Origin of the sequence: Pseudomonas sp. NPDC087814 (assembly GCF_044742865.1) — a bacterium.
Lineage (GTDB): Bacteria > Pseudomonadota > Gammaproteobacteria > Pseudomonadales > Pseudomonadaceae > Aquipseudomonas.
In genome coordinates, this window is record NZ_JBIUVK010000030.1 from 1 (window position 1) to 54824 (window position 54824).

The following is a 54824-nucleotide window of genomic DNA, read 5'->3' on the forward strand; positions in this document are numbered from 1 at the left end:
ACCTTTTGGTTACTTTTGGGGCGTTTGCCAAAAGTGACCCGCTGTAAGAGCGGAACCATAAGCGGCCGTTACCGCAGCAACGGATATGTACACAATCAAAACCCTACGTAGCCGGCCGAATCGCCTTGATCAGCGACTGCAACGAATACCCCAACCGCGGCGCCAACGCCTCAGCCCGCGCAGACAACGCCGCCACATCGAGCACCTGATCCAGATCCGCCGGCACCAGCAAAATCACATTCCCCTCCTTCACCGGCAACTCCCAATAATGCCGGTGATACAACCCACGCAACAACGCCGCTCCCAACGGCTTACCATCATCCGTAGCCCACTGATTAATCACCAACCACCCCCCCGGATTCAGCTTCTTCTGGCAATTCTCCAGAAACGTCCAGGCCAGGTGCCCAACCCCAGGGCCAACATCCGTATACAGGTCGACAAAAATCAGGTCCGCCGACTCAGCCGAAGGCAGCAATTCCAACGCATCCCCAACGCGGATATACAGCCGAGGATCATCATCCAGCCCCAAGTACTCAATGGCCAGACGCGGCACATCAGGCCGCAGTTCGATGGCTTCCACATCATCCAAAGGCAGAAACTTCAGGCAAGCCTGGGTCAACGTCCCAGCCCCCAACCCCAGGAACAACGCACTCTCCGGCTGCTCATGGCACAACGCCCCAATCAGCATCGCGCGGGTGTAGTCATACTCCAACCAGCTCGGGTCAGCAGTAAACACACAACTCTGCTCGATGGCATCGCCAAACTCGAGAAAGCGGTAATCGGCCACTTCCAGCACGCGGATCATGCCGAAGTCATCATGGACCTCGGCCAGCAGGCGCTCGACGCGCTCCTCAGACATTGCAACTCCTAACGGCGTGCCAACGGGAAAGCCGGGATTGTGGGCGAACCGGCGGCAGCAGGTCACGTACTAATTGCTGATAACATGACGGCCCGACCGCAAATCACTCGAGTTCATGATGAGCCAACCCTGGAGCCCCGACAGCTGGCGCGCCCTGCCGATCCAGCAACAACCCCAGTACCCTGACGCCGCGCATTTGTCGCAGGTCGAGCAAAACCTGGCGAGCTATCCGCCGCTGGTGTTTGCCGGTGAAGCCCGTGAGTTGCGCCGTCAGTTTGCCGAGGTGACCCAGGGTCGCGCCTTCCTGTTGCAAGGCGGCGATTGCGCCGAGAGTTTTGCCGAGTTCTCGGCGGCAAAAATCCGCGACACCTTCAAGGTGCTGCTGCAGATGGCGATTGTGATGACCTTCGCTGCCGGCTGCCCGGTGGTCAAGGTCGGGCGTATGGCGGGCCAGTTCGCCAAGCCGCGCTCTTCCAACGATGAAACCATCGACGGCATCACCCTGCCCGCCTACCGCGGCGATATCGTCAACGGTATCGGCTTCGACGAAAAAAGCCGCGTGCCCGATCCGGACCGCCTGCTGCAGTCCTACCACCAGTCCACCGCCACCCTGAACCTGCTGCGGGCGTTTGCCCAGGGCGGTTTTGCCGACCTGCACCAGGTGCACAAGTGGAACCTGGACTTCATCGCCAACTCCGCCCTGGCCGAGAAGTACAGCCAACTGGCCGACCGCATCGACGAAACCCTGGCCTTCATGCGTGCCTGTGGCATGGACAGCTCGCCGCAACTGCGCGAGACCAGTTTCTTCACCGCCCACGAAGCGCTGCTGCTCAACTACGAACAAGCCTTCGTGCGCCGCGACAGCCTGACCAACGACTATTACGACTGCTCGGCACACATGCTCTGGATCGGTGATCGCACCCGCCAACTTGACGGTGCCCACGTCGAATTCCTGCGCGGGGTGAACAACCCGATCGGGGTCAAGGTCGGCCCGAGCATGAACCCCGACGACCTGATCCGCCTGATCGACATCCTCAACCCGGACAACGACCCGGGCCGCCTGAACCTGATTGCGCGCATGGGTGCCAGCAAGGTCGGCGACCATCTGCCCAACCTGATCCGCGCGGTACAGCGCGAGGGCAAGCAGGTGCTGTGGAGTTCCGACCCGATGCACGGCAACACCATCAAGGCCAGCAGCGGCTACAAGACACGGGACTTCGCGCAGATTCTCAGTGAGGTGAAGGAGTTCTTCCAGGTGCATGAAGCCGAAGGCACTTACGCCGGCGGGATTCATATCGAGATGACCGGGCAGAATGTCACCGAGTGCATCGGTGGCGCACGGCCGATTACCGAAGACGGGTTGTCGGACCGCTACCACACCCACTGCGACCCACGGATGAATGCCGATCAGTCGCTGGAATTGGCATTCCTGATCGCCGAGACGCTAAAACAGGTCAAGCGTTAAAAGCTCTACCCGCAACCGTGCCGCACTGGCCCGCTGGCAATTGAGCTGTATCTGCTCAAGCCCGAGCCAGTCGGCCATCTGCCGCAGATTCAGGGCCAGCGCGCGCATGCCCTCCTCGCCCAGCCCCGGCTCTTCCTCGTGAACGGCATGCACCGCCAGGCGTCCGGCCGCCCGCTCCGCCCGCAGATCCACGCGCGCGGCAATCCGCTCGTTGTGCAGGAACGGCAGCACGTAGTAGCCATATACCCGCTTGTCCTGGGGCGTGTAGATCTCCAGGCGATAGCGGAAATCGAACAACCGCTCGGTACGGCTGCGCTCCCAGATCAGCGAATCAAAAGGCGATAACAGTGCGCTGGCAGGCACCTTGCGCGGGACTTTCGGCTCGGGCAGGCAATAAGCCGGCTGTTTCCAGCCCTGGACCTCGCAGGTGATCAATTGCCCATCCTCGACCAGCTCCGCCAGGCGCCCACGGCTGTCGGCCGGGTCCAGACGGAAGTAGTCGCGCAGGTCTTTTTCAGTGCCCACCCCCAGCGCCGTGGCGCTGTGCAGCAGCAAACCGCGTTGCGCCTCAGCCTCGTCCAAGGGGGCTTGCTGGAGAATGTCGGCCGGGATCACACGCTCCGGCAGGTCGTACAAACGCTCAAAACCTCGCCGCCCGGCGACGGTCACCTGGCCGGCGGCGAACAACCATTCCAGCGCATGCTTTTCATCGCTCCAGTCCCACCACGGGCCGGCGCGCTCCTCGCGGGTCGACAAACTGCCCGCACCCAGGGCGCCTTGTTGTTCGACGATGCCCAGCACCCGGGCGATGGTGGCCTGCTGCTCGCGACCAAAACGCGCCATTTGCTGATAGATCCCCTGCCCCCGGGCCGCCCGTTCCATGCGCCAGCGCATCAATGGGTACAGCGCCATTGGCAACAACGACGCCTCATGGCCCCAATATTCGAACAGCGAGCGGCGCCGCCCCGAACTCCAGGCGGCCTGTTCTAGAATCAACGGAGAGTAATGCCCCAGACGGGAAAACAGCGGCAGGTAGTGCGAACGCACCACCGCATTTACCGAATCAATCTGCAACACGCCCAAACGCTCAACCAGGCGATTGACCTGCGCCGCCTTGATCAACGCCGGCGGCTGGCGCCCGGAAAAACCCTGGGCGGCCAGCGCCAGGCGTCGCGCCTGCTTGAGGGAAAAGGACAGTTCTGCGGGCATGGGCATCTCCTTGTGTGCTCGCGAACCACCCTACTGCATCCCGAGTCATTTTCGCAGCGGGTCTTCCCAAAAATGCCGGCGGCTTTCCTGCTCGACATCGCCACGGTTGAGCCCGATGTCCTTGAGCGCCTCATCGCTCATGCTCATCAACAGCTGGCGCTCACGGTGCACGGCCATCCACCGGGAACCCAGTTGAAGCAGCCCGGAAAACGGCCGCTTCGCCATCAGTACAAAGCCTCTTTGACCTTTCATCATCTCGCCCTCCAGTGGGGATGACTGAAGTCTGTGCCTGGCGCTATGATCAATCCAACGAATGTTTATTATGCAATACATCTCGGAGATTGATCAATTGCCCAGCTACCCGAGTATCGACACCGAGGTGCTGCGCACCTTCGTCGCCATCGCTGATCAAGGGGGCTTTACCCGCGCCGGCGAGCAGGTCAACCGCACACAGTCGGCGGTAAGCATGCAGATGAAGCGCCTGGAAGAAGATGTGTTGCAGCGCAAGTTGTTCGAGCGCGATGGTCGCCAGGTGCGGCTGACTCCGGAAGGCCAGGTGCTATTGGGCTATGCCCGCAGGATCCTGAAGCTGCACAGCGAGGTGTTCAACACCCTGCGCGAGCCGCACATGGTCGGGTTGGTGCGCATCGGCACCCCGGACGATTACGTGATGCGCTACTTGCCGGGGATTCTCAAGCGCTTCTCCAAAGCTTACCCGCTGATCCAGATTGAAATGCACTGCGAGTCGTCGCCGGTGCTGATGCAGCGCCGGGACCTCGACCTGACCGTTATCAGCCGCGAACCGGGAAATGAAATCGGCGAACTGCTGCGCCATGAACGCATGGTGTGGGTGGCGGCGCCCTGCTTCTGTATGGATGAGCACAGCGCCCTGCCCCTGGCCATTTCCGGCCTCGACAGTTTTTGCACGCAGTGGGCACGCGCCGCGCTGGACGCCCAGGGGCAGGAGTACCGACTGGCGTATCACAGCTCCAACGGGGCCGCGATCCTCGCAGTGGTGGGTGCCGGCCTGGCCGTCACGATCAATATGGAAAGCCTGGTGACCGAAGACCTGCGCATATTGGGCACAGCGGACGGTTTTCCGCCGCTGCCGTCGGTCAACCTGCGGCTGTTGCGCAACCCGCGCACCACCTCGCCGATTACCGAATGCCTCGCCGAATACATCCTCGAAGGCTTCAAACTTTAAACGTCAGCATCACCGCACACACCGCCAGGAACCCGCAGAACAGCCCGCGTAACATGCGCTCCGGCATGGCGTGGGCGACTTTCACGCCCCAACTGATACTGAGCAAACCGCCGACGGCCAAAGGCACGCCGATCATCCAGTCCACTTCGTGGTGCCAGGCGTAGGTCACCAGGGTCACGCTGGTGCTCGGCAGAGCCAGGGCCAGCGACAGCCCTTGGGCCACCACCTGGCTGGTGCCGAAGATGCTGGTCAGCACCGGCGTGGCAACCACTGCACCGCCCACCCCGAACAAGCCACCCATGGAGCCTGACGCCGCGCCCAACACCCCAAGCCACGGCCAGGAATAACGCATCTGCGCTGACGGCGGTGCATTGTGGGTAAACATTCGCAGCAGGTTGTAGGACGCCAATACCAGCAGAAACGCGATAAAACCCACCCGCATCACGTCAGCATCGATCCCCACCGCCCAGATCGAGCCCAGCCAGGCGAAGGAAAAACCCATCACGCCCAACGGCAGTGCATGACGCAATTCAATCCGGTTGCGCTGGTGATAACGCCACAACGCCAGCATCACATTCGGCACCACCATCACCAGGGCCGTGCCTTGGGCGATCTGCTGGTCGAGGCCGAAAAATACTCCCAGCACGGGAATGGCAATCAGCCCGCCGCCGATGCCGAACAAGCCACCGACCGTGCCCAACGCTACGCCCAGCATTAAATACAACGCTAAATCTGCCACCCGCTCGCTCCTGCTGTTCCCAGGCCTTGCATGCTACGCAGTCCGCTCTGGTGCGGAAACGCACAGCAACGCACAATGGCTGTGCCAATCTCGCACAAGCAGACGCTGATGAACCCCAATACATTGACCGATCAACTGAGCCTGTTTCTCGACGTACTGGAAGCCGGCAGCTTTTCCGCAGCCGCGCGCCGTCACCCGCTCACGCCCTCGGCCGTGGCGCGGCGCATCGACAGCCTGGAAAGCTCGGTGGGTAGCCGGCTGTTTCAACGCAGCACCCATGCGGTGGTGCCGACGCCCGCCGGCCTGGCGTTTGCCGAGCGCGCCCGGCGGATTGTCAGCGAGCTGCAACTGGCGCGGGCCGAAGCGGTGTCGCTGAGTCATGCGCCTGAAGGCTTGATCCGCGTGGACGCACCGGCGGCTTTCGGCAGGCGGCATTTGGCGCCTGCCATCGCTGACTTTCTCAACGTCTATCCGGGACTGGACGTGCACCTGCACTTGATCGACAGCTTTGTCGACATGCAGGGCGAGCATCTGGGCAAGGTCGACCTGGTGCTGCGGGCCGGGCATATCGTCGACACCCGGCTGATTGCCACGCCACTGGCCAGCATCGTGCGTATCGCTTGCGCAAGCCCGGCCTACCTGAAAAACCGTGGCACGCCGACCCATCCCAGCCAGTTAAGCGAGCATGACGGCCTGGACTGGGAAGGCCTGGCACCGATGTTCGCCTGGCGTTTTGAGCTCGATGGGCGCAAATCCACCTACCGCCCGCAGCGCATTCGCATGAGCGCCAATAACGCCGAAGCCCTGCTTTCAGGCGCGCTGGCCGGGCTGGGTGTTGCGCATCTGCCCACCTGGCTCGCCAGTGAATACCTGGTGCGCGGTGAACTGGTCCCGCTGTTCTGCGAGAACGGCCTGCCGACGCCTGAAACCGCAGGCATCTATGCGCTACGCCTGGAGCAACACGCCAACGCCCGCAGCCGGTTATTGCTGGAGTACCTCAAGGCGCGCTTCAGCCCCGTGCCGCCGTGGGATCTTGCGCTGCAAAGCGCCTTCGGCTGACCGAGCGGACAGAATTGTCTGGCGCGTTAAAGATTTGCCCGCTAGATTCGAAACCAGACACGTTTTAAGGCACTGCCATGACCAAGCCCCTCGATACCTGCGAATCCTTGTTGCTCGACAACCAGCTGTGTTTTGCCCTGCATTCCACCTCGTTGTTGATGACCAAGGTCTACAAACCGCTGCTGCAAGCCCTCGGCCTGACCTATCCGCAGTACCTGGCCATGATGGTGCTTTGGGAAGAGGATGGCTTGACCGTAGGCGAAATCAGCAATCGCCTGCTGACGGATCCCGGCTCCCTGACGCCGCTGCTCAAGCGCCTGGAAGCCGAAGGCCTGCTCAGCCGCACCCGCAGCCGCGAAGACGAGCGCGTGGTGGTGGTTGAATTGACCGAGGCCGGGCGCGCCCTGCGGGACAAAGCCATGGATATTCCACAGTGCATCCTGGGCGCCAGCGGGCTGGACATCGAGCAGTTGCGCAAGCTGCAGGGCGATTTACTGGCACTGCGAAAAAACCTGCAAGTCTCCCTCTAAAGGCACCACGCATCAAAAAATGTGGGAGCGGGCTTGCTCGCGAATGCGGTGGATCAGTCAATGCATCTAGTGACTGTCACACCGCATTCGCGAGCAAGCCCGCTCCCACATTTGTTTGTGCAATGCCTGGCTATCAAAGCACGCAAAATATTTTCCAAATATATCTTGCGCACTAACTATTAGCGCGATACATTCACCTCGCCACTTACTTAGCGCGCAAACATTTAGCGCAAACACTGACGAGGAAATCACCATGCAAGCTCTCTACACCGCAGTAGCCACCGCCACCGGCGGCCGTGATGGTCGTGCTGTTTCCAGCGACAACATCCTCGATGTAAAACTCTCCACGCCAAAAGAACTGGGCGGCGCGGGTGGCCAGGCCACCAACCCGGAACAACTGTTCGCCGCCGGTTACTCCGCCTGCTTCATCGGTGCCCTGAAATTCGTCGCCAGCCAGACCAAACGCAAAATCCCGGATGACGCTTCGATCACTGCCCACGTCGGCATCGGTCAAATCCCCGGCGGTTTCGGCCTGGACATCGACCTGCACGTCAGCTTGCCCGGCCTGGCCCAGGACGACGCGCAAAGCCTGGTCGACGCTGCGCACCAGGTCTGCCCTTACTCCAACGCCACCCGTGGCAACGTCGATGTACGCCTGCACGTAACCGTCTGACCCACGCGGTTTTTTGGAGAAGAACATGAACACATTTGGCAAAGTACTCACCGGCACCCTGCTCGCCTTCTCGATCACCAATGCCTTTGCGGCCAGCGGTGACGTGGAACACAACACCCAGGCGTTTCTCGATGTACTGAACGCCGGCACCGGCAAACCGATGGAGCAACTGACGCCCAGGGAAGCCCGTGCGGTGCTGACAGGTGCACAGTCAGGCGTGAAACTGACGCTGCCCAAGGCCGACGTGAACCAGAAGACCATTCAGGTCGATGGCCAGCCGCTGAGCCTGACCATCGTGCGTCCGGCCGGGGTCAAGGGCACATTGCCGGTGTTCATGTTCTTCCACGGCGGTGGCTGGGTACTCGGGGATTTCCCGACCCACGAGCGCCTGGTGCGTGACCTGGTGGTGGAGTCGGGAGCGGCGGCGGTGTTCGTCAACTACACGCCATCACCTGAAGCGCACTACCCTGTGGCGATCAACCAGGCGTACGGGGCAACCAAGTGGGTGGCCGAACACGGCAGCGAGATCAACGTCGATGGCAAACGCCTGGCCGTCGCCGGCAACAGCGTCGGCGGCAACATGGCGGCGGTGGTCAGCCTGATGGCCAAGGACAGGGGCACTCCGTCAATCAAGTTCCAACTGCTGTTGTGGCCGGTGACCGACGCCAACTTCGACACCGGGTCCTACAACCAGTTTGCCGAAGGCCACTTCCTGACCCGCAACATGATGAAGTGGTTCTGGGACAACTACACCACCGACACCAACCAGCGCGCCGAGATCTATGCGTCGCCCCTGCGGGCAAGCACCGCGCAGCTCAAGGGTTTGCCACCTGCGTTGATTCAGACCGCAGGCTCGGACGTGCTGCGTGACGAAGGCGAAGCCTATGCCCGCAAGCTGGATGAAGCCGGTGTACCGGTGACCGCCGTGCGCTACAACGGCATGATCCATGACTACGGTTTGCTGAATGTCGTCAGCCAGGTACCGGAGGTTCGTTCGGCGCTGCTGCAGGCGTCCGAGGAGCTGAAGCAACACCTGAAGTAAAAACCGGCACCCACAAAAAAGCCCGACGCATGGTCGGGCTTTTTTTATCGTACCGGTGGCGCAAGAATTACTTCTTGGCGCGACCTTTGTACGAACCACCTTCACGGGTGTCGATCTCGATCAGGTCGTCGATTTCGATGAAATCGGCTACTTGCAGTTCGGTACCGTTAGCCAGCTTGGCAGGCTTCATCACCTTGCCCGAAGTGTCGCCGCGAGCGGAACCTTCGGTGTAGGCAACCTTACGCACGATAGTGGTCGGCAGCTCTACGGAAACCAGACGGTCTTCGAAGAAGATAGCTTCGCAGACGTCTTCCATGCCTTCTTCCACGAACGGCAGAACGGCTTCGATGTCTTCAGCGTTCAGCTCGTACATGGTGTAGTCGGTGGTGTCCATGAACGTGTAGGTGTCGCCGCTGATGAAGGACAGGGTCGCTTCTTTGCGGTCGAGGATCACGTCGTCCAGTTTGTCATCGGCGCTGTAGACGATCTCGGTCTTGTAACCGGTCAGCAGGTTCTTCAGCTTGGTCTTCATGATTGCGCTGTTACGACCAGACTTGGTGAACTCAGCTTTCTGAACCAGCCAAGGGTCGTTTTCGAGACGGATCACTGTACCGGGTTTCAGTTCTTTACCAGTTTTCATTGCGAATATCCGAAATTTGGATGGGATTTACAAAAATCAAGGTCGCGTATCATATCCAATTTACATAAAACTGTACCAGCGCCGTCGCAAGATCGGTCCGCGAGCCTTGTTCCAGAGCCCATTTCTCGGCGTTCGCGGTCACTTCCGGCCAGTGTTCCAGCAGCATTTTCCAGCAAAGTGCCATATCGCCATCAGCGTTCCAGGCCTGCCAAAGGCCGACCAACGCGACTTTCGCAGCCGGAGACAGACCTTCGGTATACAACTCAAGGAACGCATCGAGCTTGTCCAGGTGAATGTCTTCGTCCTGGCGATAGATATGCCACAACAGTGGCCGCCCGGCCCATTGCGCCCGCACGAACGAGTCTTCGCCGCGCACGGCGTTGAAGTCGCAGCACCACAACAGCCGGTCGTATTGCTCCTGGCGCACAAACGGCAGCACTTGCACGGTCAACCCGTCGCGCCGGTGCACATCACCTACTTCCAATGACTCGACCCCCAACCAGCCCTGCACATCTCCGAGGATCCGCCCTTCCGGCACCAGCAGATGAGTGGCGCGCCCATCGGCCGCCAGCACGTCGAGCCAACTGGCCAGCCCGGCGTTTTCATAGGCGAACAACGACATCATCCGCGCACCGTCCACCGGGAAAACCCCAAGCGCCTGCAGAAACTGCTGCCGGGCGGCGGCGTCTTGCTGGAAGGCATCGCGCTGTTCCAGCAGCCCCGCCTCACGCAATAAACCGCCGGTGCCGGGACGGAATCCGGGAAAGAAGAAGTACTTTTGCACGCCCTTGAATTTCACCGAGGGCAGACCGTGGCAGCCGACCACCCAGTCTTCGGCGCTCAGGTAATCCAGGTTCATCCACAGCGGCGTGCGGTCGCGTGCAGCCATCGCCTCCATGTAGTCAGGCGGCAATTGACAGGCGAACGCAGCGATCACCACGTCTGCCGCGTCGGTCGCCGGCCAGTCGGAGGGCCAGTAGCGCACGTCGACGCCCTCTTGCCATTGCTGGTGCACCTGCACATCAATCTCGGGGCACATGCGTTCGAACGCCCGCAGGTCATCGACCCACAAGCGCACCGCACACCCTTGTTCCGCCACCAATTGCCGGGCCAGGCGCCAGGTCACGCCGATGTCGCCGTAGTTATCGACGACGCTGCAAAAAATATCCCAGCGGGCTTTCATTCCGGGCTCCAACGCTCAAAGGCTCGATTGTCCGTATAAATGCCTCGATACAGAAGGGTTGATCGCGATTATTCTGCGCGCGGCTGTGGGACAATCGGCGCCATGCCGCACGTGCCTGCCAGGAGGCCACCATGTCTGATCGTTCGTTCTCGCTGTTCAAACTCAGTATCGCCGTGGCCTTCGGCCTGTGGTTGGGGTTTATCGCCATTGTGCTGAGCGTGTGGCTGGCTTCCCGCTACCTGCCCGAGCAAACCGTGGCGCCGGTGGCCCGAGTGGTGCAGCAACTGGGCAAGCCAGAGGTGGTTGCACCGGAGCCGCCGAACCGGATGTTCGAGCAGTACCAGGAGAACCTGCGCAAGCAGGAGCAACAGCAAACCCTGGACCAGGCCCGCAACAACCCGCGTAACCTGTCCAACCCCAAATGCCAGTTCTGGCTGCAACAGGACCAGAACGCCCCCAACGACAAGAGCCGGGCCAACGTCCTGCAATTTTGCGATTGATCACGAAAGCCGCCCATGAATAAACACGCCGTTCACCAGTTGGTTTTGGACAAACTCGCGGTCGATCTCGATATCGCCCAGCGCGCTGCGCAAACCGCGTACGAAACCGCGACCCACGAAGAAAACATCGCCGAGAACAAGTACGACACCCTGGGCCTGGAGGCTTCTTACCTGGCAGCCGGCCAGGCCCGACGCGTCGAGGAGATCCGGCAGGCGCTGACGCTGTGCCAGAACATGCAGCTGCGGGCCTACGATGACCAGCGCGGCATCGAAGTGGGCGCATTACTGGGGTTGGCAGATGAAAACGATCGCCAGCAGTGGCTATTCCTGGCGCCGGACGGCGCAGGCTTGAAGGTCGATGTGGTGGGGCAACCGGTGACCGTCATCACCCCACGCTCGCCCCTGGGCAAAAGCCTGTTGGGCAAGTTCGAAGGGGATGAGGTGGAGATTCTGGTGGGGGGCGCTCGGCAACAGTTTGCTGTTACCGAGGTGAAGTAAGCCGATCAGTGAACCGGTAGTTCAACGCCGTCGAACAGCTCTTCCAGTTCCTGCTTGTTGTGGCACTGGATGGCCTTGGCCATCACTTCGCGCGTCAGGTGCGGCGCGAACTTTTCGATGAAGTCGCACATGAAACCACGCAGGAAGGTGCCACGACGGAAACCGATCTTGGTCACGCTGGACTCGAACAGCTCGCTGGCATCGAGCACCACCAGGTCGTTGTCGAGCTTGGTGTCGACCGCCATCTTGGCGACGATACCGACACCCAGGCCCAGGCGCACATAAGTCTTGATGACGTCGGCATCAGCCGCGGTGAACACCACTTTCGGCGTCAGGCCACGATGGCTGAAGGCTTCATCGAGTTTCGAACGGCCGGTGAAACCGAACACGTAAGTCACGATCGGGTATTCAGCCAGGGCTTCCAGGGTCAGCTTCGGCAGCTTGGCCAGTGGGTGGCCTTGTGGGACCACGACGCAACGGTTCCAGCGGTAGCACGGCATCATCACCAGGTCGCCGAACAATTCCAGCGCTTCGGTGGCAATCGCGAAATCGACGGTGCCGTCGGCGGCCATCTCGGCGATCTGCATCGGCGAGCCCTGGTGCATGTGCAAGGCCACGTCCGGGTACTGCTTGATAAAGCTGCTGATCACCGGCGGCAGCGCATAACGCGCCTGGGTGTGGGTGGTGGCGATCGACAGGGTGCCCTTTTTCTCGTTGGAGAATTCCTGGGCGATCTGCTTGATGCTTTCGACCTTGCGCAGGATCTCGCCGGCGGTGGTGATGATGCGCTCACCGGCCGGGGTGACACGGGTCAGGTGCTTGCCGCTGCGTGCGAACACTTCAACGCCCAACTCATCTTCGAGCAGGCGGATCTGCTTGCTGATACCGGGTTGCGAGGTGTAAAGGCTTTGAGCAGTAGCGGAAACGTTGAGGTCGTGGTGCGCCACTTCCCAGATGTAGCGCAGTTGTTGAAGCTTCATATGTGTCCCTCAAAGCGGATAGACGCCACGGGTATCAGCGACGGTATATAACTATATTAAAGGTTAGACGGATAAATCTAGAACTTTTTATCGTTTTCTACCAATCACACGTCGTCACTGCGTCGACGCTGCAACAGCGGTACCAGGTACACCGGCACCTGGGACAGCTGCAGCACCCGTGCGGCGGTTCTCCCCAGGGGTGTTGCCACCCCGACCGCCTGGCTGTGACTACCTACGATCAACAAATCCACAGAGAGTTTCTGCGACTGGTCGAGAATCACTTCACAAGGATCACCCTGGATCACCCGCACCGAACGGATCAACTTGAGGTCCTGCTCCCCGTCCCCCAGCTCCTCGCGAAAACTGTCGAGCACCCGTTGTTCGATGGTCGCCATCACCGTCGTCAGGCCCTGGCTTTGCCATTCACTCAAGGCCTTCTCATCAAGGTAGCTCTGCAACACCGATTCGGCGAACAGCCCGATGGGCTCGACCACGTGAATCACATACAGATCAGCCTTGAACGTTCGCGCCAGCGCCAGGGCATGTTGCATCACATAGGGGGCATACAGACCGAGGTCAGTGGCGTACAGCATCGAACGAATCATAGAACCTCCTGGGCAGCCAGGATGGCGGGGATTGATTCAGCTTAGCAGCGCCTTTGGCAGTGCTCAGCCCTCGGTCTGAATTTTCAACTCGTTACTGATGCCATGGGGGACGTGACCGGTAGCCACGAACTCCCGGGCCTTCTCGCAATGCCCTTCCTGGTCATCGAAAAACACATCGGCGGCGAAGGCTTCGAGGAACGCCGACTTCTCCAGGCCACCAAGAAACAGCGACTCGTCGAGACGGATATCCCACTCGCGCAGCGTGCGAATCACCCGCTCGTGGGAAGGCGCCGAACGGGCGGTCACCAGCGCAGTGCGGATGGGGCAGGACTCGTCGGGGAACTCGCGCTGCAACAGGTTGAGTGCCGCCAGGAAGCCCTTGAACGGGCCGCCGCGCAACGGCTCGCGGGCGGATTCGCGCTCGCTGGCCTGGAAGGCTTCAAGGCCACCCGACTGATAAACGCGCTCGGACTCGTCGGAAAACAGCACCGCGTCGCCATCGAAGGCGATCCGCAATTCAGCACTGGAGGCCCGACCTGCGCCGCCCGACAGAATCGTCGCTGCGGCAAACCCGGCATCCAGGGCGCTGCGCACATCCTCGGCATGGGTGGACAGAAACAGGTGGCAGCCAAACGCCGCCAGATAAGGATAAGGGCTGCGCCCGCCGACAAACGCCGCGCGGGAGATGTCGAGCCCGTAATGCTGGATCGAATTGAATACACGCAAGCCGGTGTCGGCACTGTTGCGCGACACCAGCACCACCTCGACCCGGGCGCGGCCGAGGCTGGCGTTGAGGCTCAGGAGTTTCTTCACCAGCGGGAAGGCGTCACCGGGCTCGAGGGTTTCTTCCTCGTGGTCGATCTGGTACTTGCGGTACGCCTCGACGCCTTGGGCCAGGTAGACCTTGTGGCTCTCGCTCAGGTCGAACAGCGCTCGCGAGGAAATCGCCAGCACCAGTTTGTCGCCCAATCCCTTCGCCATGGTGTTCCCCCCAATCAGCGGTTATGCCGATCCATAAAACTCAAGGCCTGATACAGCGCCTGCATGCGTGGCAATTCACAACCCGCCGCGTTGGCCGCGGCCAAGGGGCGCGCGTAGATCGCCGCCAGTTCCAGCGGGCGCTTGTGCACGTAATCGTGATACATGCTGGGCAAGTAGTCATCCATGCTCTCGGTCATGGTGAACATCTGCCCGGCGTAACTGGCGGGAATCTCATGCCCGCAGGCGTGGGCGCCCTGCACCACTTCGGCCATCAGCGCCTGGATCAGTTCGCGGCTGGACTCATCCGCCATCATCGCCGTGGTGCCCGTGCCGAACACTACCGAGAGACCGTTGTAAGGCACGTTCCACACCAGTTTATGCCAGCGCGCCTGGTGCACATTGGCCATGGCCTGGGAATCGATACCGGCCTGGTGAAACAGCGCGGCGCCTTCTTCGACGATGGCTTGCCGACCGTTGTCATCGTTGGCCGCGGGGCCACTGTGGTAACCCAGGTTGACCCGGCCCAGCGCCTGATGCTCGACGATCCCGGGACCGGAACGGTGCACGCCGATGTAGCACAGGCCACCCAGCAGGTGCAGCGACGGCGGCAGGTGTTCACGCAGGCTGTCCTCTACGTCGAGGCCATTTTGCAACAGGATTATCCTGGCGTCCGGGGCGGCAACTTGAGCGATGGTCGGGGCCAGTTCGACATTCCCGGTCGATTTGGTGCCCACCAGCAGCCAGTCGCACGGCGGCATGTCGGCGGCGCGGGCATAAGCCTGTACCGGGTGAAGGTGCACGGTTCCGTGGATCGTGCTGTTGAGTTGCAGGCCGCGCTCGCTGACCGCCGCGTACTCGCTGCGCAGCAGGAAATGCACATCGAAGCCGGCGCGCGCGAGCATCACACCGTAGTAGCCACCAATGGCCCCGGTGCCGATGATCCCGATCCGTGGCGACTGTTTTGTTACTTCGGTCATGGCAACTCCTCTGGTATTCGTTTGAGCGCCTGCTGCACACCTTGAGTCAGGTCGCTGGCGGTCAGACGCGTCAGTGACGCTAATATTCCATGGAATTTCCCGTCACACACCACAAACAACGCCGGCAGGTGAAAGATCTCGTAGCGCTCCACTGCCCCGCCATTGTGACCCGCATCCACCCAGCACACCCGGTCCACCGGCAAGTCCCAACCCGGCAGTTGCTGGTGCAGGAAGCGGCAACGCGAGCAGCCGTCACCGGTAAACACCACCAGGGACGTGCCGGGAAGCCCCAGTAATTGCTGGTCGATATCCAGGTCGGTAAGTTGCAGTTCTTTCACTATACTGCTGCCACCGCCGTCAACTGGACGGTGCTCGGAGTCCGTGTGCATGGGTCGTTTCTTTCCTCACCCTGATGATGTCGCTGTCGAAATAACCCAACGCCCCATTTCCGGCATTTCCCGCCAACGGCTGCACACTATCGGCCTGGGCGGCGTCGCATGCAATTGCCCACGGGCCTGGCGCCAGGGCGCGGCCATCGAGTTGCACATCCCCTCACTGGGCCAGACGGCCCGCTATCCGGGCTATGTGGCATGGTGCCGCAAGGCCGAAAACGGCTACCGCGTCGACATTGCCTTTACCGATGAGCAGGCCTTGTTCGGTGCGCGGATGGGTGAGCAAGTGTGCCAGATCGAACGGTACTGCCGCCTCCACGAAGGCGTCGAGCCCACACCCGGGCAGAGCGAAGCGCTGGCCCGGGAATGGGTCACGCGCCATGCCGGCGAGTTCTCCCATGAGGCTTTTGTGCTGCCAGCGCTGGATTAAAGCGGACGTTGCCCATTGTCTCGCAGCCTTGTAACGCGCTAAGGTTCCGCTCCCCGCTGCACTTAAATCATGCTGTGCTCCGCCGCACGGGGATCGCTGGCGGCCGGCACCCGTGACCCTGACGAGTAACACGATGGCTGATTTACCGATCAACGACCTTAACGTCGAATCCAACGAGACCCTGATCACGCCCGATCAGCTCAAGCGCGAAATCCCCCTGAGCGACGCTGCCCTGCAGACCGTCACCAAGGGCCGCGAAGTCATCCGTGAGATTCTCGACGGCACCGACCACCGCCTGTTCGTGGTCATCGGGCCGTGCTCGATCCATGACCTCAAGGCTGCCCACGAATACGCCGAGCGCCTGAAGGTGCTGGCGGCGGAAGTGTCCGACACCTTGTACCTGGTGATGCGTGTCTATTTCGAGAAGCCGCGTACCACCGTCGGCTGGAAAGGCTTGATCAACGACCCGTACCTGGACGACTCGTTCAAGATCCAGGACGGCCTGCACATCGGTCGTCAATTGCTGCTGGACCTGGCGGAAATGGGCCTGCCGACGGCAACCGAAGCCCTGGACCCGATTTCCCCGCAGTACCTGCAAGACCTGATCAGCTGGTCGGCAATTGGTGCACGCACCACCGAATCCCAGACTCACCGCGAAATGGCTTCCGGCCTGTCCTCGGCCGTGGGTTTCAAGAACGGTACCGATGGCGGCCTGACCGTGGCGATCAACGCCCTGCAGTCGGTCTCCAGCCCGCACCGCTTCCTGGGCATCAACCAGGAAGGTGGCGTGTCCATCGTCACCACCAAGGGCAACGCCTACGGTCACGTGGTACTGCGTGGCGGCAATGGCAAGCCCAACTATGATTCGGTCAGCGTGGCCTTGTGCGAACAGGCGCTGAACAAGGCGAAGATCAAGCCGAACATCATGGTCGATTGCAGCCACGCCAACTCCAACAAGGACCCGGCCCTGCAACCGCTGGTGATGGAGAACGTGGCCAACCAGATTCTGGAAGGCAACCAGTCGATCATCGGCCTGATGGTCGAAAGCCACCTGAACTGGGGCTGCCAGGCGATTCCAAAGGACCTGGCCGACCTGCAATACGGCGTGTCGATCACCGATGCGTGCATCGACTGGTCTGCCACCGAGACCACCTTGCGCAGCATGCACGCCAAGCTCAAGGACGTGTTGCCCAAGCGCCAGCGCGGCTGAGCACAGACTGCGGACACAAAAACGCCGGGCTAAACCCGGCGTTTTTTTTGATCGTTCCCCCGCCCTGCGTGGGAATGCATCCTGGGATGCTCTGCGTACCGCCCTACTCAATGCTCAAAGCTTCGCGGCATGGCGCTGGTGGCGCTCCATGTAGCGCTCAACGTAGGAGCAGGACGGGATCACCGTATAACCTGCCTCTTCGGCGAACTTCAACGCTTCCTCGGTCAGCGCGGCAGCAATGCCACGGCCGCGCAATGCGTTGGGCACGAAGGTGCGATAGATATCCAGGGTCTGCTTCCCGAGATCCATATAGGTCAGATAGGCACGATGACCGTCCACATTGGTCTCGAACTGATGACCAGCCTGGTCATGGTGGATGGACAACGCCTCGCTCATCACTACTCCTCGCGGGTCTTGGTTTCTGACCCCTACCTTACCGATGTTTTTCCGGCGAAGGAACATCTACGCCACCCGGTGCCGGTTTCGACAACGAGAAAAGCGGCCAGTGCCTTGCACTAGCGCTCACAACCAGCACAGGGAAATAGTAGGCGCCAATCGCACAATTGCTCAAGACGCGCTCGTCTTCCGTTGCGCTGGCGGACATAGAAAGGGCCAATCGAGATTCCTTACGTCGATGGCCTGAACATTGCCGGCAGTTGAAGCTTGAGACGAACACGCGCTCTTAAAGTCACCTCAACATGCACAAAAGATACCGAATGGCGAAAAGACAATCTGAACAATAGTGTCAGGGACGATATATAAAATGACTTATGTTTACATGGCTTAACACATGCCAGCCGGCCCTTTCAGGCTGGATCCAATCCTCGGCCGAGTGCAAAAATCTGCATATTTTTTATACAGACTCTCGAAAGATTAGCCAAAATAGATTGGACGCGAGAATTTTTTTTGCTTCTTGCGCTACGTCAGTTTACTTACTACAAGTAATGGGTAGTATGTACGCCGGCTATTAGCTCACTCTGAGAAAGTAGCCATTTAATAGAAAGTCCTTGAAGGGGAACACGATGAACAACGTTCTGAAATTCTCTGCTCTGGCTCTGGCCGCAGTTCTGGCTACCGGTTGCAGCAGCGCCACCAAAGAACCCGAAGCTCGTCTGACTGCAACTGAAGACGCAGCAGCACGCTCCCAGGCTCGTGCAGACGAAGCCTACCGTAAAGCTGATGAAGCTCTGGCTGCTGCTCAAAAAGCACAACAGACTGCTGACGAAGCTAACGAGCGCGCTCTGCGCATGCTTGAAAAAGCAAGCCGCAAGTAATAATCCTCCGGGGTTGTTATCAAGCCGATCCATTCTTGGATCGGCTTTTTTTTGCCTGTGATTTGGCTGGATTCCAGACAATAAAAAACCCGTCACCGCGCGAGGCGATAACGGGTTATGGATCGTGCAGGCTTACTGCTGCAGATCGACCGGCGTACTCGATACCATCGGCGCCCCGCCGGGTACACCGATTTCCGTCGGCAAACCGTCTTCAGCCGCAACCACGTCACGCACCTGGTCCCAGTTGACCCGCAGGTTGCTGGACAGGTCTTCACGCTTGAGCAAGGCGTTGATGACGGCGGTGTGCTTGTCGACGACCGATGGGGTGCCATCGTCGTTCAGCGGCGTATGGGCTTCCAGGTAGACCTTGCCCCCGGCCGCGCCGAACTTGTAGGCGTCGTTGATAATCCGCACCGACGTGCCCACCGGCACCATGTCGGCCATTTCCAGCACGTTGTTGTTGAACATGCGGAAGCAACCGTGGCTGGTACGGGTACCGATGCCGAACTTCATGTTGGAACCGTGGATCAGGTAGCCCGGCGTGCCGAGGGTGAACTTGAACGGCCCCAGCGGGTTGTCCGGGCCGGCCGGCACGACGTTGGGCAACGGGTCGCCATTGGCGGCGTGTTCTGCCTTGATCGAGGCTGGCGGGGTCCAGGTCGGGTTCGGGATCTTGCCCGTGATGGTGGTGTGGGCCACTGGCGAGCCCCAGCCTTCACGGCCAATCCCCAACGGGAACGTGTACACCACGTTCTGGCCCTTGGGGTAGTAGTAGAGCCGGTACTCCGCCAGGTTGATCACGATGCCTTCACGCGGGCCGGGCGGCAGGATGAAGCGCGTCGGCAACACGATCTCGGTACCCGCTCCCGGCAGCCAGGCATCCACGCCCGGGTTGGCCGCGACCATCTCCGAATAACCCAGGTCGTAGGTGGTGCCGAGGTCCGCGAAGGTATCTTCGTACTTGGCCTTGATCACCTGGACCTGGCCAACGATATCTTCACCCGGTGGCGGCAAAGGCAACTGCAAGGCTGCAGCAGGACCGGCCGCGCAGAGCGCAGCGAGAGACAGGCAACAGGTGACGGCGGAAAGGCGCGACAACATCCGGGAATTCCTTCGCAGATCGACGGGTAGTAGAAAATGGATTGTACACGGCTGCCCGGCGGGCACCCATATTCAAAGCTCGAAGCGCAGCTCTGGCCAGATCGGCGGTGTGCCGCGTTTTTGCGACTCGAGGATCGCCCGGCACAGGGGGCACAAACGCTGGTCCTGGAAGATCGAGCGATCCACCGATGACCAGCGCGGCTGGGCAGGCAACAACGTGCCGCAGAGGGTGCGGTCGATGGACCCGCCCAACTCCAATTGACGCGTCACCAGATGCACCCGGACTTCCTGGCAGGCGAACAGATCCAGCTGTTCGTCAGGCTCGATCAGTTGGTAGGCAAACAGTGACCAGGCAGGACGCGACATCGGGGGCTCCAAATCGGGGGGGCGCCACCTTAGCCGAAAGACCGCTGCTAGAAAAGCGTCATAGCAGTGGTTTTAGCGTTGGCCAGACATTTTCCAGCAACTTGCCCTGCGCGCCAACCGCCGGGTGCAATTGGTCAGCCTGCATCAGGTCCGGATGACCACCGACGCCTTCAAGGAAAAACGGCACCAGCGGGACGCTTTTTTCCTTGGCCAGGGCCGGGTAGACATTAGCAAACGCGGTGGTGTATTTCGGCCCGTAATTAGGCGGCAACTGCATGCCCAGCAGCAGCACCTTGGCACCGCTGGCCTTGGACTGTTCAATCATCGATGCAAGATTTTGTTTCAATTGCTCGGGTGGCTGCCCACGCAGGCCGTCATTGCCGCCCAGCTCAATGATCACCAGGTCCGGCTTATGCTCTGCAAGCGCCGCCGGCAGCCGCGCCCGGCCTCCGGCACTGGTGTCGCCGCTGATGGAGGCGTTGACCACTTTATCGTCGAAACCTTCGCTCTTGAGCCGTTGTCCCAACAACGCTACCCACCCTTTGCTGGTATCCAGCCCGAAACCGGCACTGATACTATCGCCAACGATCAGGACTGTACCCGCCGCTGCGTTCTGGGCCATGCACATCAAGGCCAGGCCAGCACTCAAAAACCACATTCGCATTGGATTCTCCATGGGCGCAAGCATTCTCACCGCGCGAAACCTTAGCAAAGTGGTTCCCAGCGCGGAAGGTGAACTGACTATCCTGCACGAACTGAGCCTGGAACTGAACAAGGGCGATAGCCTGGCTATCGTCGGCGCCTCCGGTTCCGGCAAATCCACCCTCCTCGGCCTGCTGGCCGGCCTCGACCTGCCCAGCAGTGGCGAAGTCACCCTCGCCGGCCAGGCCCTGAGTACCCTCGACGAAGACCAGCGTGCACGCATCCGCGCCGAGCACGTGGGGTTTGTGTTCCAGTCCTTCCAGTTGCTCGACAGCCTCAACGCGCTGGAAAACGTGATGCTGCCCCTGGAGCTGGACGGCCGCAAGGACGCCCGCGAGCGCGCCAAACACCTGCTGGAGCGTGTCGGCCTGGGCCAGCGTCTCACCCACTCGCCGCGCCAACTCTCGGGGGGTGAGCAGCAACGGGTAGCGATTGCCCGGGCGTTTGCTGCCGAACCGGACGTGCTGTTTGCCGATGAACCCACCGGCAACCTCGACAGCCATACCGGCGAGCGCATCAGCGACCTGCTGTTCGAACTCAACAAAGAGAGCGGCACGACCCTGGTGCTGGTGACCCATGACGAGCGCCTGGCCCACCGTTGCCGTCGCCTGATCCGTCTTGAAGCCGGCCTGATGGTCGCGCCCCTGGAGCCTTGATGGCACGCTTGCCCTTGTTGCGCCTGTTCAGCCTTGCCCTTCGCCAGTTGCTGCGCGATGCCCGCGCCGGCGAACTGCGTGTGCTGTTCTTCGCCCTGCTGGTGGCCGTGGCCGCCAGCACCGCCATCGGTTACTTCGGTGCCCGCCTGAACGGCGCGATGATGTTGCGCGCCACCGAGTTCCTGGCGGCCGACCTGGTGCTGGAAGGCAGTTCACCCGCCCGCACCGAGCAAATCCAGAGTGGCACCGAGCTGGGCCTGCAGCACGCCAGGGTGGTGGAATTTTCCAGCGTGATTGCCACTGACGCTGGCATCCAGCTGTCCAGCATCAAGGCGGTCAACGAGGCGTATCCGTTGCGCGGCGAGCTGAAGAGCGCCGCCGAACCCTTCGCCGAAGAAACTGCCGGAGGTGGCCCCAAACCCGGTGAAGCCTGGGTGGAAGCACGGCTGTTGACGGCACTGAACCTGAAAATCGGCGACAGCATCGACGTCGGCATGAAGACCCTGCGCCTTTCCCGCGTGCTGACCTATGAGCCGGATCGCGCCGGCAACTTCTATAGCCTGACGCCCAGGGTGATGATCAACCTGGCCGACCTTGACGCCACCGGCGTGGTGCAGCCCGGCAGTCGCGTGAGTTATCGCGACCTGTGGCGCGCGCCACAAGGCGGCACCGTGCTGCAAACCTATCGCGACCTGGTCAAGCCCGGCCTGGCTGCCAACCAGCGGCTGCAGGATGCGCGCGACGGCAACCAGCAGATCGGCGGCGCGCTGGGCAAGGCCGAACGTTACTTGAACATGGCCAGCCTGGTGGCGGTGCTGCTCTCCGGCGTGGCCGTGGCGCTCTCGGCCAATCGCTTCGCCAGCCGACGCTTTGATGCCAGCGCCTTGCTGCGCTGCCTCGGGTTGTCGCGACGCGAAACCATGTTGCTGTTCAGCCTGCAATTGGCCGTGCTGGGGTTGCTGGCCAGCCTGACCGGCGCCCTGCTCGGCTGGCTGGCGCAATTGGGCCTGTTTGCGCTGTTGCATGACCTGCTGCCGGCGGACGTTCCACCCGGCGGGCTGCTGCCGGCCGTTGCCGGGATTGGCACCGGGCTGGTAGCCCTCGCCGGTTTCGCCCTGCCGCCGCTGGCCGCCCTGGGGCGGGTGCCGCCACTGCGGGTATTGCGCCGCGACTTGCTGCCAATCCCTTCCAGCACCTGGATGGTCTACGGCGCCGCACTCTTCGCCCTGGGCCTGATCATGTGGCGCTTGAGCCTCGACCTGGTGCTGACCTTCGCCCTGCTGGGCGGCGGCGTGATTGCCGCGCTGGTTCTCGGCGGCCTGCTGCTCCTGTTGCTGCAAAGCCTGCGACGCCTGCTTGCCAGGGCCTCCTTGCCATGGCGCCTGGGGCTGGGCCAGTTGCTGCGTCATCCCCTGGCGGCCGCGGGGCAGTCACTGGCGTTCGGGCTAATCCTGTTATCCATGGGCTTGATCGCGTTGTTGCGCGGCGAATTGCTGGATACCTGGCAGAACCAGTTGCCCAAGGACGCCCCCAACTATTTCGCCCTGAACATCCTGCCCGCCGACAAAGACACCTTCGGCGCACGCCTGCTGGAATTACAGGCGCAATCGGCTCCGCTGTATCCGGTGGTACCGGGACGACTGATCAGCATCAATGGCTCGCCAGTGCAGGAGATTGTCAGCAAGGACTCCAGCGGCGATCGTGCAGTACAGCGAGACTTGAGCCTGACCTGGGCCGCCGACCTGCCACCGGGCAACAAGCTGACGGCGGGCTCCTGGTGGACGGCGCAACCGACCGACGAGATTCCAGGCGTCTCGGTGGAGGCCAAGGTCGCCGACAGCCTGAAACTCAAGCTCAACGATCACCTGGTGTTTACCGTCGGCGGGGAAAACCGCGAAGCGCGGGTCACCAGCCTGCGGGAAATCAACTGGGACAACTTCCAGCCCAACTTCTTCATGATCTTCCAGCCCGGCACCCTGAAGGACCTGCCGGCCACCTACCTGACCAGCTTCTACCTCGCACCCGGCCATGACCAACAGATCGTCGACCTGTCCCGGGCCTTCCCGGCGGTGACCATCCTGCAGGTGGAGGCACTGCTGGAACAACTGCGCAGCATCCTGGCCCAGGTCACCCTGGCGGTGGAGTACGTGCTGTTGTTTGTCCTGGCAGCGGGGATGGCCGTGTTGTTCTCCGGGCTCCAGGCAACCCTCGATGAGCGGATTCGCCAGGGCGCCCTGCTGCGGGCGCTGGGGGCTGAGCGCAAGTTGCTGGTCAAGGCCCGGCGTATCGAGTTCGGGTTGTTGGGCGCAGTCAGCGGGCTGTTGGCAGCGCTGGGCACCGAACTGGTGACACTGGTGCTGTACCGCTACGCGTTCGACCTGACCTGGCACCCGCATCCGTGGCTATTGCTGCTGCCGGTGATCGGCGCCGTGCTGATCGGCGGTGCCGGCGTGTTCGGCACCCGCCGCGCACTGAATGCCAGCCCGTTGACGGTGCTGCGCGAGGGCTGAAAACGCAAATGGCCCGCACGCGTTCATGCGTACGGGCCATCCGTTGTCACTTCACATATTCGATAGCGGTGATCCACCAGCACACTTCGCCACTCGGGGTCTGCACGAGCGCCTCGTCATCCACTTCCTTGCGCAACAGTGCCCGGGCCATGGGTGAGTCGATGGAGATGTAGTCCATACGCTCATAGATCTCGTCGTACCCCACGATGCGAAACCGCTTGGTCTCGCCCTGTTCGTTTTCAATCTCCACCCAGGCGCCGAAAAACACCTTCCCTTCCTGCTCGGGCATGTACTCGACCACGCGCATGTCTTCCAGGCGCTTGCGTAAATAACGCACCCGACGATCAATTTCCCGCAGCAGCTTCTTGTTGTACTGGTAGTCAGCGTTTTCGCTCCTGTCCCCCAGGGAGGCCGCCCACGTCACTTTGCGGGTGGTATCAGGGCGCTTTTCTCGCCACAGGTAATCAAGCTCCTTTTTCAGGGCCTCATGACCTTCTTTGGTAATCAGCTTGGTGCTCAAAAGCTCTACATCCCCTGGAAGTTTGCATTTTTCAGACCCGCTGCCGCATCAGGCACAACGCATTTAACGCCCGATGTCGGCTGTGGGGGTCGATGATAAATGAACTCGGGAAAGTAGCCAGACCCACCGGCGGATTCCGGCAACGACGCGTATCAGTCAGCCTCCGTCTGGGTCGGGCCGCATTCAGGCTGGCCGCGCCCGTTCTCGCCAAGCCATGCAAGTGACTCATCCAGGGATTGAAGCGTAACCCTCAGGTTGTCCCGCAGGACAGGCAACTGGAACAGCGCAGCCGTCAGCTGTTGCTCCTTGAGGCGCACCGCAAGGTCACGGTCATGCAACTGGGCTTCCTGGCTCTCCAGGTAGCGCGCACGCTCGTCCATTCGACGCTGCTCTGTCTGGTTCAGCGCCGAGCTGCCAGCCAGATGCTCTTCCCGGAGGGCCAGCGTGCGGGCCAACTGTTCCAGGGACGTTTCCTTTTCGGCAATCCTGTCGGCACTCCGCTGACTCTCCTGCTCAAGGTCAGCCTTTTCCTGGCGCAGTTCGAGACGCAACTGATCAAGCGCTTCTTCCTGCTTGAGCACGCTGAGCTTTTGCTGCGTCAGTTCCTGTGACAATCGGGAAAGATTGGCCAGCGTATCGTCCACTTCAAACAACGAGGATGACTCATTCCGGGCAGGCATGGGCGGCGGCGCCTGGGGGACCGGTTCAGGTTGTTGGACTATGGGCGCCGGCAGTGGCGCAGCGACAGCAGGCGCCTCGATCGGTGCCTGTAGTGGCGCCTCAACGAGCGGCTCGGATATCTCGAGCTCAGCCTCGGGCGCCTGCGTCACCGGCTCGGGCAATGACCGCGCAGGCTCTGAAGGATCGGGGGACCTGGGAGCAGACACCATTCTTGAGGAGAAACGAATCGACGGCACGATCAACGTGTTGCTTTCAATGGCGGGCAAACCGGGCGCCGACGTTCCCAGGGTAATCACCTTCATCACCAGGGATTTCTTGATCGTCAACGAGTGATGATCTTCAGGCCTGGCCGGGGGCAATTTGCAGCCTTTCAAATCAACAAAATGAAAGGGAATCTGAGTTTCGCCGCTGCTTGCAGATTTTGCCCCGGGAGCAGCCGCGAGCGTCAGGATTTGCTTGAAGACATGGGTCGCTATTTGCAGGTCTTCCTTGGAGTCTATCGCCCCCAGAAAGTAACGTTCGGACTTTTTGCGCAACGCTGCGATGTACACCCGTGAACTACCGGGCTCTGTTTCTTCATCCAGACTGTAGGCAAGAAAGTTTGAAGAGATCTGCGCCACCGCAAAACCACAAAGCAGTGCACCATTGACCGGCGCATCATGCCCGGACTGTTCAAGAACAAGGGTACGTAGAAGCAGCATGACATCAGGCTCCATTTCAAATTGGCATAAACTTTAAATAAACACCAAATAAACAACGACTGTAATTAAATCATCAAAAGCAAAACAATTGTTTCAGCGAGTCATAGTCTGGCATGTAGGACTTATCTTATTCAGCCCCCTCAGCATTTCCAAGAGCGTTTATTGAACGTACCATTTTTTAACAGTGCGACACCGGAAAAGCTTCAACATAAAAAGATTTCAAGCATTGAATTTCGAACATTCACAACCTGCTGTTCACCCAGGTTAATCCAGCCTTGCCATATCCATTCAGTAGAAAAGCATAATGATCGAGATAACGAGCCTGACAAAAACCATGGGCGGAAAAAACATTATTCATGACTTCTCATTCAACGCCCAACCCCAGGAATGCCTCGGGCTGTTTGGAAATGATGGTGCGGGAAAAACAACTATTATCAAAATGATCTCAGGCTCGACTACACCCTCTTCAGGTCATATAAAAATATTCGGTAACGATATCGCCCTGAACGCATTCCAGGCAAAGAAAGTCACCGGCTACCAGCCAGAGCGACTCTTGAGCCATGGTGCAATGAGTGTAAAGGCCTTTCTCGGTTTCATTGCCGAAATACGCGGATTCCGCGGCGCGGAAAAACGCAAGATGATTGACCGGGCAGTTGCACGGCTTGAGTTGTGGCGGATACTCAAAAGCCCGGTGGAAACCCTCACGGACGGGTTGAAACGCAAGGTAGCCATCGCCCAGGCAATCCTGCATGACCCCGGCCTGCTGTTGCTCGACGAGCCAACAGAAGGTCTGAGTGCCGACCAGAAACACAAAGTCAGAATGCTCATCAAGTCGCTCAGCGACGAGATGACGATCATTGTCGCGTCCCGTGCGCCGGAAGAACTGACCGGTATTTGTAACCGCGCACTGGTGATAGCCGACGGCCGATTGGTGGCAGACGCTTCGGTGCCCGAACTGCAGCGCAGCTCCCGTCATCACCAGGCGGTCACCCTTGCAGCCGACACACCGCTGGACCTGTTGGCCCTGGCGGTATTGCCCGGGGTCGCCGGCATCGAGGAAGACCGCGAGACTCCCGGCACAGTGACCGTACTCGCCCTGCCGGGGCAAATCATCTACCCCCACATCAATGCACTGGTCACCCAGCGCCGCTGGAAGCTCAATGCCCTGAACCTGGAAGCCGGGCGCCTGGATGACGTTGTGCACCATATGAGCCAGGAGGCATCGATTTGAAACTTCTCCCGGTCATATTCAAGCGTCAACTGGTCAGTTATTTTTCGGCTCCCGTCACTTACCTGAGCACTGCGGTTTTCCTGACCGCCGCTGCTGTATTTGGCTTCCACTCAACCCGGTTACTGGAAGTCGGCAGTGCCGACTTGCAGGGCTTCTTCCAGTTGCACCCCTGGCTCTACTTACTGTTGACACCTGTTCTATGCACTCGGCTTTGGGCCGACGAGCCCACCACCGGTTCCATGGAGTTCCTGAAAACCCTGCCCGTCACACGTTTCGAGATAGTGGTCGGAAAGTTTCTGGCGGCCTGGATTGTTTCTGGCGTGGCCCTGCTGTTGACCTTCCCGATAGTTATCACCGTCAACTATTTTGGCAATCCGGACAATACAGTCATTGCGTCACAATACCTGGGAAGTTGGGTATTGGCCGGATGTTATCTATCCGTGGGCTGTTTTATCTGCGCACTGACACACCATCGCGCGATTATATTCACCGTAACCCTGTGCTTGCTGCTGACCGCCAGTGGCCTGTCATCCATTCTTGATGCGATTGAACATCAAGTTCCGGTATGGCTGATTGACCGCCTTCTTTCCCTGAGCCCGTCTGCGCGTTTTGACGCCGTTGACCAAGGGGTACTGGCTCTTCAAGACAGTTTGTACTTCATCAGTATGATCATCGCCTTTCTTGGCGCGACGGTCATTGTCCTGAATGTAAGAAACGGTTGAGAAGGACACATCACGATGAAAACGCGACTAAGTGCCAGCCTCACAATTATCACGCTCCTGTTACTGTTTCTCGCTTTTAACCTGGTCTGGGCACTGAAACTTCCAAATCCACGGCTGGATTTTTCGGAACAGAACATCCATACACTTTCCGATCCTGTACAGACTATGCTCGGTTCACTGGAAAGACCGGTGGATCTGTACTTCTTCAATTCAAGCAACCGTGCACACAAAGCCAACGCCGTTGAAAGCTACGCTAAACGGGTAGAGCTGTTGCTCAAGGAATATGAAAAAGCGGCAAAGGGCAAAATCAACCTGCACCTCATCGACCCCACCCCTTTTTCTGAAGATGAATACAAAGCCAGGTTACTGGGACTTGACGAACAACACGGATTCTTCGGCCTGGTGGGTACCAGCGCGGGCCATGCGCCCCATAGCATCCCGTCATTCAGCCCGGACCGGGAGTCACTGCTGGAGTATGAAATCAGCCATTTGATTCATAAGGTGATCCACCCCGAGCAACCCATTGTGGGCGTGATCTCCCGGCTGCCAATAAACGGTGAGCGAGATGAACGCACCGGCGTTAATACGCCTCCCTGGCAGGTGTTGCAGGAGATCCGTCGCCAGTTCAACGTGGTGAGCCTGGAGCCGGGTATCGCGCAAATTCCTGAACACGTCAAAACCCTGATGGTGATTCATCCCGGCAACCTGCCTGACCAAACCCTCTACGCAATAGACCAGTTTGTATTGGGCGCAGGCAAGTTGATGATGTTTATCGACCCGCTTGTCGGGCTGGACACCAGCGTCACGGCCCCGGAAAACCCCAAGCTGGAAGCACTGCTGTCCGCCTGGGGCATCCAGATGCCCGCGAACAAGGTGATTGCCGATCGCGACTATGCCACTTCGGTGATCCTGACCACAGGCCAGCCGCCTGTGCGCCATCCCGCGGCACTGACCTTGCCCCGCCAGGCGATGGCACAGGATGACATCAGCGCCTGGAAACTTCACAACGTCAACGTCTTGAGCAGCGGCGCCCTGGCCCCTGCCAAGAGAAGCCGCATGACCTTCACCCCGTTGCTGCAAAGCTCCGCGCACGCCGCGCTGTTTGAGGCAGAGCGCTTCGCCCTGCCAGCGCAGCTCAATTCACTGATCAATGAAACAGCCACTCGCGCTCAACAACAGGTGATCGCCGCCCGCGTCGAAGGGCCCGCCTATTCCGCCTTTCCTGACGGCATCAGTGGGCGTAACACCGGCTTGCAAAAGGCTGCGAACATCCATGTGGTCGTGGTCGCCGACACTGACCTGCTCAGCGATCGTGTGTCTGGAATGCTCCAGAAGCATCGCGCGGCGGGTAGCCCGTTGTCAGATAACGCGATGTTTGTATTGAACACCCTGGACAACCTGGCGGCGCCCGATGCACTGATGAACATTCGCCCCCGTGCAGGCGGTGCTCGATCACTGCAGGTGCTGCAGGCAATGCGCGAAGACGCGGCACTGGCCTACGGTGAGAAGTCCGCCGAACTGGCGCAACGCCTGGAACAAACGGAAAAGGAATGGCAACTGCTCAACCCCCCGACAATTTCCCCGGGCCCTCAGGCTGCAACCTCCAACACACTGCTGCAAGCGCTCAACAAGGAGCGGTTGCGAATCCCCATGGAAATTCACGCGCTGAAGGTCCAGTCATACGCCGAGGTTCACGCCCTGGAACGCAAAGTGAAGCTGCTCAATATCGTGCCTGTACCGCTGATACTGTGCCTGATTGCGGGGGGTATTTTCCTGTTGCGTCGCCGTCGTCGGCACCTGCCTTCAGCAGCGTTCTACTGAGGGCTCAACGCCGGGCGATCAGCCCTTGCCGGGCAATGCGGGTCAGTTGGCGTATCACTTCGTCCGCGTCGCTGGCACTGGGCGCCTGAATGACGGCCAAGTCGAAGCTGTTGGACGCAAAGCGCGCAAGGGAGTCGCCGTCTTCGACAAACTGGATCAGAAAGGCCGAAGGCCGCCCCGTGCGGCGCGGCCAGCCATCCAGATAGCGCAGCAACGTCGGCTGATGCTTGCCGCCCAAGAGGATTTTAGGATTGCGTTGGGTCAGGTCCGCGGTGATCGGGGCCAGGCGTATGAGGGGGCGTAGTGCATTCATTGTGTCGTGTCTCTGCCTCAAAAGTCTGCGGGCAGGTGAGAGGCAACACCGAACCAGCGCTTTAGCGGAATTTCGAAGCTGGCCCATGGCTCTGGCTTCTGTCGGGACTGTGATCAGTCACCCGTGGCGCCCCGCAATTAGCTGTTTAAATCGGCGCATGGGCAACATCCTAGAGAAGCCTGTAGGGCGGTGTCAAGAATCCCGAGCAACGAAAAGGCCCGCACTGGGCGGGCCTTTTAAGGGGGGTTCGCGGTATCAGTGAGTGATGGCGCGGTCTGCGGACAATTTGCCCGCACCTTCCAACAACACGGCCAGCGTACCGCCCAGCAGCGCCAGGGCGAACTCGTAGCCGTTGTTGGCCATGAACAAACCGTTATGGATATGCACCGAGAAAATCGCCACCAGGGAAATGATCGACAGGCCGAGTGCCGCTGGCCGCGCCAGCAAGCCAATGATCAGCGCCAGCCCGGCGAAGAACTCGGTACCACCGGACAACACCGCCATCAGGGTACCCGGGGCCAGGCCGATACTTTCCATCCACTGGGCAGTGCCCGCCAGGCCGCCGCCGCCAAACCAGCCAAAGAGCTTTTGCGAACCGTGGGCGGCGAAGATGATCCCGACAAAAATCCGCAGGACAGTCAGGCCGTAGCCGGCGCGGGTGGAGAGGATGCGGGTGATCAATGGGCTCATGCTGATAATCCTTTTCAAGGTAGGGGTTGGGTTGGCCGCTATATTAATCAGTTTAAACAATGATAAAAGCCGATAAAGCGGCTCATAATTATCGAATTAATAGATTATTTACGTGAGGCAACCCGTGGCGCTGCCGGCTCCAACGACTCCCGCTCACGATCAAACGCCAGGTAATACTTGTTCACGCTATTAACATAGCTGACGCCGCTCATTCCCACCTGCTCCATGGCAATGCGCTCGACCTGGAAAAACCATTGGTTTGGGTTAAGCCCCCGCCGCCGCGCCTCGGCACGCATTCCCTGGACCCGCTCGGGCCCCATGTTGTAGGCCGCCAGCACAAAAGCCATGCGCTCGCGCTCATTGAGCTTGGGGCTTGAGAAGAACTTGCGCCGGATCATCGCCAGGTACCGCGCGCCCGCCTGCACATTGTTGTCCAGGCTTTCGATGTTGTTCACCCCGACCCGCTGCGCCGCCGATGGCGTGATCTGCATCAGCCCGGTGGGGCCGCCGCTGCTGCGAGCGCCAGGGTCCAGGGCAGACTCCTTGAAGGCCAGCGCGGCCAGGTTCAGCCAGTCCATGCCCTGCTCGCGGGCATGCTTTTGCAGCACCGGGCGCAGTTTTTCCAGGCGCTGGCGGTCGACGCGAGCCAGTGGATAACGTACCTGGTAGAGGCGGCGGTAGATGCGCTGGAACGCCACATCCTGATCGGACGGCGTGCGGTAGGTCTTGAGGAAGCGATCAATACTGGCCCGCAGCATCGAGGCATCCTGGCGCACAAACCAATACTCTTCGCCCGGCTCGCTGATGGTCACTTGCCGGTCGAAACGCAGCTTGGGCAGGATCTTCGCCCAGCGTTCGGCAATCGGCCGCTCGACAATGGTCAGGTGGAAAATCCCGGCCTGGACCATCTCCAGCACGTCCTCTACCGCGAGGCTCGGATCCACCCACTCCACCTTCACCGGCGGCAATTTGTGCAGCGCCAGCTTCTGGTTGACCTGGCTGATCGCATCCGACGCGGCACTGCCCGTGGTCAAGGCCAGCGTGCGCCCGGACAGTTGCTCCAGCCGGGTAAACCGCCGCTCGCCCTTCAGCCCCACCAGCCATAACGGCACGTCGCTGGCGATCGGGTCGCTGGTGGCAATCTTGTGGGCGGCCTTCACATCCAGCAATTCGCCGGGTGCCACCAGGTCGCCCTCGCCACGGGCCAATGCGCCAATCAACTGATCCTTGGCCTTGGGAATAATCTTGAGGTTGATTTCCTCGCCGTCACGGGCGTGACCGTTGAGGTATTGCTCGAAAGCGCGCAGGCGATGGTATTCAACACCGATGGCCTGGCCCTGGACTTCGCCGGAACTGTTGCGGCTCTGGTTGACCAATACCCGCAAGGTGCGGCTGCTGCGGATTTCCGCAAGGTCGCGGACCTTGCCGGGCCGGGTCACTTCCAGCGGCCCGTCCAGACGCGCAACCGCCGCCATGGGCAGCAGTAACGTCAGGCACAACACAAGCAACGCCGAGGGTCGGATCATCCGCTCTCCGGAAGAAAGAATACTGCCCATTGCTTCGCGAAAAACGAGGCGTTGGGGGACAGAAACAGAGCGCCATGAGCGCAGGCTTTGGGCGCAAGGGTGGCACGGCAGATGGCGACAAACCAAACACGGTGTTACTTGCGACTTTCAAAGACAGCTTTAACTCGTTGTAGTTCTTGGCTTTTCTTATAAATCTACAGCTCTGATATGCTTTCCGACCGCAGGCGGAGGTAGCACCATGCAACTCATTGATATCGGCGTCAACCTGACCAACCCAAGTTTCGACGAAAAGCACCAGGCCGTTCTCGACCGTGCCTACGCCGCCGGGGTGAGCCAATTGGTGCTCACCGGTACCAGTGTCGACGGCAGCGAACAGGCCCTGGAGCTGTGCCAGCAACTGGACGAAAGTGGCCAACGCCTGTTCGCCACCGCCGGCATTCACCCCCACTCTGCCAGTGACTGGAACGCCGAAAGCGCCAGGCGCCTGCGCGGCCTGCTCAAGGAAAGTCGCGTGCGTGCGGTGGGTGAATGCGGGCTGGATTTCAACCGGGATTTCTCACCGCGCCCCCAGCAGGAAAAAGTCCTCGAAGAACACCTGGCCCTGGCCGTGGAGTTGAAGCTCCCGGTATTCCTCCACGAACGTGACGCCAACCAGCGCCTGCTGGAAATCCTGCGGGACTACCGCGATCACCTGTCGGCCGCCGTGGTGCACTGCTTCACCGGCGAGCAGCGGGCGCTGTTCAGCTACCTCGACCTGGACCTGCATATCGGTATCACCGGCTGGATCTGCGACGAGCGCCGTGGGACGCACCTGCATCCACTGGTCAGGGAAATTCCCCGGGGCCGTCTGATGCTGGAAAGCGACGCGCCCTACCTGCTGCCTCGCACCCTGCGGCCCAAGCCGAAAAACGGTCGCAACGAACCCGCCTATTTACCGGAAGTCCTACGGGAGGTCGCGTTGCACCGCGAAGAAACCGTGGAAGACCTGGCGCAACACAGCACCGCCTGTGCCCGCGCCTTTTTTGGATTGCCTGTGCCGGATTGACGCGGCGCATTGACCCATATCAAAACCCGGCATCCCGATAGCGGCAAAATAATGGCACCTTGCCAATGCTGTTTCCGCTATCAGAGAAAACCTTCCATGGGTGCCTGGCTTAGCAACATCTCGCTGAAGTACAAATTCTGGGCCGTGAACGCGGTCGCCTTCATCACCACCCTGCTGCTGGTGTTGTACGCCGTGCAGCTCGAACAACAGGCCCGCAGCCAGGCCTCACAGGCGTCGGCGCAAGCCCAGGGGCGCTTGCTCGGTGCCTGGCCCGCCGGCCAGCCACTGCCCAAGGGCGAGCACTGGCTGACGTTTGCCAGGGGCAAAGTCCCACAACTGGGCGACGAAGATCTGTCAGCCCTGGCCAACGCCAGTGGCTGGGTGGATTTCAATCACATGCCACTGCTCGGCGAAAACCCGCTGATGGGCGCCGAAGTAATCAGCCGTGCCGACGGTCAACAGGTCGCCGTGCTGGCCTACGGGCCCAGCTTGAGCCAAGTGTTCGAAGAACGCTTCGCCAACTACGCCGTAGCGGTGATGATTCTGATGCTGGCCATGCTCGGCGCCTCACAGCTGCTGATCCGCTTTCTCCTCAGCCAGCTCAACACCTTGAAAGACGTGATGCTGCACGTCGAGAAAACCGGCGACCTCTCGGCCCGCGTCCCCCTGGCCTGCAAGGATGAAGTCGGGCAGATGGCCAGCGCCTTCAACGCGATGCAGGCGGGTTATCAACGGGTGGTCAACACGGTTGCGCGCACCGCCAGGCAACTGGACGACGGCGCCGCACGCCTGGCCAGCAGCATGAACGAGGTGCAGCACGGCATGCTCGGCCAGCAAAGCGAAACCGACCAGGCCGCCACGGCGATCAACGAGATGACCGCCACCGTCTACCACATCGCCCAGCACGCCGGCGCCACCCGCGACCTGTCCCAGACGGCTGACACTCTCGCCGGCAGCGGCCAGGAAGTGGTCAGCCGGGTACAGCGCTCGATTGCCGGGCTGTCCACCGGCGTGCAGCAGACCGCCGAAATGATCCAGAAGCTGGCCGAGGACAGCCAGAAAATCAATGGCGTGGTCGGGGTGATTCACAGCATCGCCGAACAGACCAACCTGCTGGCCCTCAACGCCGCCATCGAAGCCGCCCGCGCCGGCGAAATGGGCCGGGGTTTTGCCGTGGTCGCCGACGAAGTGCGCAACCTGGCCAAGCGGGTGCAAAGCTCCACCGATGAAATCACCCGCATGGTGTCCGCCCTGCAAGCCGGCACCCGGGACGCCGTGGACTTTATGCAGGAAAGCTCGTTCAAGGCCGACGACTGTGTGCAACAGGCTCAAGAAGCCGGGATTGCCCTCGCCGAGATCACCGGCGCGGTGGCGCAGATGCGCGAGAGCAACACGCAGATTGCCGTGGCTGCCGAGCAGCAAAGCCATGTGGCCGAGGAAATGAACCGAGCGGTGGTGAGCATTCGGGACGTCACCGAAAACACCGTGCAGCAGACAGTAGACTCGGCGACCACCAGCAATGAGCTGGCGACCCTGGCCGGGGAACTGAGCAAAGCCATCGGCCAGTTGCGGCTCTAAACCCTAAAGGGGTGGCTATGGCCCCCATAGCCATCCTTGATTCGCGGCCCCACCCTGCCCGACCTAAACTCTGCTCAAGATGTTTCAACGGACAGAGGAATCACGATCATGGGCAAACGTCATCCGAATATCCCCGCCTGGCAATGGCGCACCCACCCGCAAAATCACCAGCACGGGACCAATCAAGTGTTGCAGCTGATTGCGCTGCCACTCCTGGTCATCGGTTTTCTGTTGATGGCATCGGGCGTGTTCAGCGAGAACCTGGCGAGTGCCGCCATCGGTATCGTCGGCATTCTGGCAGCCCTTGCATTGCAGCATCACGGTCGTCGCCTGGAGGCACGCGGCAGCGACGCCTCCAGCGATCAACACTTGCTGGTCTGAGGACTCAGGCGAACACCACCACCGACTGGCGGCTGATAGCGATCAACTGGCCGTCGGGGCTCCACAACTGCGCAGCCGCATGGCCATAGCCATCGCGGGCGTGCTCGATGTGGACCAGGTATTGGCACCAGTCCAGGGTGCTCAGGTTTTGCAGCGGTTGGACAAACTCGATGGTCCAGGTCAGGGTGCTGCCGGCCGCCGGTTGTTTCAGGTGCGGCAACACCGACGGTGGCCACGCATCCACCAGCGCGAGGATGTGCGCTTCGGTCAGCGGCTCTTCTTTTACATCGCCACGCAAGCGCACCCAGCCGCCCATCTCCCGGGATGTATTGCCGGTGAACGGCAGGCCACCGACGCTCCAGCGCATCGCCAGGTGGCGCATGAACTCCGGCGTCACGCCTTTGATGTAGGGCAACTCCTGGCATTCATCCCAATGCTTGAAGGTGGGCGCCGGTTCGGCGGCGACGTCAATCTGCGAAGGCCGTGATGCGCCAAAACTGGCCTGCACCAGGGTCATCGTTTCACCGTTCTGCACCACACGTCCCAGCACTTGGCTGACGGCCTTGCCTTCGCGCAGCACTTCGACTTCGTAGCGGGCCGGCACGTCCGGCGCCACCGGGCCCACAAAGGTGATCGCCAGTGAGCGCAACGGGCGATCCGCCGGGACTTTCGCCCGCAAGGCCTCGTACTCCAACGCCGCAACCAGCCCGCCAAAGCTGGCGCGGCCCTGGGCCCATTCGGCCGGGATCGAAACGTCCAACGGGTGGCTGCGGACAGCGTCGAGCAAATCACTAAAGCGCATGGCGGTCTCAACTTGAAAAAGGAGTTGAGGGATCTTAACCAGCCGGCCTACACCACGCAGCGCCTATTCCGGCCAAAATCCCGGACAGATAGGTCGCAGGGTCAAGCGAAGCAGTCGGCGTTCAACTTATCCAAAACCCGATCCGCCTGCCCTTCCGCCTCGGCCATGGTGCGGTGCCAACCAGGCACGCACGCCTGCAAATCGGGCTCGTGCCCGGCTTGCGCCAGCCATTGCCAGCAATCGTGCCAATCACCCAGGGCGCCCTGGGCCGCCTTGAGACGCGATATGGCTTTGGGCGGTAGCTTGTTCAGCTCGGGATAAGCCTCGGCCGCATAACGCACGCGCTTGATCAACAGGCGCAGGCGATGACGGTCGTGGTTGGGGTCGTGCAGCGCTTCGTCGAGCTTCTTCCATTGCTTGGCCAGGCGTTTTTCAATGCGCGTGCGCAGGCCATTGAGCAATTTCTGCCGTTGGGAGGCGCGGATAAAGCGGGGGAATGCTTCGAGGATCAACAGCAGTTGCGCCAGCTCAGGCCCTTGTGCAACCGAGCGGTAGGTGGCCGGCTGCTGCCGGATACGCCGCTCGGCCGCCTCATGATGGCCGTGTTGGTGGAGGTACCCCGCCAGCACTTCGCGGTCGCGAAACGGCGTGGTCAGTTGGCCGACGGCACTGGCGGCCGCCTCGAGTTGCTCGACACCGGGCAACCCGCGCAATGGCCGCAACAGGCTGCGCAAGCGCCGCACCGTGGTGCGCAGATCATGCAGGGCCTCGTCGTCCGTGACGGCGGCGAGGCGCGCCTGGCAGCTCAGTAACCCAACTTCCAGGCCGATGACCTGCGCGACTAGCTGATCGACCAAGGCTGACATCCTTTCCTCCTCAATGATTAAACCTTCGGGCTTGAGGCCGCCGACGCCGCCTCGTTGCACTCGACAACTGCTACGCGGGGTTAGCGCCCTGCGCGCGACTCACGAATATAGAAGCGGGCTTTCTCGGCCTTGGTCGAGCAGCCTTCGAAGGCTTCGAACTGCTGCTGGGTCTTGGCGCCAGTCAACAACGATAGAGCCTTGGAGTAACTCACGGTGCCGGCGAAACCTTCGGCCTTGGCCAGGTCCAGCTCGTGCCACGCAGCGTCCAGTTGCGTGCCGCAGCTGTCGCGATAAGCGGTTTTCCCGGCACAACCGGCCAGGGCCAACACGATCACAGGCACACACATCCAGGCTTTCATCAAATGACACCTCAAGAAAAGAAAAAACAGTCACAGGTGTAGACGTTGCCTACACCGAAAAGTGCCTTATCCGACTGCCTGAATCCGCAGTCCCGATTGCCAGAGCATACCCGAGCGTGGTGGCCCGCTCGCGAAAATAATCGGTTGTGACAGTGATGATTGAAGCGCGCCCCTCGATGGGTGCATTGTGGTCACCTGTTTTGCGAAGGATCAGGTCATGAAGAAACGTGTTGCATTGGTGCTGGGCTCCGGCGGCGCCCGGGGCTACGCCCATATCGGCGTGATCGAGGAAATCGAAAAACGCGGCTATGACATCGCCTGCATCGCCGGCTGTTCCATGGGTGCGGTGGTGGGTGGGATCTATGCTGCGGGTAAGCTGGACGAGTACCGAAACTGGATCGAAAGTCTCGACTACCTGGACGTGCTGCGCTTGGTAGACGTGAGCTTTCGCCTGGGGGCGATTCGTGGCGAAAAGGTGTTCGGGCAGATCCGCAAGATCGTCGGCGAGATCAATATCGAAGACCTGCGCATTCCCTACACCGCCGTGGCCACGGACCTGACCAACCAGCAGGAAATCTGGTTCCAGGAAGGCTGCCTGCACCAGGCCATGCGGGCCTCGGCGGCGATTCCCAGCCTGTTCACCCCGGTGATGCAGGGCAATCGCATGCTGGTGGACGGCGGCTTGCTGAACCCTCTGCCGATCGTGCCGGTGGTGTCGAGCCACTGCGACCTGATCATTGCGGTCAACCTCAACTCCACCAACCAGAAGCACTACAAGCTTCCGGTGATCCAGCGTCCGCCGGCGTTCAGGAGCCGCTTCGACAACCTGGTGCGTTCACTGGGTTCGCACTTGCCGTTTCGGCGCAAGCAGGCCGAGCAGTTGTTGATGCTGGAACAGGAAGCGCTGCTGGCCCAGGCTGCCGACATCAACCCGTGGCTGGACTCTGCCGAACCCGAGGCGCAACAACCGGCGGCGGCACCGGAAAAGGCCGGGGCGCCAAAGTCGGCGACCGGCTCGTTCATCATCGATAACGTGGGGCCTGCATCGCTGCTGGATTTGATCAACCAGAGCTTCGAGGTGATGCAGACGTCATTGGCGCAGTACAAGATCGCCGGGTATCCGCCGGATATTCTGATCAACGTGCCGAAGCGCGTGTGCCGGTTTTTCGAGTTTTACAAAGCGCCGGAGTTGATCGCGCTGGGGCGGGAGATCGCGAGCGATACGCTGGATCGTTACGAGAGCGAGCAACACTGAGGTTTGATAAGCAGGGCTTGTGTGGCGAGGGAGCTTGCTCCCGCTGGAGTGCGAAGCGCTCCCAGGATTCTGGGGCTGCTGCGCAGCCCAGCGGGAGCAAGCTCCCTCGCCACAGGTGAGCTAACGCTTCAGGCTTCGGTGTTCAATAGCCGATACCCAACACCGGCCTCAGTCACGATAAACCGTGGCTGGGTCGGATCATCCGCCAGTTTCTGGCGCAGATGCCCCACCACAATCCGCAGGTAATGGCTGTCTTCGGTATGGGTCGGGCCCCAGATATCCTTGAGCAGTTGCTGCTGGGTGATCACCCGCCCGGGATGCCGCGCCAGTTGCGCCAGTACCGCGTATTCCTTGCGGGTCAGCGCCACTTCGACACCGTCCAGCAGCACCCGCCGATAAGCCAGGTCTACCGTCAGCGGGCCAAAACGTAGTGCCGCTTCCTGGGCCTCCCCCGCCGGCGCCTGGCGCAACAACGCCCGCACCCGTGCAAGAAACTCCTGGATGCCAAATGGCTTGGTCACATAGTCATTGGCGCCGTTGTCCAGCGCCTCGACTTTTTGCACTTCACTGGCTCGCACCGACAACACCAGTACCGGTACCGTGGACCACTCACGAAACTCGCGCAGCACCTGCTGGCCGTCCATGTCCGGCAGGCCGAGGTCAAGCACCAGCAGGTCCGGTTTACTCAAGGCGGCCTGCGCCAGGCCTTCGTTGCCGGTGCCGGCCTCGATCACTTTGTAGCCCTGGGAGGCCAGGCTGATACGCAAGAACTTGCGGATCTGCGGTTCGTCGTCAATGACCAAAATCGTCGCAGTCTGGCTCATGGTGTCCAATCAAAATCCGTGAAGAAAAGAGGGTAGCTCAAGGTTCGCTTTCCAGGCCAGGCTGGGCCTGCAATGGCAGGAATAAAGTGATGCAGGTGCCACGGCCCTCAATGCCGTCGGCCACGCTGATATGCCCGCCGTGGGCGCCGACCATGCCCTGGCAGATCGCCAGGCCGAGCCCGGTGCCCTGCCCGCCGCGATCCCCCCTGGCGGCGGTGTAGAACATATCGAAAATCTTCGCCCGCTCCTCCTCGGGAATCCCCGGTCCCTCATCGGCAACAGCAAAAAACAACTGGTTATCCTGCACGCCCGCGCTGAGTTTCAGCCGGCCTTGTGGCGGCGAGAAGCGTGCGGCATTTTCCAGTACGTTGACCAGTGCTTGCTCGATCAACGCGGCATGCACGTAGAGCAGCGGCAGCTCGGGCGGCACGTCGGTGATCACCTGCAGCGGCGCCAATACCGCACGCAAGCGGCCCAGGGAGCTGCCGACGATATCGCCGGGTGACACCCAGTCCCGCGCCAGCTTCAGGGCGCCGTGGCCCAGGCGAGTCATGTCCAGCAGGTTCTGGATGTAGCGATCCAGGCGCTCAGCCTCATCGCGAGTGCCTTCCAGCAGCTCCCGGCGATCTTCCAGGGGAATCGCCTCGCCGAGGGCCAGCAGGCTGTCGATGCTGCCACGCATGGAGGTCAGCGGTGTGCGCAAATCGTGAGACACCGAAGCCAGCAAGGCGCTGCGCAATTGCTCGGTTTCACCGTGCAGGCGTGCCGCTTCCAGTTCCTGGCCGAGCTGCGCACGGGCCAGGGCCTGGGCCAAGGGCTGGCTCAAGGCCGTGAGCAGGCGACGGCGCTGGCCGCTCAGTTCAAGCCCGGCCTTCGGGCTGACCCCCAGCAGACCCAACGGACCTTCTTCGCTGGACAACGGCCACCACCACCAGCGCCCGAACGGCAAGGTGCCGGTGCCCATGCCGGCCGGCTGATCGTGCTGCCAGGCCCAGTCGGCGGCGGCGCGTTCGGCTTCGGTAAAGGTGATCGGGCCACCGGTCTCGACCTTCCAGTCGCCCTGCCCGTCGCGGTTGAGCAGGCACAATTGCAGGTCGCTCCAGCCTTCCAGATGATGCGCGGCGGCACTGATCACTGCCTGGCGATCGGTGGCGGCGGTGAGTTTGCGGGACAGGTCGAGCAGCTCGGTGGTTTCTTCCTGGGTATCGCGCAGCGCCTGCAACTGCCGGCGCTGGCGTGCAGCGAGATTACCGGTGAGCGCCGCCATCAGCAGGAAGAACAACAGCGTCAGCACGTCTTCTTCACGCTGGATCGCGAAGGAGAAATTCGGCGGGATGAACAGGAAGTCGTAGCTCAGGAATGACAGCGCCGCACACGCCAGCGCCGGCCCCAGGCTACTGCGCACCGCCACCAGCAATACGGCGGCGAGGAACACCAGCGAGATATTCGGCAACGGCAAGGCACTGGCGACACCCCATGCGACTGCGGCCGCGATCACGGTCGCCACCACCGCCAGGGCATAGTCAAACCACACCAGCCCACGCACATCCGGCAGGCGCGGAGGGGCCGGAACTTCGTCGCTGTCGAGGACGTTGATTTCCAGGCCCCGTGCATTGCGCAGCAGGCGTGCCGCCAAGCCGCCACCAAACAGATTGCGCCGCCAGCGCGGCCGGGACTGCCCCACCAGAATCAAGCTGGCGCGACGCTCGGCGGCGTGCTGGATCAGGGTCTTGGCCACCTCCCCCGCTCGCAGCAACACCACTTCACCGCCAAGACGCTCGGCCAGTTGCTGGGCGTTTTGCAGGCGCAGGCGCGATTGTTCATCGCGCACCCGGCCGTTATCCACATGCACCAGGCTCCACGGCAAATGCCGACGCTGGGCTACGCGGCTGGCATGACGCACCAGGCGTTCGGCCTGGGCATCGCCGTCCACGCCCACCAGCAAGCGGCCACGCACAGCCGGTGCGGCCTGGCCCAATTGGCGATAACCCTGGGCCAGGTCATCGTCGACATGGGCCGCGGCGGTTTGCATCGCCAGCTCGCGCAGGGCCATGAGGTTGGTCTGGGTGAAGAAGGCATCGATGGCAGCACGGGCCTGTTCCGGCACGTAGACCTTGCCGTCCCGCAGGCGCTCCAGCAGTTCCCGGGATGGCAGGTCGATCAGCAGCAGTTCATCGGCTTCCTGCAAGACCCAGTCGGGCAAGGTCTCGCGCACTTGCACGCCGGTAATGCCGCGCACCTGGTCGTTAAGGCTTTCCAGGTGCTGGACGTTGACCGTGGTGAAGACGTTGATGCCCGCCGAGAGCAATTCCTGGATGTCTTGCCAGCGTTTTTCGTGGCGGCTGCCGGGGGCGTTGCTGTGGGCCAGTTCGTCCACCAGCACCAGTTTGGGCTTGGCGGCGAGCAGGCCGTCGAGGTCCATTTCCTCCAGCATCACGCCGCGGTATTCGGAACGCAGCAGCGGCTGTTGTGGCAAGCCGCTGAGCAAGGCTTCGGTCTCGGCGCGGCCGTGGGTTTCCACCACGCCGGCGATCAGCCGCACGCCCTGGCGCAGTTGGGTGTGGGCAGCCTGGAGCATGGCGTAGGTCTTGCCCACGCCGGGCGCGGCGCCGAGGAAGACTTTGAGCCGGCCACGGCCGTCCCGGGGTAGATCGGCTAACAGGGCATCGGCGCGGCCGGAGTCGCTCATGCGGGCGGTCTTCCTTCAGGTGTTGATGTGGGTTTCTTGAGTCCGCCTTCGCGAGCAAGCCCGCTCCCACATTTGACCGCATTCCAAAGGTGAAACTCAGTCGAATGTGGGAGCGGGCTTGCTCGCGAAAGCGGCGCCACGGCTTACAGTTTTTCCAAGGCCATATTCAGTGCCAGCACGTTCACCACCGGCGGCCCCACCAGCGGGCTTTCGATGTGCTCGTCCATCAAGCGCTGCAGGGTCGCCACCGGCAGATTACGTGCGGCGGCTACCCGGGCCAGTTGATAGGCAATTGCCTGCGGTGGCAAGTGTGGATCAAGACCGCTGCCGGAGGTAGTCAGCAATGCCATCGGCACCGGTCCCTGGTCTGGCACCAGCATTTTCCTGGCATCGTCAAATACACGAGTGGCCAGTGCGGGGTTGCTTGGGCCGAGGTTGCTGGCGCTGCTGGAAACCGTAGCAAACGCACCGGCAGATGGCCGTGGGTGGAACCAGCCGTCACCGGTGAAATCCTGGGCAATCAGGCTCGAACCACGCACCTTGCCGCTGGCATCGTGTACCAGGCTGCCGTTGGCCTGGTCAGGGAACGCGACTTGCGCCACGCCGGTAACAACCAGGGGATAGGCCACGCCGGTGATCAGGCTCATCAACACCAGCAGGCTCAGGGCCGGGCGGATAATGTTGGACATTTCAAATTCCTCAATTCGGTCATTGCAACCTGCAGGCACCGGTTTGCCGGTACCTGCGGGCATCGAGTCAAACCAGGTGCAGCGCGGTCAACAGCATGTCGATCGCCTTGATGCCCACGAACGGCACCACGATCCCGCCCAGGCCGTAGATCAGCAGGTTGCGACGCAGCAACGCCGCCGCACTCGCCGCCTGTACACGCACACCGCGCAGCGCCAGCGGGATCAGCACCACGATGATCAGCGCGTTGAACACGATGGCCGAGAGGATCGCGCTCTGCGGGCTTTGCAGGTGCATCACGTTGAGCACACCCAGTTGCGGGTAGATCGAGGCGAACAGCGCCGGCAGGATCGCGAAGTACTTGGCCACGTCGTTGGCGATGGAAAAGGTGGTCAGCGCACCACGGGTCACCAGCAATTCCTTGCCGATCTGCACCACGTCCAGCAGCTTGGTCGGGTCGCTGTCGAGGTCGACCATGTTGGCCGCTTCACGAGCGGCTTGCGTGCCGTCGTTCATTGCCATGCCGACGTCAGCCTGGGCCAGCGCCGGGGCGTCGTTGGCGCCGTCGCCGCACATCGCAACCAGGCGACCATCGTTCTGTTCGTGACGAATGCGCGCGAGTTTTTTCTCCGGAGTAGCCTCGGCCAGCACGTCATCCACGCCGGCTTCAGCGGCAATCGCGGCGGCGGTCAGCGGGTTGTCGCCGGTCACCATCACGGTGCGGATCCCCAGCTTGCGCAGCTCGGCAAACCGTTCGCGGATGCCGGGCTTGACCACGTCCTTGAGGTGAATCGCGCCGAGCAACTTGCCGTCGGCACACACCAGCAATGGCGTGCCGCCGCTCTGGGCGATCTTGTCGATTTCCCGCGACAGCGCCGGTTGCAGGTCGCGGCGTTGCAGGCCAATGAACGCCAGCAGCGAATCCACGGCACCCTTACGGAACACACGGCCCTGGTAGTCGACGCCGGACAGGCGGGTTTCCGCGCTGAACGGTACCGAGGTCAGCTCATCCGTCGACGGCTCGGCTTGTGGGTGCTGGCCGCGCAGGTATTCGACGATGGACTTACCTTCGGCCGTGTCGTCCGCCAGGGATGCCAGCAGCGCGCCCTCGGCCAGTTCCTTGCCGCTGACACCCGGCGCGGCGATCACGTTGGTGCAACGACGGTTACCGAAGGTGATGGTGCCGGTCTTGTCCAGCAACAGCACGTGCACGTCCCCCGCCGCTTCCACTGCGCGACCGGACTTTGCGATCACGTTGAGGCGCACCAGGCGGTCCATGCCGGCAATACCGATGGCCGACAACAGGCCGCCGATGGTGGTCGGAATCAGCGTCACCAGCAGCGCCACCAGGAACACCAGCGGCAGGTTGCCATTGGCGAAGTGGGCGAACGGCTGCAGGGTCACCACCACCAGCAGGAAGATCAGCGTCAGGCCGATCAGCAGGATATCCAGCGCGATTTCGTTCGGGGTTTTCTGGCGTTTGGCGCCTTCCACCAGAGCGATCATGCGGTCCAGGGTCGACTCGCCCGGGTTGGCGGTGATGCGGATCATCAACCAGTCCGAGACCAGGCGGGTGTTGCCGGTGACGGCCGAGCGGTCGCCGCCGGATTCACGGATAACCGGGGCCGATTCACCGGTGATGGCCGCTTCGTTGACCGCGGCAATCCCTTCGATGACTTCGCCGTCACCCGGGATCATTTCCCCGGCGACCACGCGTACCACATCACCTTTGCGCAGGCTGGTGGCCGGCACGACCTTGAAGCTGCCGTCGGCTTCCTTGCGGCGGGCGCTGAGGCCCTCGCTGCCGGCCTTGAGGCTGTCGGCGCGGGCCTTGCCGCGGCCTTCAGCCAAGGCTTCGGCGAAGTTGGCAAACAGCACGGTGAACCACAGCCAAACGGCGATTTGCACGGCGACGTAGGTCGGTACGGCAACATCCGGCACGAAGCACAGGATGGTGGTGAGGATCGCGGTCAGCTCGACCACCAGCATCACCGGCGAGCGTTGCAGCTGGCGCGGGTCCAGCTTGACGAACGCCTGGACCAGCGCCGGGCGCCACAGGGCCGACATTGCGGTCTTGGCTGGCTCCTGGGTTTTCACCGGAGCCGCGTTTTTTGCAGGCATATTCATTTTCATATCCCCTTAGAAGCCCATGCTCAGATGTTCAGCGATAGGCCCAAGTGCCAGCGTCGGCAGGAAGGTCAGGCCGCCCACCAGCAAAATGGTCACGGTCAACAGGGTCACGAACAGCGGGCCGTGGGTCGGGAAGCTGTTCTGGCCAATCGGTGCGGTCTTCTTCATCGCCAGGCTGCCGGCCAGGGCCAGTACCGGGAGGATGTAACCGAAGCGACCAAGCAACATCGACAGGCTCAACATCAGGTTGTGGAACGCGGTGTTGGCACTGAAGCCGCCGAACGCCGAACCGTTGTTGGCACTGGCCGAGGTGTAGGCGTACAGCAACTGGCTGAAACCGTGGGGGCCAGGGTTACTGATGGCACCGGCCGGGCCAGGCAGGCTGGCGGCGATGGCACCGAGTACCAGGGTGCCGACCGGCATCACCAGCAAGGTCACGACCAGCAACTGCACTTCCTTGGCCTGGAGTTTCTTGCCGAGGTATTCCGGTGTACGGCCAATCATCAAACCGGCGAGGAACACCGCAATCAACACGTTGAGCAACATGCCGTACATGCCGGCGCCGACGCCGCCGAAGATCACTTCGCCGACCATCATGTTGACCAGCGACACCATCCCGCTCAGGGGGTTGAGGCTGTCTTGCATACCGTTGACCGAACCGTTGGACGCGGCGGTGGTCGCCACCGACCACAACACGGTGCCAGTGGTGCCGAAGCGCGCTTCTTTACCTTCCTGCGGTGCCGCCTGCTCAACCGCCGGGTTGTTCAGCGCCGGGTTGGGTTGGTACTCGGCCCACATCGCGGTAGCACCGCCGATGATGAACAGGGCCAGCATGCAACCGAGGATCGCCCGGCTCTGACGCAGGTCTTTCACGTAGTGGCCAAAGGTGAACACCAGCGCCACCGGAATCAGGATGATCGCGCCCAGCTCAAACAGGTTGGCCCAGGCAGTCGGGTCTTCGAACGGATGCGCCGAGTTGACGCCGAAGAAGCCACCACCGTTGGTGCCCAGTTGCTTGATCGCAATCTGGCTGGCAGCCGGGCCCAGTGGGATGACCTGGTCAACGCCCTGCATGGTGACCGCGTTCACATAGTGAGCGAAGGTTTGTGGCACGCCCTGCCAGACCAGGAACAACGCGAACACCAGGCACAACGGCAACAGGCCGTAGAGCGTGGCGCGAGTCATGTCGACCCAGAAGTTGCCCAAAGTCTTGGTGGATTTGCGACCGATCCCACGGCACAACGCGACCAGTACGGCGAGGCCGGTGGCGGCACTGACGAAGTTCTGCACGGTGAGGCCGACCATCTGACTGAGGTAGCTCAGGGACGCTTCACCGCTGTAGTTCTGCCAGTTGGTGTTGGTCATGAAACTGATGGCGGTGTTGAACGCCAGGGTCCATTCCTGACCCGGCAATTTCTGCGGGTTCAGCGGCAGGTATTCCTGGAACAGCAGGATCGCGAACAGCAGCACGAAACCGGCAAGGTTGAACGCCAGCAACGCCAGCGCGTATTTCTGCCAGCTCTGTTCCTGGTCTGCATCGACACCCGAAAGGCGATAGCACACGCGCTCGACCGGGCCGAACACCGGCGTTAGCCAGGTTCGCTGCCCTTCCATTACCTTGTAGTAGAACCGCCCCAGGGCCGGTGCCGGAATCAGCACCAAGGCAAAGAAGGCGATGATCAGCCAATAGTCATAACTGTGCATAGCCTGCTCCTAGTTCCGATCCGCGCGTAACAGCGCAACCAGCAGATAAATGAACAGCGCCACAGCCAACAGCAGTGACACCCCGTCCAGAACGCTCATGGAAGTTTCTCCGTCGTGCGGCGACTGCCGCGTGTAGGAGGATTGTCCGCAGGAGTGGCGTAAAGGAACGAGAGCGACGATACGGGTGGGGCGTAAAGACGGCGTAAAGAGTGGGTTTATGCGGGGTTTACGGGGGGTATGCACTTCAAATGTGGGAGCCGGGCTTGCCCGCGATAGCGTCAGACCAGACACCAACGCCCTTATCTGGTGCAGCGCTTGAAATGATTCAAACGCCAAACCGTTCCCTCGGCGACAGTTCGGCGCCTTTACGACACGGCTTTGGTTAATGGCATGTCCGCTGCAATGCCCTGAAACATTCCAAACCGTTCAGGGAGAGCTACACGATGAACACACAACTCAAACCCACCTTGGGCACTCTGCATTTGTGGGGCATCGCAGTCGGGCTGGTGATTTCCGGAGAGTATTTCGGCTGGAGTTATGGCTGGGGCGTGGCGGGAACATTGGGCTTCCTGGTGACCTCGTTAATGGTCGCCGCCATGTACACCTGCTTTATATTCAGTTTCACCGAGCTGACCACCGCGATTCCTCACGCTGGCGGCCCGTTTGCCTACAGCCGCCGGGCGTTTGGCGAGAAAGGTGGCTTGATTGCCGGGCTGGCGACGCTGATCGAGTTCGTCTTCGCCCCGCCCGCGATCGCCCTGGCCATCGGCGCGTACCTGAACGTGCAGTTTCCGGCCCTCGATCCGAAACATGCGGCCGTCGGCGCCTACATTGTGTTCATGGGCCTGAACATCCTCGGGGTGAAGCTCGCCGCCACCTTTGAATTGGTGGTCTGCGTGCTTGCCGTGGCCGAGTTGCTGGTGTTCATGGGCGTGGTCGCTCCCGCCTTCAGCTTCAGCAACTTCGCCCTCAACGGCTGGGCCGGCTCCGACACCTTCGGCGCACCGGCGATCGCCGGAATGTTTGCGGCCATACCCTTTGCCATCTGGTTCTTCCTCGCCATCGAAGGCGCCGCCATGGCGGCCGAAGAGGCGAAAGATCCCAAGCGCACTATTCCAAAGGCCTACATCAGCGGCATCCTCACCCTGGTGATTCTGGCCATGGGCGTGATGTTCTTTGCCGGTGGCGTGGGTGACTGGCGCACCCTGTCGAACATCAACGACCCGCTGCCCCAGGCGATGAAAACCGTGGTCGGCGACAGCTCGGGCTGGCTGCACATGCTGGTGTGGATCGGCCTGTTCGGCCTGGTGGCCAGCTTCCACGGGATCATCCTGGGTTACTCCCGCCAATTCTTCGCCCTGGCGCGCGCGGGCTACCTGCCCTCCTTCCTCGCCAAACTGTCGCGCTTCCAGACGCCGCACCGGGCAATCATCGCCGGCGGCATCGTCGGCATCGCCGCCATCTACAGCGACGGGCTGATCAACCTGGGCGGCATGACCCTGACCGCCGCGATGATCACCATGGCGGTGTTCGGTGCCATCGTCATGTACATCATGAGCATGCTCAGCCTGTTCAAACTGCGCAAGACCGAACCGCTGCTGGAGCGGACCTTCCGCGCCCCGGGCTATCCAATCGTGCCGGGGATTGCGCTGGTACTGGCCGTGGTCTGCCTGGTGGCCATGGCGTGGTTCAACGCGCTGATCGGGCTGATCTTCCTGGGCTTCATGGTGGTGGGTTTTGTGTACTTCCAACTGACCGCGCAAGACCGCGCCGATGCACCGGCGGACGCTATGTTGACCGGGCTGTAAGGCTACCGGGGCAGAACGGGCCTACAATGAACTACTAAGAAAGCCCGTTACTCAAAGCAGTCATTACCGTGGGAAATTTCCCCACGGTTTGCTGCCTCAAGGAGAGCCCTATGCCGTGGTATGCCTGGTTGATTTTAGTGGTCGCGATCGGTTCGATCGTCGGTGGTTTGTTGATGCTGCGAGACAGCGCCAACAAGGTTGAATTGACTGATGAACAACGTAAGCGCGTGGCAGAACGCAATGCCCAAGCGGACGCCAAGGATGCGCAGGATCGCTGAGACTGAAGCGGCTCCCCGTTGAGCCGCACAATTTTGTAAACACCCGCGTATGCCCAGCGAAGCTTGGTTAATATGGCCTGATGTTTCGGAGGCCTTCCCATGCGCTATTCACAAGACCACAAAGCTCAAACCCACCAGCGCATCATCAAGGAGGCCTCGGTACGCTTTCGCCGCGACGGCATTGGTGCGACCGGCCTGCAGCCGCTGATGAAGTCGCTGAACCTGACGCATGGCGGGTTTTACGCGCACTTCAGGTCAAAGGACGAGTTGGTGGAAAAGGCGTTGCAAGAGGCCGCAGCTCAACTGGATGAACATTGCAAAAAGCTGTTCAGCCAACAGCGACCGTTGGACGCGTTCATTGATAGCTACCTGTCGCAATGGCATCAGACATCACCTCATGAGGGGTGCCCGCTGCCCACGATGTCTTCCGAGCTGGGGTTGCGCGGGCAGAACAGCAGGACGACGGATGAGGTGCTTAACGCCCGGCTCAAGCAGGTCGAAGCGGCCCTTGATAGCCCGAATGCCCGCGAACAGGGCCTTGTGCTGATGTCGACGCTGGTGGGAGCGTTGGTGTTGGCAAGAAGTGTGGAGAGCGCCGAATTGGCCACGCGGATTCTTGATGTGGTGCGGGGGAGCTTGAAAGCGGGGTTCTGCGGCCAGAAGAAAGCCGGTCAATGACCGGCCTCCTCGCCTGCTTTTCAGATGTTCAATTGACCTCAAGCCTGTCGCGGTTCTTCTCCAGCAATGCCTTGCCGATACCTTTTACTTCCAGCAACTCATCTATCGCAGTGAAGGGCCCGTTGGTTTCGCGGTAAGCGACGATGGCCTTGGCTTTGGCTGCGCCAATGCCGAAGAGGTCCCGGCGCAGGGTTTCGGCGTCTGCGGAGTTGAGGCTGACCTTGGTGGTGTGGTCGACCTTGGTCATTTGTGTGGAAATGGAGGTTGGCGTTTCGGGTTTGGTGGAAGGTGCGGCAGTAGTGGCTAGGGAGAGGCTGGCAAGAAAGGCAAAGACAAAGGATGAGAAATAAGCTTTACGCATAGGTGACACTCCATGACATCGATAAGGGAAAAGCAGCTTTTCCGAAGCTGCTTTTCAAACTTAGGCGATGTTTGGGGAGAGTCAAAAATGGGTGAGTTACAGGGTGTGAGCTCAGGGCTCAAGACGACGCTGCTGGTAGATCCAGTCGACGATTTCACCGTCCGGGGAATAGCCGCTGACCGTTTCGCGCAGCAACTGACGCACACGCGTGTAGTCATCCTGTTCCACGGCGCTGAGCAGCTCCGTTAATCGGCCCTTCAACACCTCCCAGGGCAAGTAGTCTTCATTGGCACTCATAATCATCGGGTGCGGCGTCGTGACTACGTTGTCGCCGATCAACAGTTCCTCATAAAGTTTTTCGCCGGGACGCAGCCCCGTAAACTCAATGGAGATGTCACCTTGAAGATTTTTATCAGAGCGAATACTCAAGCCGGAAAGGTGCACCATCTTCTCGGCCAGCTCGACGATTTTCACCGGCTCGCCCATATCCAGAACAAATACGTCACCGCCCAGCCCCATGGAGCCCGCCTGGATAACCAATTGAGCGGCTTCAGGGATGCTCATGAAATACCGGGTAATCTTGGGGTGCGTAACCGTCAGCGGGCCACCGGATTTGATTTGCTTGTGGAACAACGGGATCACTGATCCTGATGAGCCCAGCACATTGCCGAACCGCACCATGGTAAAGCGGGTCTTGTTCACACGGGAAACATTCGAAGTCTCACCGAAAAGCACCGGAGCAATTTCACTGCTGAGCGCCTGCAGTGTCATTTCTGCGAGACGCTTGGTGCTTCCCATTACATTGGTGGGACGCACTGCCTTATCAGTAGAAATCAGCACGAAGTTCGCCACATTGGCGCGTAAAGAGGCTTGCGCGGCGCTCAGCGTGCCCATCACATTATTCAGCACGCCTTCAGCAATATTATGCTCGACCATCGGTACATGCTTGTAAGCCGCCGCATGGTAGACCGTGTTCACGCGCCAGGTTTTCATGACGTCAAAGAGCTTTTCCTGATTGCGCACAGAACCCAGGATTGGCAATAACTTAACTGAAAGCGACTCACGCACGATTCGCTGCTCAAGCTCTTGCAGGATGCTGTAGAGATTGAACTCGCTATGCTCATACAACAGCAGTGTCGTGGGTTGCAGCGTGAGAATCTGCCGGCAAAGCTCAGACCCGATTGAACCGCCCGCCCCGGTTATAAGAACCGACTGCTCCTTGATGCAATGTTCAAGCAGCTCGTCCTGAGGAGGGACAGAGTCACGGCCCAACAAGTCAGCAATATCAACTTCCTGGATATCATCGACTTTCACTCGCCCGCTGGCCAAATCCATAAAACCGGGCACGCTTTGCACATGGAGTGCGAACCCCTCCAGGAAGGTCAATATCTCCCGGCGGCGCCCACGATTGGCAGACGGAATGGCGAGAAGAATCTGCTGGGCACCGGTGACGTCAACCATCTGCTGGATATGCTTTGGCTTATAGACATGCAAGCCTGAAATCACACGATCGGCAATGCTGCTGTCATCATCAATAAAGGCGACAGGACGCAACAGCCTCCCCATGCGCAATGCAGCAACCAATTGATTACCGGCTGCCCCCGCACCATAGATGGCCACCTTCGGCAGTCCATCATCTCGATTGGTAAAAGGAACATGTTGCGCAGCCGCGAACCAGTCTCCCAGGAAATACTGGCGCATCGCGAGGCGTAGCCCCCCGATCATGACCATGCTCAACCACCAGTAATTGAAGATGACCGAGCGTGGAACAAACAACTGATGGTTGCCGCTCCAGTAAACCACCAGCGCGAGAATCAACGATGACAGGCTGACGGCCTTGATAATTGCGATCAGCGCATCGTTTCCAAAATAGCGCATGACTGCACGGTACATACCAAACCGTACAAACAGCGGAATAGCGATGACCGTGGCGCTCAGGAATAGCCATAGGTATTCAGTGAAAGGATTGATCAGCTCATCAATCCCCAAACGAACGACAAAGGCCATCCAAAGGGCAAACCAGACAAGAAAAACGTCGGTCACTACCTGGAAGGCACGTTTCTGCCGCCGCGTTAAACCCAGTAATAAGGTTCTCAACTTATCCATAACGCCTTGAAACACCTCTGTTACTCCTAAAGTACATCCGCCACCACCATGGATGATTCCAAGGGACCTCATACCATGATGATGGAAAACTCCATTTGACTGGCCCGCAGCTCAAATCCTTCTGCGTTGCAAACAAAGACGGGCATTCCTGACTGTCTAACTGATTACTCTTCGGTAGCCAACTGCATAACGGCCTTGAGCACCGAGCATGTCTTGTCGATCTCATGCTGCGTCAACGTCGGGTGCACGAGAAACATTACACTTGTTTCGCCGAGCTCCCGTGCTACCGGCAACCGGCTCGCCGGACGCCAGCCAGTATTGTCAAACGCCTTCTCCAGATAGACCTCGGAGCAGGAACCGGAAAATACCGGAACGTCTCGTGCCGAAATCTCCGCCAGAATACGATCACGATCCCATCCGGCCTTGAGAGCCTGAGGCTCGACAAACACGTAGCACTTATACGCCGCGTGAACACTGCCCTCAGGCATGATTGGCACACGCAAGCCTTTGAGTTGGCTGGCGCACTCCCATATCTGCCCGGCATTCGCCAGCCGGCTGGCCTGCCAGTCGGTCATGCGCTTGAGCTGAATCCGACCGATGACGGCCTGAACCTCGAGCATTCTCCAGTTCGTACCGAAGCTTTCATGCAACCAGCGAAAACCAGGAGGATGGTTACGTTCGTAGACAGCTTCCCAGCTTTTGCCATGATCCTTGAACGACCACATGTCCGACCACAACTTACGATCGTTGGTTGTGACCATTCCGCCCTCGCCACCTGTGGTCATGATCTTGTCCTGACAAAAGGACCAGGCAGAGATATGGCCAATTGACCCCACCGGGCGCCCCTTGTAACGGGCGCCATGGGCCTGGGCACAATCTTCGATCACTTTAAGGTCGAATTCCTCGGCCAGGGCCATGATCGGATCCATATCGCAAGGCCAGCCAGCCAAATGCACACAGATTACGGCCCGGGTGCGAGGAGTCAGTACAGCGCGGATAGTCTGCGCGTTGAAGTTTTGCGAATCGCGATCCACATCGGCAAAAACCGGAACAGCCCCGGCATTCACAATGCTCGAGACGGAAGCAAGAAACGTGCGTGAGGTGACAATCACTTCATCGCCAGCACCGATACCCAACGCCTTCAAGGCAAGGTCCAGGGCAACCGTTCCGTTAGCCAGGCCGATGGCGTATTCGGTGCCCGCCCATGCAGCGAACTCCTTCTCAAACTCACGCCCCTGTGTACCAGTCCAGTAGTTGACCTTATTGGACAGAATCACATCACGTACGGCGTCAGCTTCCTCTTCAGTAAAAGAAGGCCAAGGAGAAAATGGTGAATTCAACACAACCAGTACCCGTCAGTTTTCATTCGAAAATATGAAAGACTCGTCACTACGAGCCCCGTTGCAATTCGCTCAATCCGCTGTTCGCGAGGCGCCTATATTTCAAGAACCGTCCAGGCAACGCGGCTCATGGCTTGGAACCTGTGAACTTCGGCGCGGTAGCTTCGCCTTCGGCACTGATACCGTCACGCACCAGAACTTTCTTGATTGTCAGGAAAATCACCTTCATATCCAGCCAAAAAGACTGATTGTCGACGTACCAGGTATCCAGCTTGAACTTTTCTTCCCATTCAATTGCGTTCCGACCGTTGATCTGCGCCCAACCGCTGACGCCAGGGCGAACCTCATGACGACGATATTGCTCGACGCTGTAGAGAGGCAAGTATTCCATCAGTAACGGTCGTGGACCTACCAGGCTCATATCGCCCTTGACCACATTCCACAATTCAGGCAATTCATCCAGGCTACTGGAGCGCAGAAAGCTGCCAAAGGCTGTCATGCGCTGGGAGTCCGGTAAAGGCTCACCATTTGCATCATGAGCATCTCGCATCGTACGGAACTTGATCATTTCGAAAGGCTTGCCGTTCCGACCTGGTCGTACCTGGCGAAACAAGACGGGAGAGCCCAACTTCTTGCGAATGTTCCAGGCAATAATTGCTATGACCGGCGAAAGCAGAATTAGTCCAAGCAACGACGCAAATAAATCAAATCCACGCTTGATCATCTAACACCACCCTCCAGCCAATCTACAAACCGGTCAGCCAATTTACGCCGGTCAAACTCTCTGACCGCCAATTCTCTGCCTCGTGCGCCCTTCGCCCGCAGCTCGTCACGGTCATCTGCCGCCTGTATCAAAGCATCTGCGAAAAGCGCAGCATCATCTGCAGGTACGACAAAACCGCAGTTCTCGGTGGAAATCATCTCGGCGAGCCAGCCCGGGTAGTTATTTAAAACAGGCAACCCTGACGCGATATAGTCGAAAAACTTGTTAGGCGACGTTCCGTAGTAAAAGGCCGGTACGTTTGCCAATATCTGCAGCCCCAGGTCCGCGCTGGCCATCAAACCGGACAACCGGGCCTTGTTCACCGGGGCATGAAATATCACATTGTCCAGCTGTTCTTCCGCTGCACGCTTCTGAAGCGCGGGCTTGAGCTTGCCCTGCCCGATCAAAACCAGCCGGATATCATCGCGCTTTCGCAGTTTAAGCTCTCGAGCCGCATCGAGCACCGCGTCCAGCTTGTTGGCCACTCCATGAGTACCCGCGAAGACCGCTACCAGATGGCTTTTATCCACTCCTGCCGGCAACCATGGCTCAGCAGGCGTGTTGAAAATATCAAGGTCACAACCGTTTGGGATCATTTCGATTCGGTCACGCGCCACACCGCGGTGCGCAATGCCATCCACAATACCTGGCGACAACCCGATGAGTCGGTGAGCCGAGCGATAACTCGCCCACTCAAGAAAAGACATGGCGGCAAGGATCAATGGATTACGAATGACGCCCATCGCTTTCGGCAGTTCGGGCCAGAGATCCCGGACCTCAAATACAAACGGCTTATTACGAAACCACCGGGCGAATATCCCGGGGATACCGGCTGTCAATGGCGTGGTGGTCGCGAAAACCAGATCGTAGCGCTCGGTTAGCGCAATCCCGATACTGCGCACTGCAAACTTTAAAAAGCTGAGCGCTCGAACGAACAGGCCATCGCTGTTGGAGTACGCCAGGTCAAATTCGATGATCTCGATACCGTCGACGGTACCTTTGCGTTTTCCACCAACGAAAGGGCTCTCCAGCCCCGTTTCGCCGCCACCATAGCTGCCACAGACCATGGTTACCTGGTGCCCTCTCGCAACCAGACGACGGGCCATCTCATAGGACCGGATTCCGATTGTTCCTTTCGGAGTAGAAAAATGCTGATGAAAATAAAGGACTTTCATGTCTA

Annotated in this window: 57 protein-coding genes and 1 pseudogene (1 of these 58 running past the window's edge); 23 read left to right on the plus strand and 35 right to left on the minus strand. The window is 60.4% G+C overall.

Going from position 1 to position 54824, the window contains the following annotated elements:
• Positions 1 to 103: 103 nt before the first annotated feature.
• The gene (locus ACIOMR_RS20260; protein WP_087693646.1) at positions 104 to 859 is read right to left on the minus strand and encodes a spermidine synthase; all 756 of its coding nucleotides are present in this window, start codon (positions 857 to 859) and stop codon (positions 104 to 106) included.
• A 118-nt stretch (positions 860 to 977) separates the two neighbouring features.
• Between ACIOMR_RS20260 and ACIOMR_RS20265 the strand changes: the two genes are divergently transcribed.
• Complete coding sequence (locus tag ACIOMR_RS20265) at positions 978 to 2324, plus strand: class II 3-deoxy-7-phosphoheptulonate synthase (RefSeq protein WP_087693647.1); 1347 nt, start codon at positions 978 to 980, stop codon at positions 2322 to 2324.
• On the opposite strand, the gene ACIOMR_RS20270 is transcribed toward ACIOMR_RS20265, so the two are convergent.
• Positions 2304 to 3533, minus strand: coding sequence for a winged helix-turn-helix domain-containing protein (locus ACIOMR_RS20270; protein ID WP_401196040.1), 1230 nt, complete (start codon positions 3531 to 3533; stop codon positions 2304 to 2306). The genes ACIOMR_RS20265 and ACIOMR_RS20270 overlap by 21 nt on opposite strands.
• Before the next feature lie 45 nt (positions 3534 to 3578).
• Positions 3579 to 3785: a DUF1127 domain-containing protein gene (locus tag ACIOMR_RS20275; protein WP_003218685.1), complete on the minus strand. Its 207-nt coding sequence runs from the start codon at positions 3783 to 3785 to the stop codon at positions 3579 to 3581.
• A 70-nt stretch (positions 3786 to 3855) separates the two neighbouring features.
• Here ACIOMR_RS20275 and ACIOMR_RS20280 point away from each other — a divergent pair, with 70 nt between their 5' ends.
• Positions 3856 to 4737, plus strand: a complete 882-nt coding sequence (locus tag ACIOMR_RS20280) for a LysR family transcriptional regulator (protein ID WP_401196044.1) — start codon at positions 3856 to 3858, stop codon at positions 4735 to 4737.
• On the opposite strand, the gene ACIOMR_RS20285 is transcribed toward ACIOMR_RS20280, so the two are convergent.
• Positions 4727 to 5476 carry a sulfite exporter TauE/SafE family protein gene (locus ACIOMR_RS20285; protein WP_177008070.1) on the minus strand — a complete coding sequence of 250 codons (750 nt, stop codon included), beginning with the start codon at positions 5474 to 5476 and terminating at the stop codon, positions 4727 to 4729. The genes ACIOMR_RS20280 and ACIOMR_RS20285 overlap by 11 nt on opposite strands.
• Positions 5477 to 5584: 108 nt before the next feature.
• Here ACIOMR_RS20285 and ACIOMR_RS20290 point away from each other — a divergent pair, with 108 nt between their 5' ends.
• The 4 genes from ACIOMR_RS20290 (at position 5585) to ACIOMR_RS20305 (ending at position 8780) form a co-directional block, all read left to right on the plus strand.
• Positions 5585 to 6535 (plus strand): LysR family transcriptional regulator, encoded by a 951-nt coding sequence (locus tag ACIOMR_RS20290; protein WP_401196100.1) that lies wholly within the window; start codon positions 5585 to 5587, stop codon positions 6533 to 6535.
• Positions 6536 to 6612: 77 nt separating this feature from the next.
• Positions 6613 to 7065 carry a MarR family winged helix-turn-helix transcriptional regulator gene (locus tag ACIOMR_RS20295; RefSeq protein ID WP_003218693.1) on the plus strand — a complete coding sequence of 151 codons (453 nt, stop codon included), beginning with the start codon at positions 6613 to 6615 and terminating at the stop codon, positions 7063 to 7065.
• A gap of 253 nt (positions 7066 to 7318) precedes the next feature.
• Positions 7319 to 7738: an organic hydroperoxide resistance protein gene (locus tag ACIOMR_RS20300; protein WP_003218695.1), complete on the plus strand. Its 420-nt coding sequence runs from the start codon at positions 7319 to 7321 to the stop codon at positions 7736 to 7738.
• Between the two features lie 25 nt (positions 7739 to 7763).
• Positions 7764 to 8780: an alpha/beta hydrolase gene (locus ACIOMR_RS20305; RefSeq protein ID WP_401196049.1), complete on the plus strand. Its 1017-nt coding sequence runs from the start codon at positions 7764 to 7766 to the stop codon at positions 8778 to 8780.
• A gap of 67 nt (positions 8781 to 8847) precedes the next feature.
• Here the strand turns inward: ACIOMR_RS20305 and ACIOMR_RS20310 are convergent, their stop codons facing one another.
• Both ACIOMR_RS20310 and earP read right to left on the minus strand, forming a co-directional pair.
• On the minus strand, positions 8848 to 9420 hold the full coding sequence (locus tag ACIOMR_RS20310) for an elongation factor P (protein ID WP_003218698.1): 573 nt from the start codon (positions 9418 to 9420) through the stop codon (positions 8848 to 8850).
• Between the two features lie 49 nt (positions 9421 to 9469).
• On the minus strand, positions 9470 to 10603 hold the full coding sequence (earP, locus tag ACIOMR_RS20315; RefSeq protein WP_003218700.1) for an elongation factor P maturation arginine rhamnosyltransferase EarP: 1134 nt from the start codon (positions 10601 to 10603) through the stop codon (positions 9470 to 9472).
• A 131-nt stretch (positions 10604 to 10734) separates the two neighbouring features.
• Here earP and ACIOMR_RS20320 point away from each other — a divergent pair, with 131 nt between their 5' ends.
• Positions 10735 to 11103: a hypothetical protein gene (locus tag ACIOMR_RS20320; RefSeq protein ID WP_003218702.1), complete on the plus strand. Its 369-nt coding sequence runs from the start codon at positions 10735 to 10737 to the stop codon at positions 11101 to 11103.
• Positions 11104 to 11118: 15 nt separating this feature from the next.
• On the plus strand, positions 11119 to 11601 hold the full coding sequence (locus ACIOMR_RS20325) for a GreA/GreB family elongation factor (RefSeq protein ID WP_003218705.1): 483 nt from the start codon (positions 11119 to 11121) through the stop codon (positions 11599 to 11601).
• Between the two features lie 5 nt (positions 11602 to 11606).
• Here the strand turns inward: ACIOMR_RS20325 and cysB are convergent, their stop codons facing one another.
• The 5 genes from cysB to ACIOMR_RS20350 form a co-directional block, all read right to left on the minus strand.
• Positions 11607 to 12581, minus strand: a complete 975-nt coding sequence (gene cysB / locus ACIOMR_RS20330) for an HTH-type transcriptional regulator CysB (RefSeq protein ID WP_003218707.1) — start codon at positions 12579 to 12581, stop codon at positions 11607 to 11609.
• 104 nt (positions 12582 to 12685) lie between these two features.
• Positions 12686 to 13186 carry a universal stress protein gene (locus ACIOMR_RS20335; protein WP_003218709.1) on the minus strand — a complete coding sequence of 167 codons (501 nt, stop codon included), beginning with the start codon at positions 13184 to 13186 and terminating at the stop codon, positions 12686 to 12688.
• Between the two features lie 63 nt (positions 13187 to 13249).
• Complete coding sequence (locus ACIOMR_RS20340) at positions 13250 to 14167, minus strand: 5'-nucleotidase (protein WP_003218711.1); 918 nt, start codon at positions 14165 to 14167, stop codon at positions 13250 to 13252.
• A 14-nt stretch (positions 14168 to 14181) separates the two neighbouring features.
• Positions 14182 to 15144, minus strand: coding sequence for a putative 2-dehydropantoate 2-reductase (locus tag ACIOMR_RS20345; RefSeq protein WP_102368441.1), 963 nt, complete (start codon positions 15142 to 15144; stop codon positions 14182 to 14184).
• The gene (locus ACIOMR_RS20350; protein WP_003218715.1) at positions 15141 to 15533 is read right to left on the minus strand and encodes a hypothetical protein; all 393 of its coding nucleotides are present in this window, start codon (positions 15531 to 15533) and stop codon (positions 15141 to 15143) included. Before ACIOMR_RS20350 ends, ACIOMR_RS20345 begins: the two co-directional genes overlap by 4 nt.
• On the opposite strand from ACIOMR_RS20350, the gene ACIOMR_RS20355 reads away from it, so the two are divergent.
• On the plus strand, positions 15532 to 15966 hold the full coding sequence (locus ACIOMR_RS20355; RefSeq protein ID WP_003218717.1) for a PilZ domain-containing protein: 435 nt from the start codon (positions 15532 to 15534) through the stop codon (positions 15964 to 15966). The genes ACIOMR_RS20350 and ACIOMR_RS20355 overlap by 2 nt on opposite strands.
• A 133-nt stretch (positions 15967 to 16099) precedes the next feature.
• Positions 16100 to 17176, plus strand: coding sequence for a 3-deoxy-7-phosphoheptulonate synthase (locus ACIOMR_RS20360; protein WP_003218719.1), 1077 nt, complete (start codon positions 16100 to 16102; stop codon positions 17174 to 17176).
• Positions 17177 to 17290: 114 nt separating this feature from the next.
• Here ACIOMR_RS20360 and ACIOMR_RS20365 read toward each other — a convergent pair whose 3' ends face one another.
• Positions 17291 to 17572, minus strand: a complete 282-nt coding sequence (locus ACIOMR_RS20365; protein ID WP_003189869.1) for a GNAT family N-acetyltransferase — start codon at positions 17570 to 17572, stop codon at positions 17291 to 17293.
• 626 nt (positions 17573 to 18198) lie between these two features.
• On the opposite strand from ACIOMR_RS20365, the gene ACIOMR_RS20370 reads away from it, so the two are divergent.
• Positions 18199 to 18450 (plus strand): Lpp/OprI family alanine-zipper lipoprotein, encoded by a 252-nt coding sequence (locus ACIOMR_RS20370; protein WP_401196058.1) that lies wholly within the window; start codon positions 18199 to 18201, stop codon positions 18448 to 18450.
• Positions 18451 to 18582: 132 nt separating this feature from the next.
• Here ACIOMR_RS20370 and ACIOMR_RS20375 read toward each other — a convergent pair whose 3' ends face one another.
• The 3 genes from ACIOMR_RS20375 to ACIOMR_RS20385 all read right to left on the minus strand — a co-directional run bounded on the left by ACIOMR_RS20375 (position 18583) and on the right by ACIOMR_RS20385 (position 20581).
• Positions 18583 to 19551 (minus strand): L,D-transpeptidase family protein, encoded by a 969-nt coding sequence (locus ACIOMR_RS20375; RefSeq protein ID WP_008437756.1) that lies wholly within the window; start codon positions 19549 to 19551, stop codon positions 18583 to 18585.
• Positions 19552 to 19623: 72 nt separating this feature from the next.
• Positions 19624 to 19917 carry a hypothetical protein gene (locus ACIOMR_RS20380; protein ID WP_003218723.1) on the minus strand — a complete coding sequence of 98 codons (294 nt, stop codon included), beginning with the start codon at positions 19915 to 19917 and terminating at the stop codon, positions 19624 to 19626.
• A gap of 58 nt (positions 19918 to 19975) precedes the next feature.
• Positions 19976 to 20581 (minus strand): arylesterase, encoded by a 606-nt coding sequence (locus ACIOMR_RS20385; RefSeq protein ID WP_003218725.1) that lies wholly within the window; start codon positions 20579 to 20581, stop codon positions 19976 to 19978.
• Positions 20582 to 20591: 10 nt separating this feature from the next.
• On the opposite strand from ACIOMR_RS20385, the gene ACIOMR_RS20390 reads away from it, so the two are divergent.
• Entirely contained in the window at positions 20592 to 21275 is a 684-nt protein-coding gene (locus ACIOMR_RS20390) for an ABC transporter ATP-binding protein (protein WP_003218726.1), read from the plus strand.
• Positions 21275 to 23785 (plus strand): ABC transporter permease, encoded by a 2511-nt coding sequence (locus tag ACIOMR_RS20395; RefSeq protein ID WP_003218728.1) that lies wholly within the window; start codon positions 21275 to 21277, stop codon positions 23783 to 23785. Before ACIOMR_RS20390 ends, ACIOMR_RS20395 begins: the two co-directional genes overlap by 1 nt.
• A gap of 46 nt (positions 23786 to 23831) precedes the next feature.
• Here ACIOMR_RS20395 and greB read toward each other — a convergent pair whose 3' ends face one another.
• Positions 23832 to 24305 (minus strand): transcription elongation factor GreB, encoded by a 474-nt coding sequence (greB, locus tag ACIOMR_RS20400; RefSeq protein ID WP_008437752.1) that lies wholly within the window; start codon positions 24303 to 24305, stop codon positions 23832 to 23834.
• Between the two features lie 152 nt (positions 24306 to 24457).
• A complete protein-coding gene (locus ACIOMR_RS20405) occupies positions 24458 to 25687 on the minus strand; it encodes a hypothetical protein (RefSeq protein ID WP_219406748.1) in 1230 nt (409 codons plus the stop codon).
• A gap of 304 nt (positions 25688 to 25991) precedes the next feature.
• On the opposite strand from ACIOMR_RS20405, the gene ACIOMR_RS20410 reads away from it, so the two are divergent.
• Genes ACIOMR_RS20410 through ACIOMR_RS20420 form a run of 3 tightly spaced genes read left to right on the plus strand, consistent with a single transcriptional unit; the run spans position 25992 to position 29461 of the window.
• On the plus strand, positions 25992 to 26918 hold the full coding sequence (locus ACIOMR_RS20410) for an ABC transporter ATP-binding protein (RefSeq protein WP_177022853.1): 927 nt from the start codon (positions 25992 to 25994) through the stop codon (positions 26916 to 26918).
• The gene (locus tag ACIOMR_RS20415; protein WP_401196065.1) at positions 26915 to 27640 is read left to right on the plus strand and encodes an ABC transporter permease; all 726 of its coding nucleotides are present in this window, start codon (positions 26915 to 26917) and stop codon (positions 27638 to 27640) included. Before ACIOMR_RS20410 ends, ACIOMR_RS20415 begins: the two co-directional genes overlap by 4 nt.
• 15 nt (positions 27641 to 27655) lie before the next feature.
• Positions 27656 to 29461, plus strand: coding sequence for a Gldg family protein (locus tag ACIOMR_RS20420; protein WP_401196068.1), 1806 nt, complete (start codon positions 27656 to 27658; stop codon positions 29459 to 29461).
• A gap of 4 nt (positions 29462 to 29465) precedes the next feature.
• Here the strand turns inward: ACIOMR_RS20420 and ACIOMR_RS20425 are convergent, their stop codons facing one another.
• From ACIOMR_RS20425 to ACIOMR_RS20435, 3 genes are all read right to left on the minus strand, one after another.
• On the minus strand, positions 29466 to 29774 hold the full coding sequence (locus ACIOMR_RS20425) for a hypothetical protein (RefSeq protein ID WP_010211889.1): 309 nt from the start codon (positions 29772 to 29774) through the stop codon (positions 29466 to 29468).
• A gap of 255 nt (positions 29775 to 30029) precedes the next feature.
• Positions 30030 to 30464, minus strand: a complete 435-nt coding sequence (locus ACIOMR_RS20430; RefSeq protein ID WP_003218737.1) for a DoxX family protein — start codon at positions 30462 to 30464, stop codon at positions 30030 to 30032.
• Positions 30465 to 30568: 104 nt separating this feature from the next.
• Complete coding sequence (locus tag ACIOMR_RS20435; RefSeq protein ID WP_102368437.1) at positions 30569 to 31990, minus strand: transglycosylase SLT domain-containing protein; 1422 nt, start codon at positions 31988 to 31990, stop codon at positions 30569 to 30571.
• 238 nt (positions 31991 to 32228) lie between these two features.
• Here ACIOMR_RS20435 and ACIOMR_RS20440 point away from each other — a divergent pair, with 238 nt between their 5' ends.
• The 3 genes and pseudogenes from ACIOMR_RS20440 to ACIOMR_RS20450 all read left to right on the plus strand — a co-directional run.
• On the plus strand, positions 32229 to 33035 hold the full coding sequence (locus ACIOMR_RS20440) for a TatD family hydrolase (protein ID WP_003218739.1): 807 nt from the start codon (positions 32229 to 32231) through the stop codon (positions 33033 to 33035).
• Positions 33036 to 33131: 96 nt separating this feature from the next.
• Positions 33132 to 34613, plus strand: coding sequence for a methyl-accepting chemotaxis protein (locus ACIOMR_RS20445; RefSeq protein WP_102605081.1), 1482 nt, complete (start codon positions 33132 to 33134; stop codon positions 34611 to 34613).
• 108 nt (positions 34614 to 34721) lie between these two features.
• Positions 34722 to 34979: pseudogene (locus ACIOMR_RS20450) on the plus strand (terminase); the annotation flags it as partial.
• Between the two features lie 19 nt (positions 34980 to 34998).
• Here the strand turns inward: ACIOMR_RS20450 and ACIOMR_RS20455 are convergent.
• The 3 genes from ACIOMR_RS20455 to ACIOMR_RS20465 form a co-directional block, all read right to left on the minus strand.
• Positions 34999 to 35796 carry an acyl-CoA thioesterase II gene (locus tag ACIOMR_RS20455; protein WP_177022857.1) on the minus strand — a complete coding sequence of 266 codons (798 nt, stop codon included), beginning with the start codon at positions 35794 to 35796 and terminating at the stop codon, positions 34999 to 35001.
• Between the two features lie 101 nt (positions 35797 to 35897).
• Positions 35898 to 36662, minus strand: a complete 765-nt coding sequence (locus tag ACIOMR_RS20460) for a CHAD domain-containing protein (RefSeq protein WP_401196074.1) — start codon at positions 36660 to 36662, stop codon at positions 35898 to 35900.
• 80 nt (positions 36663 to 36742) lie between these two features.
• Positions 36743 to 37021 carry a hypothetical protein gene (locus tag ACIOMR_RS20465; RefSeq protein WP_003218744.1) on the minus strand — a complete coding sequence of 93 codons (279 nt, stop codon included), beginning with the start codon at positions 37019 to 37021 and terminating at the stop codon, positions 36743 to 36745.
• Positions 37022 to 37238: 217 nt separating this feature from the next.
• Here ACIOMR_RS20465 and ACIOMR_RS20470 point away from each other — a divergent pair, with 217 nt between their 5' ends.
• A complete protein-coding gene (locus tag ACIOMR_RS20470) occupies positions 37239 to 38276 on the plus strand; it encodes a patatin-like phospholipase family protein (RefSeq protein WP_008437733.1) in 1038 nt (345 codons plus the stop codon).
• Positions 38277 to 38404: 128 nt separating this feature from the next.
• Here ACIOMR_RS20470 and ACIOMR_RS20475 read toward each other — a convergent pair whose 3' ends face one another.
• The 6 genes from ACIOMR_RS20475 to kdpF all read right to left on the minus strand — a co-directional run bounded on the left by ACIOMR_RS20475 (position 38405) and on the right by kdpF (position 46409).
• Complete coding sequence (locus tag ACIOMR_RS20475; RefSeq protein WP_003218747.1) at positions 38405 to 39100, minus strand: response regulator; 696 nt, start codon at positions 39098 to 39100, stop codon at positions 38405 to 38407.
• A 37-nt stretch (positions 39101 to 39137) separates the two neighbouring features.
• On the minus strand, positions 39138 to 41789 hold the full coding sequence (locus tag ACIOMR_RS20480; RefSeq protein WP_177054109.1) for a sensor histidine kinase KdpD: 2652 nt from the start codon (positions 41787 to 41789) through the stop codon (positions 39138 to 39140).
• 143 nt (positions 41790 to 41932) lie between these two features.
• Positions 41933 to 42478 (minus strand): potassium-transporting ATPase subunit KdpC, encoded by a 546-nt coding sequence (gene kdpC / locus ACIOMR_RS20485; protein WP_087693688.1) that lies wholly within the window; start codon positions 42476 to 42478, stop codon positions 41933 to 41935.
• A gap of 67 nt (positions 42479 to 42545) precedes the next feature.
• Positions 42546 to 44603 carry a potassium-transporting ATPase subunit KdpB gene (kdpB, locus tag ACIOMR_RS20490; RefSeq protein ID WP_177019481.1) on the minus strand — a complete coding sequence of 686 codons (2058 nt, stop codon included), beginning with the start codon at positions 44601 to 44603 and terminating at the stop codon, positions 42546 to 42548.
• 12 nt (positions 44604 to 44615) lie between these two features.
• Entirely contained in the window at positions 44616 to 46310 is a 1695-nt protein-coding gene (gene kdpA, locus ACIOMR_RS20495) for a potassium-transporting ATPase subunit KdpA (protein ID WP_003218753.1), read from the minus strand.
• Positions 46311 to 46319: 9 nt separating this feature from the next.
• Positions 46320 to 46409: a K(+)-transporting ATPase subunit F gene (gene kdpF, locus ACIOMR_RS20500; protein WP_003218754.1), complete on the minus strand. Its 90-nt coding sequence runs from the start codon at positions 46407 to 46409 to the stop codon at positions 46320 to 46322.
• 344 nt (positions 46410 to 46753) lie between these two features.
• Between kdpF and eat the strand changes: the two genes are divergently transcribed.
• The 3 genes from eat (at position 46754) to ACIOMR_RS20515 (ending at position 49074) form a co-directional block, all read left to right on the plus strand.
• Positions 46754 to 48118, plus strand: coding sequence for an ethanolamine permease (gene eat, locus ACIOMR_RS20505; RefSeq protein ID WP_003218757.1), 1365 nt, complete (start codon positions 46754 to 46756; stop codon positions 48116 to 48118).
• Positions 48119 to 48228: 110 nt separating this feature from the next.
• The gene (locus ACIOMR_RS20510) at positions 48229 to 48396 is read left to right on the plus strand and encodes a DUF2897 family protein (RefSeq protein ID WP_008437727.1); all 168 of its coding nucleotides are present in this window, start codon (positions 48229 to 48231) and stop codon (positions 48394 to 48396) included.
• Positions 48397 to 48495: 99 nt separating this feature from the next.
• Positions 48496 to 49074, plus strand: a complete 579-nt coding sequence (locus ACIOMR_RS20515; protein ID WP_008437726.1) for a TetR/AcrR family transcriptional regulator — start codon at positions 48496 to 48498, stop codon at positions 49072 to 49074.
• A 28-nt stretch (positions 49075 to 49102) separates the two neighbouring features.
• Here ACIOMR_RS20515 and ACIOMR_RS20520 read toward each other — a convergent pair whose 3' ends face one another.
• The 6 genes from ACIOMR_RS20520 to ACIOMR_RS20545 form a co-directional block, all read right to left on the minus strand.
• Positions 49103 to 49435 (minus strand): ComEA family DNA-binding protein, encoded by a 333-nt coding sequence (locus ACIOMR_RS20520; RefSeq protein WP_008437725.1) that lies wholly within the window; start codon positions 49433 to 49435, stop codon positions 49103 to 49105.
• Positions 49436 to 49546: 111 nt separating this feature from the next.
• Positions 49547 to 51541: a nucleoside-diphosphate sugar epimerase/dehydratase gene (locus ACIOMR_RS20525; RefSeq protein ID WP_008437723.1), complete on the minus strand. Its 1995-nt coding sequence runs from the start codon at positions 51539 to 51541 to the stop codon at positions 49547 to 49549.
• A 164-nt stretch (positions 51542 to 51705) separates the two neighbouring features.
• Positions 51706 to 52884 (minus strand): DegT/DnrJ/EryC1/StrS aminotransferase family protein, encoded by a 1179-nt coding sequence (locus ACIOMR_RS20530; protein WP_008437721.1) that lies wholly within the window; start codon positions 52882 to 52884, stop codon positions 51706 to 51708.
• A 124-nt stretch (positions 52885 to 53008) separates the two neighbouring features.
• Positions 53009 to 53605, minus strand: a complete 597-nt coding sequence (locus ACIOMR_RS20535) for a sugar transferase (RefSeq protein ID WP_032899673.1) — start codon at positions 53603 to 53605, stop codon at positions 53009 to 53011.
• Positions 53602 to 54819 (minus strand): glycosyltransferase family 4 protein, encoded by a 1218-nt coding sequence (locus ACIOMR_RS20540; protein ID WP_087693685.1) that lies wholly within the window; start codon positions 54817 to 54819, stop codon positions 53602 to 53604. Before ACIOMR_RS20540 ends, ACIOMR_RS20535 begins: the two co-directional genes overlap by 4 nt.
• A gap of 2 nt (positions 54820 to 54821) precedes the next feature.
• Positions 54822 to 54824, minus strand: partial view of a heparinase II/III-family protein gene (locus tag ACIOMR_RS20545; protein ID WP_401196087.1) — the final stretch only. The gene runs 1542 nt beyond the window's last position; 3 of the gene's 1545 nt are visible here — the last part of the coding sequence; its start codon lies beyond the right edge, outside the window — the gene reads right to left on this strand; its stop codon occupies positions 54822 to 54824.

Excerpts from the sequence above, each read along its gene's own strand:
- ACIOMR_RS20260 (WP_087693646.1), bottom strand. The coding sequence starts at position 859 with ATGTCTGAGGAGCGCGTCGAGCGCCTGCTGGCCGAGGTCCATGATGAC.
- ACIOMR_RS20265 (WP_087693647.1), top strand. The coding sequence starts at position 978 with ATGAGCCAACCCTGGAGCCCCGACAGCTGGCGCGCCCTGCCGATCCAG.
- ACIOMR_RS20270 (WP_401196040.1), bottom strand. The coding sequence starts at position 3,533 with ATGCCCGCAGAACTGTCCTTTTCCCTCAAGCAGGCGCGACGCCTGGCG.
- ACIOMR_RS20275 (WP_003218685.1), bottom strand. The coding sequence starts at position 3,785 with ATGAAAGGTCAAAGAGGCTTTGTACTGATGGCGAAGCGGCCGTTTTCC.
- ACIOMR_RS20280 (WP_401196044.1), top strand. The coding sequence starts at position 3,856 with ATGCAATACATCTCGGAGATTGATCAATTGCCCAGCTACCCGAGTATC.
- ACIOMR_RS20290 (WP_401196100.1), top strand. The coding sequence starts at position 5,585 with ATGAACCCCAATACATTGACCGATCAACTGAGCCTGTTTCTCGACGTA.
- ACIOMR_RS20295 (WP_003218693.1), top strand. The coding sequence starts at position 6,613 with ATGACCAAGCCCCTCGATACCTGCGAATCCTTGTTGCTCGACAACCAG.
- ACIOMR_RS20300 (WP_003218695.1), top strand. The coding sequence starts at position 7,319 with ATGCAAGCTCTCTACACCGCAGTAGCCACCGCCACCGGCGGCCGTGAT.
- ACIOMR_RS20305 (WP_401196049.1), top strand. The coding sequence starts at position 7,764 with ATGAACACATTTGGCAAAGTACTCACCGGCACCCTGCTCGCCTTCTCG.
- ACIOMR_RS20310 (WP_003218698.1), bottom strand. The coding sequence starts at position 9,420 with ATGAAAACTGGTAAAGAACTGAAACCCGGTACAGTGATCCGTCTCGAA.
- earP (WP_003218700.1), bottom strand. The coding sequence starts at position 10,603 with ATGAAAGCCCGCTGGGATATTTTTTGCAGCGTCGTCGATAACTACGGC.
- ACIOMR_RS20320 (WP_003218702.1), top strand. The coding sequence starts at position 10,735 with ATGTCTGATCGTTCGTTCTCGCTGTTCAAACTCAGTATCGCCGTGGCC.
- ACIOMR_RS20325 (WP_003218705.1), top strand. The coding sequence starts at position 11,119 with ATGAATAAACACGCCGTTCACCAGTTGGTTTTGGACAAACTCGCGGTC.
- cysB (WP_003218707.1), bottom strand. The coding sequence starts at position 12,581 with ATGAAGCTTCAACAACTGCGCTACATCTGGGAAGTGGCGCACCACGAC.
- ACIOMR_RS20335 (WP_003218709.1), bottom strand. The coding sequence starts at position 13,186 with ATGATTCGTTCGATGCTGTACGCCACTGACCTCGGTCTGTATGCCCCC.
- ACIOMR_RS20340 (WP_003218711.1), bottom strand. The coding sequence starts at position 14,167 with ATGGCGAAGGGATTGGGCGACAAACTGGTGCTGGCGATTTCCTCGCGA.
- ACIOMR_RS20345 (WP_102368441.1), bottom strand. The coding sequence starts at position 15,144 with ATGACCGAAGTAACAAAACAGTCGCCACGGATCGGGATCATCGGCACC.
- ACIOMR_RS20355 (WP_003218717.1), top strand. The coding sequence starts at position 15,532 with ATGGGTCGTTTCTTTCCTCACCCTGATGATGTCGCTGTCGAAATAACC.
- ACIOMR_RS20350 (WP_003218715.1), bottom strand. The coding sequence starts at position 15,533 with ATGCACACGGACTCCGAGCACCGTCCAGTTGACGGCGGTGGCAGCAGT.
- ACIOMR_RS20360 (WP_003218719.1), top strand. The coding sequence starts at position 16,100 with ATGGCTGATTTACCGATCAACGACCTTAACGTCGAATCCAACGAGACC.
- ACIOMR_RS20365 (WP_003189869.1), bottom strand. The coding sequence starts at position 17,572 with ATGAGCGAGGCGTTGTCCATCCACCATGACCAGGCTGGTCATCAGTTC.
- ACIOMR_RS20370 (WP_401196058.1), top strand. The coding sequence starts at position 18,199 with ATGAACAACGTTCTGAAATTCTCTGCTCTGGCTCTGGCCGCAGTTCTG.
- ACIOMR_RS20375 (WP_008437756.1), bottom strand. The coding sequence starts at position 19,551 with ATGTTGTCGCGCCTTTCCGCCGTCACCTGTTGCCTGTCTCTCGCTGCG.
- ACIOMR_RS20380 (WP_003218723.1), bottom strand. The coding sequence starts at position 19,917 with ATGTCGCGTCCTGCCTGGTCACTGTTTGCCTACCAACTGATCGAGCCT.
- ACIOMR_RS20385 (WP_003218725.1), bottom strand. The coding sequence starts at position 20,581 with ATGCGAATGTGGTTTTTGAGTGCTGGCCTGGCCTTGATGTGCATGGCC.
- ACIOMR_RS20390 (WP_003218726.1), top strand. The coding sequence starts at position 20,592 with ATGGGCGCAAGCATTCTCACCGCGCGAAACCTTAGCAAAGTGGTTCCC.
- ACIOMR_RS20395 (WP_003218728.1), top strand. The coding sequence starts at position 21,275 with ATGGCACGCTTGCCCTTGTTGCGCCTGTTCAGCCTTGCCCTTCGCCAG.
- ACIOMR_RS20405 (WP_219406748.1), bottom strand. The coding sequence starts at position 25,687 with ATGCTGCTTCTACGTACCCTTGTTCTTGAACAGTCCGGGCATGATGCG.
- ACIOMR_RS20410 (WP_177022853.1), top strand. The coding sequence starts at position 25,992 with ATGATCGAGATAACGAGCCTGACAAAAACCATGGGCGGAAAAAACATT.
- ACIOMR_RS20420 (WP_401196068.1), top strand. The coding sequence starts at position 27,656 with ATGAAAACGCGACTAAGTGCCAGCCTCACAATTATCACGCTCCTGTTA.
- ACIOMR_RS20425 (WP_010211889.1), bottom strand. The coding sequence starts at position 29,774 with ATGAATGCACTACGCCCCCTCATACGCCTGGCCCCGATCACCGCGGAC.
- ACIOMR_RS20430 (WP_003218737.1), bottom strand. The coding sequence starts at position 30,464 with ATGAGCCCATTGATCACCCGCATCCTCTCCACCCGCGCCGGCTACGGC.
- ACIOMR_RS20435 (WP_102368437.1), bottom strand. The coding sequence starts at position 31,990 with ATGATCCGACCCTCGGCGTTGCTTGTGTTGTGCCTGACGTTACTGCTG.
- ACIOMR_RS20440 (WP_003218739.1), top strand. The coding sequence starts at position 32,229 with ATGCAACTCATTGATATCGGCGTCAACCTGACCAACCCAAGTTTCGAC.
- ACIOMR_RS20445 (WP_102605081.1), top strand. The coding sequence starts at position 33,132 with ATGGGTGCCTGGCTTAGCAACATCTCGCTGAAGTACAAATTCTGGGCC.
- ACIOMR_RS20455 (WP_177022857.1), bottom strand. The coding sequence starts at position 35,796 with ATGCGCTTTAGTGATTTGCTCGACGCTGTCCGCAGCCACCCGTTGGAC.
- ACIOMR_RS20460 (WP_401196074.1), bottom strand. The coding sequence starts at position 36,662 with ATGTCAGCCTTGGTCGATCAGCTAGTCGCGCAGGTCATCGGCCTGGAA.
- ACIOMR_RS20465 (WP_003218744.1), bottom strand. The coding sequence starts at position 37,021 with ATGAAAGCCTGGATGTGTGTGCCTGTGATCGTGTTGGCCCTGGCCGGT.
- ACIOMR_RS20470 (WP_008437733.1), top strand. The coding sequence starts at position 37,239 with ATGAAGAAACGTGTTGCATTGGTGCTGGGCTCCGGCGGCGCCCGGGGC.
- ACIOMR_RS20475 (WP_003218747.1), bottom strand. The coding sequence starts at position 39,100 with ATGAGCCAGACTGCGACGATTTTGGTCATTGACGACGAACCGCAGATC.
- ACIOMR_RS20480 (WP_177054109.1), bottom strand. The coding sequence starts at position 41,789 with ATGAGCGACTCCGGCCGCGCCGATGCCCTGTTAGCCGATCTACCCCGG.
- kdpC (WP_087693688.1), bottom strand. The coding sequence starts at position 42,478 with ATGTCCAACATTATCCGCCCGGCCCTGAGCCTGCTGGTGTTGATGAGC.
- kdpB (WP_177019481.1), bottom strand. The coding sequence starts at position 44,603 with ATGAATATGCCTGCAAAAAACGCGGCTCCGGTGAAAACCCAGGAGCCA.
- kdpA (WP_003218753.1), bottom strand. The coding sequence starts at position 46,310 with ATGCACAGTTATGACTATTGGCTGATCATCGCCTTCTTTGCCTTGGTG.
- kdpF (WP_003218754.1), bottom strand. The coding sequence starts at position 46,409 with ATGAGCGTTCTGGACGGGGTGTCACTGCTGTTGGCTGTGGCGCTGTTC.
- eat (WP_003218757.1), top strand. The coding sequence starts at position 46,754 with ATGAACACACAACTCAAACCCACCTTGGGCACTCTGCATTTGTGGGGC.
- ACIOMR_RS20510 (WP_008437727.1), top strand. The coding sequence starts at position 48,229 with ATGCCGTGGTATGCCTGGTTGATTTTAGTGGTCGCGATCGGTTCGATC.
- ACIOMR_RS20515 (WP_008437726.1), top strand. The coding sequence starts at position 48,496 with ATGCGCTATTCACAAGACCACAAAGCTCAAACCCACCAGCGCATCATC.
- ACIOMR_RS20520 (WP_008437725.1), bottom strand. The coding sequence starts at position 49,435 with ATGCGTAAAGCTTATTTCTCATCCTTTGTCTTTGCCTTTCTTGCCAGC.
- ACIOMR_RS20525 (WP_008437723.1), bottom strand. The coding sequence starts at position 51,541 with ATGGATAAGTTGAGAACCTTATTACTGGGTTTAACGCGGCGGCAGAAA.
- ACIOMR_RS20535 (WP_032899673.1), bottom strand. The coding sequence starts at position 53,605 with ATGATCAAGCGTGGATTTGATTTATTTGCGTCGTTGCTTGGACTAATT.
- ACIOMR_RS20540 (WP_087693685.1), bottom strand. The coding sequence starts at position 54,819 with ATGAAAGTCCTTTATTTTCATCAGCATTTTTCTACTCCGAAAGGAACA.